The following is a 56,584-nucleotide window of genomic DNA, read 5'->3' on the forward strand; positions in this document are numbered from 1 at the left end:
CACGGAAGGCCCGCTCAGGCCCCGTCACGGAAGGCCCGCTCAGGCCCCGTCACGGAAGGCCCGCTCAGGCCCCGTCACGGTCGAACGGCAGGTCCAGCATGCGGATCGCGTTGCCACGGAGCAGCTTGTACGCCACCTCCTCCGGAAGGTGTCCGACGTGGTCCTGCGCGACCTGCTTCGTGTGCGGCCAGGTCGAGTCGACGTGCGGATAGTCGGTCTCGAAGGTCGCGTTGTTCACGCCCACCGTCTCGATGGCCTCGACCCCGTGCTTGTCGCGGAAGAAGCAGCAGAAGATCTGCCGGTAGTAGTACGTGGACGGCGGCTCGGGGATGAGGTCCTTCACCCCGCCCCAGGCGCGGTGTTCCTCCCACACGTCGTCGGCGCGTTCGAGGGCGTACGGGATCCAGCCCATCTGCCCTTCGCTGTACGCGAGTTTGAGCTTCGGGAACTTCACGAGTACGCCGCTGAACAGGAAGTCCATCATCGAGGCCATGGCGTTGTTGAAGCTCAGCGCGGCCTGGACCGCGGGCGGGGCGTCCGGTGACGCGGCCGGCATCTGTGAGCTGGACCCGATGTGCATGTTCACGACGGTGCCGGTCTCCTGGCAGGCCGCGAAGAACGGATCCCAGTACCCGGAGTGGATCGACGGCAGGCCGAGGTAGGTGGGGATCTCGGAGAAGGTCACGGCGCGCACGCCGCGTGCCGCGTTCCGCTTGATCTCGGCGACGGCCAGCTCGATGTCCCACAGCGGGATCAGGCACAGCGGAATCAGCCGGCCCCCGCTGTCACCGCACCACTCCTCGACCATCCAGTCGTTGTACGCGCGCACGCAGGCGAGCCCGACTTCTTTGTCCTTGGCCTCCGCGAAGGTCTGGCCGCAGAAGCGCGGGAAGGTCGGGAAGCACAGGGAGGCCTCGACGTGGTTGAGGTCCATGTCCGCCAGGCGTGCCTTCGGGTCCCAGCATCCGCGCCGCATCTGCTCGCGCGTGATGCCGTCGAGCGTCATCTCGTCCCGCGAGAATCCGACGGCCGCGATGATGCGCTTGTACGGGAAGATCTCGCCCTCGTACCTCCACCAGTCGGTGACCTGCCCGTCGGGGTCGGTGGTGAACCTGTACTTCCCTCCGACGTACGCCAGTTCGCCGATGCCCGCGGTGAAGGGCTGTGGCCCCAGCTCGCGGTACTTGGCCGGGAGCCACGTCTCGAAGAGGTGCGCGGGTTCGATCACGTGGTCGTCCACGCTGATGACCCGGGGGAGTTCCTTGGTGCCGTTCTCACTGCTGATCACGTCTTGCCCCCTACTGCCTGCCGGTTTCGCGACCAGGATCTGACGACCCATCAGATTCAGCGTATGGCTCAGCCTCACCGACGACAAGGGCCCGCCCGCGCCGCACCCCTTGCGGGATCGACCGCGTTCCGCTGAACTGACGCAGCGTCAGAAATGGCTGGGAGGCCCCGATGCAGACGATGTGGCTCAGCGGCGCCGAGTGGTTCGCCGTGCTCCGGATCGGCCTCGGCCTGTGGTGGCTGGAGAGCTGGCGCCACAAGGACAAGAAGACCTGGTTCCACGGCGGCGGCATCGAATGGGCCGCCGGCATCGCCGACAAGCACCGGTGGTCCTTCGTACGGTCGGGCTTCGCCGTCGTGGTCGGGCCACGGCCACGAGTGATGGCCCACGTCGTCGCGTACGCGGAGCTGGCGCTCGGCCTCGGACTCGTCGTCGGCTTCCTGACGCCGGTCGCCCTGGTCTGCGGTCTCGCCCTGAGCCTGATCTATCTGGTGCTGATGATCCACGATGTCAGCGAGCAGGGGCAGAACCTGATGATGAGCCTGGTCGCGCTCGTCGCGCTGCTCGGGATGGGCTGGCAGGTCTGGTCACTGGACGACGCCCTCGGCCTCTTTCAGTAGTACGACCCGGAGTCCGTGAATCCGTGGGCCTGTGGACCCGTGAACCCGTGAACCCGGACAAGGAGATGCCGGTGAACGAGGACCGTCGCGAAGAGGAGAGGCCGGCGCAAGCGGCTCTGCGCAGGCGTCACGCCGCCAGGGCCGAGAGCGCCGCGGCACGCGCGGCCGCTCTCAGCCGCTACGTCGAGGAAAAGGGACACCGCTCCGAGGACCGGACCGGGGACCACCCCGACGGCTCCGCGGACGACCGCTCCGACGCCTACGCGGACGCCGTCTGGAAAGCCGCTCACGCCGCCCGTACGGCAGCTCAGGCCCTCGCCGTGCTGGCGGAGGGCGCCCCCGACCCCGCCGCGGACTCGCGCTGCGCCCGGAACGCGGCGGCGTCTGCCGCGCAGGCCGCCCAGATGGGACAACGTGTCGATGCCGACGCGGAAGCCTCCGCTCGCGCCTCGCGAGCCGCGCTCAACGCCTCGCAGGCCGCCGCGGCAGCGGCGGGGGCGCGGCACATGGGCTCGGACGAGGACCTGAACGCGGACGCCGACGCGGCGGAGAGAGCGGCGGTCACGGCCGCCGAGGACGCGGGCTGGATCGTGCCCGGCGAGAAGGTGCCGAGCGTGGAGACCGGGGTGCGGAGCACCGAGATCATGACCATGTTGCACCTGTGACACCCAGGGCCACGGCCGGAAATCGACGGGTATCCGGGGACATCCGGCGCTACGCCGGTTCGGGGCCGGTCCCTCCCCTCGTGCGGACCGGCACCGAACGACGCGGACTTCGCTGCAATATCCAGGACCAGGAATGGTCCCTCCGAGCGGTGGGCAGGTGATGCTCGGACGACGCAGCGTGTTCGGTTAGCCACTGCGGCGTGATCCTGCCATTCACGGTGCCGACTGAGGAGAACGCCTCCTTGTCCGGACGACGTAAGCGCAGGTCAGACCTATAAGGTGAGTTTTCCGGTCCGGATAGGCCGGAGGCCCGGGAGCGGCAGGAGTTGTGGGGTGGGAGTCGTGGGTTCCGCCTCAGGGGCACGTACGGCCTTCGCGGAACGGCTCGCCCTGCTCTACAAGGAAGCCGGCAATCCTCCCCTCAAGCGCGTGTCGGAAGCGGTCGTCCGGCTGCAGCGCGTCGACGAGCGGGGCCGTCCCGTGCTGGTGTCCGCGCAACGGATCAGCGACTGGCGCCGGGCCAGGAACGTGCCCGCTCAATTCACCGCCCTCGCGGCGGTCCTGCATGTCCTGATCCCCGAGGCGCGGCGCGAGCGGCCGGTGCCGGTCTCCACCGGCCTCTACGACATGGCCCACTGGCAGCGCCTGTGGGAGAGCGCGGTGGCCGACCCGGGCGACGACCGCGACGCCCCGGCCGCCGCCGGCGAGGGGCGGCTCCCGGAAGAGGCGCCGGCCGCCCCGGTCGTCTGCCCGTACCGGGGGCTGGCTTCGTACCGGCAACAGGACGCCCACTGGTTCTTCGGGCGGGAGCGGTCCACGGAGAACCTCGTCGAACTGCTCCGCGCCGCGGAGGGAACGGGCGGCCTGGTCATGCTCGTCGGCGCGTCGGGGGCGGGGAAGTCGTCCCTCCTGAACGCCGGTCTGGCGCCCGCGGTGCAGAACGGCGAGCTGGGCGACGGGCGCGGCCACGTGCTGCAGCTCGTCCCCGGCGGCGATCCGCACCAGCACACGCAGGCGATCCGGGATTCCGTCGCGACGGCCTCCACGGCCTCCGCGGCCCGGCCGGTCATCATCGTGGACCAGTTCGAGGAGATATTCACCCTCTGCCCGGACAAGGCCGCACGGCGCGCCTTCATCGAACTGCTCCACGCCGTCGGCTCCCCCACCAGTGGCGGTGGCCGTCCGCCCGCGCTCGTGGTCCTCGGCATACGCGCCGATTTCTACGAGGAGTGCCTCGGGTACCCCGAACTGGCCCACGCGCTCCAGCACCGGCACATGGTGCTCGGTCCGCTGACCGACGCGGACCTGCGCAAGGCCGTGACCGGCCCCGCCAAGGCGGTGGGCCTTGAACTCGAAGGCGGGCTCGCGGAGCTGATCGTCCGGGAAGTGGGCTCGGACGGGCCCCGCGGAGCGCACGGCGCGGGCGCGCTGCCGCTCCTCTCGCACGCGCTCCTGGCCACCTGGCAGCGGCGCAAGTCGGGCAGGCTGACCCTGGCCGGATACCGGGCGGCGGGCGGCATCCAGGGCGCGGTGGCGGCGACCGCCGAGCGGGCCTGGTCCGCGCTCGACCCGGCGGCGCGCACCGCCGCGCGGCTGCTCCTCCTCAGGCTGGTGCGGCTGGGCGAGGACACGCAGGCCACGCGGCGGCGGGGCACGCGGCGCCAGTTGGCGGACGAGTCGACGGACCCCGGCAAGACGGAGGAGTCCCTCGAAGCCCTGGTCCGCGCGCGGCTGGTGACGCTCGACGCGGAGACCGTCGAGATCACGCACGAGGCGCTGCTGCACGCCTGGCCCCGGCTGCGCGGCTGGATCGACGAGGGGAAGAACGAGCATCTGCTGCGCCAGCGGCTGGAGGAGGACGGCAGGGCCTGGGAGGAGTCCGGCCGCGATGCGGCGCTGCTCTACCGGGGGTCCCGGCTGGAGCAGGCCCGCGCCTGGGCGGCGGCCGCCGGGGAGACGTATCCGACCCGGGGCGCGGCCGACTTCCTGAAGGCGTCGGCGGGGCTGCGCCGGCGCACCGTCCTGCTCAGCCGCGGTGCGGTGTCGGCCCTGGTCGTCCTGGCGATGCTGGCGGTCACCGCGGCGGTGATCGCGTGGCAGCAGCGCAACGACGCCGTGTACCAGCAGGTGGTGGCGGAGGCCGAGCGGGTCCAGGACTCGGACCCCTCGCTGGCCGCGCGTCTCGACCTGGTGGCGCACCGGCTGCGGCCGGACGACGAGACGACGACGAACCGGCTGATCTCGATCGTGAACGCGCCGCTGGCCTCGCCGCTGCTCGGCCACACCGGCGCCGTCTACCTCACCTCGTTCAGCCCGGACGGGAAGGTCCTCGCCACCGCCGGCTACGACCGGACCGTACGGCTGTGGGACGTGGCCGATCCGACGCACCCCGAGCCGTTGGGCAAACCCCTTACGGGACACACCAGTTGGGTGAGCACCGCGCTCTTCAGCCCTGACGGCTCCACTCTCGCCAGCGCGTCGGACGACGGCACCGTACGGCTGTGGGACGTACGGGACCCGGCCCATCCACGCCGGCTGGGCGCGCCCCTGGCCGGCCACGCGGCCACCATCTACCTGCTCGCCTTCAGCCCGGACGGGCGCACGCTCGCCTCTGCCGACGAGGACCGCACCGTACGGCTGTGGAACGTGGCCGACCGGCGGCGCCCGAAGCAGATCGGCACGCTGACCGGGCACACCGCCGCCGTGCGGTCCGTTGCGTTCAGCCCCGACGGGCGGACGCTGGCGGCCGGCGGGGACGACGGCACGATCAGGCTGTGGGACACGGCCGATCCACAGGCGCCGAAAGCGATCGACACGGTGCTGACCGGCCACAAGGGCACGGTGCACTCGGTCGCCTTCAACCGCGACGGCCGCACCCTCGCCAGCGGCGGCGTCGATCACACCGTCCGGCTGTGGAACGTCGCCGACCCCCGCCACGCGCGGCCGCTCGGCACACCGCTCGCCGCGCACACCGGGCCCATCTGGTCCGTGGCGTTCAACCCCGCCGGGACCATGCTCGCGGTCGGCAGCGCGGACAGTACGGCGAGCCTGTGGAATGTCAGCGATCCGGCCCGTCCCTCGCAGGTCGGCGAGCCTCTCGCGGGCGGCAGCGGGGAGATGTACGCCGTCGGATTCAGCCCCGACGGGAAGACCCTCGCCACGGGGAGCGGCGACAACAAGGTCCGCCTGTGGTCGATCCCCACGTCGGACATGATCGGCCGCATCGGGGCGTTCAGCCCCGACGGGAAGGTGCTCGCCACGGCGGCCGGGGACGAGAAGGTCCGGCTGTGGAACGTGGAGCGGCGCAGCCGGCCCGTCCCGCTGGGCGAACCGTTCGACCCCGGGGCGGGTGAGCCGCGTTCGCTGGCCTTCTCCCCCGACGGCCGTACGCTCGCGGTGCTGACGGGAAGCCACGCGGTGCAGCTGTGGAACGTCACGGACCTCGCGGAGCCCGTCCCCCTCGGGCCGCCGATGGCACTGCGGACACGGTTCGCGGGACCCCGCGCGCTGGCCTTCAGCCCGGACGGGCGGACCCTGGCCACGGCCCGGACCGACCGCACCGTGCAGCTGTGGGACGTCGCCGACCCGGCCCGCCCGCGTGCGCTCGGCCGGCCGCTCACCGGCCACACGGGGTACGTGAACGCCCTGGTCTTCGGCACCGACGGCCGGACCCTCGCCAGCGGCAGCGCCGACGGGACGGTCCGGCTCTGGGACGTGTCGGACCCACGCCGAGCCGCGCGGCTCGGCGAGCCGCTGAGCGGGCATCTGGGGCCCATCAACACCCTCGACTACAGCCCGGACGGGCACACCCTGGCCAGCGGCAGCGACGACGGCACCGTCCGGCTGTGGGACGTCACCGAGCCCCGGGCGGCGGCGCAGGTGGGGCCCGCGCTGACCGGCCACACCGACGCGGTCGTGTCACTGACGTTCAGCCAGAACGGCCGGACCCTGGCGAGCGGCGGCAACGACAACTCCGTCCGCCTCTGGGACGTCTCCCGCCCCTCCAGCACCTCCCCGATCGGTCAGTCGATGAGCCCGAACGCCAAGACAGGCAGTTTTCTGTCGTTCAGCCCGCGCGGCAACATGCTCGGGATCTCGAGCGGGGCCGACACCGTCCGGTTGTGGAATCTGGACACGGACGCGGCGATCCGTCGCATCTGTTCGACCACGCGGGACGTCCTGACACGGGAGAAGTGGGACGAGTACCTGCCTCGCCTCACGTACGAGCAGCCGTGCGAGGAGTGACCGACCCCGGCCTCCGGGCAGAGCTTCACGGCGCGTGACACCGATCACAACAAGCCATACTGGCCGGTCGGTCCTGCCGCTACCGCCCGGTGGCCTTGTACCGTTGCTCGCAGCCCGATCGCTGATGCATCCCCCGTCGTCAGCGGTCGGGCCTTTTCTGTGGCGGGCCGTCGACCTGTACCCTTGACCTGCAAGCGAAGGGGAGTAGCCCCGCGAACCGGTCGTCGACACACTGGAACCCCCGGGTTCCCGGTGGCCGGGCTCGAGCCGTGAAGGCTCGGGTGGGCGAGACCTTCGACCAGGCAGAACGACGGACACGTAGGGCATACGTGTCGTGGCTGCCGGGTCGAGTGGTCCTCTCCGCGCGGCGGGTGGGTTGCGAGAACCCGGCCCGTACAGAAAGCACCCGCTGATGCATCTCGACCCCCTGGCGATCCTCACCGCCTTCGGGCTGATCTTCCTCGCCGAACTTCCGGACAAGACCATGTTCGCCTCGCTGGCGATGGGCACCCGGATGAAGCCCCTGTACGTCTGGTTCGGGACCTCCGCCGCCTTCATCGTGCACGTGGCCATCGCCGTGGGCGCCGGATCGCTGCTCGGTCTGCTGCCGGACTGGATCGTGAAGCTGGTCTCGGCGCTGCTGTTCGCGTTCGGCGCCTTCATGCTGCTGCGCGGCGGCGGTGACGACGAGGACGACGAGGCGGGCGCCAAGACCGTGACCGGCTTCTGGCCCGTCTTCGGCACCGCGTTCATGGCCGTCTTCATCGGCGAGTGGGGCGATCTGACGCAGATCACCACCGCCAACCTCGCCGCCACCAACGGCACCTGGTCCACCGCCATCGGCTCCGCCGCCGCCCTGATGTCCGTCTCCGCGCTCGCGCTGATCGCCGGACGGTTCATCGCCAAGCGGGTGCCGCTGAAGACCGTGCAGCGGATCGGCGGCGCGTGCATGCTCCTGCTCGCCGTGTGGACGCTGGTGGAGATCTTCGTCTGATCCCTCTCCGGAGCCCGTACGACCCTTGTGGATACAGGAACGTATCGAATACGTTCCTGTATCCAACGGAGGGGGCGATGATGCCGGGCACCGTCACGAAGCGGCGTGCGCGCACGCGGCAGCGGCTGCTCGACGCCGCGCTCGACGTGTTCGCCGAGGTGGGGTTCGGGCGCTCCACCGTCGAGCAGGTCTGCGAGCGGGCCGGATTCACCCGCGGCGCTTTCTACTCGAATTTCTCCTCCCTGGACGAGCTGTTTCTCGCCTTGTGGGAGGAGCGGTCGGCGCGGATGCTCGGCGATGTGCGCAGCGCCCTGGCCGACCTCGACCCGGCCGACCCCGAATCCGCCGTGCGGGCCGCGATCGCGGCGACCCCGGTGGACGACGCCTGGTACCGGATCACCGCCGAGTTCACCGTGCACGCCCTGCGCAACCCGGGGCTGCGCCGGGTGATGGCCGCGCGGGAGCAGGCGATCCGGGACGCGATCCTGCCGGTCTTCGTGACCGCGCTGCGGCGGCTCGGGCGGCGGGTGAGCGACGAGCGGGCCCTCGGGGACGCGCTCGTCGCCGTGCACGACGGGACGACCGTGCAGGTTCTGCTGCAGCCGGACGACGCGGCCGTACGGGCCCGTCGCGAGGCCCTGTTCATGAACGTACTCGACGCCTACAGCACACCGATGGAGAGCGCATGAGCGACACCAGCGGCTTCCAGGCCGATGTCATCGTCGTGGGGGCCGGGCTCGCCGGGCTCGTCGCCACCTACGAACTGACGCGTGCGGGCAAGCGCGTCGTGCTCGTCGACCAGGAGAACGAGGCCAACCTCGGCGGCCAGGCGTTCTGGTCGCTCGGCGGTCTGTTCCTCGTCGACAGCCCCGAGCAGCGCAGGATGGGCATCAAGGACTCCTACGAACTCGCGCTCTCCGACTGGCTGAACTCCGCGGGCTTCGACCGGGAGCGCGAGGACCGGTGGCCCCGCAAGTGGGCCGAGGCGTACGTGGGTTTCGCGGCAGGCGAGAAGCGCGACTACCTGTCCGGGCTCGGGCTGAAGGTCACGCCGAACGTCGGCTGGGCCGAGCGCGGCGCCGGGACCGCGACCGGGCACGGGAACTCCGTGCCGCGCTTCCACCTCACGTGGGGGACGGGCCCCGAGGTCGTGCGGGTGTTCCGGGAGCCGGTCCTGGAGGCCGCCTCCCGCGGGCTCGTCGCCTTCAAGTACCGCCACCGGGTGGATGAGTTGATCGTGGAGGACGGGGCCGCGGTCGGGGTGCGCGGGGCGCTGCTCGAACCGTCCTTCGAGGCGCGGGGCGTGGCCTCGTCCCGGGAGAGCGCCGGGGAGTTCGAGCTGCGCGCGCAGGCCGTCGTCGTCACCTCGGGCGGGATCGGCGGCAACCACGACCTGGTCAGGAAGAACTGGCCGACCGAGCGGGTGGGCCGGCCGCCCGAGTCGATGGTCACCGGCGTTCCCGCGTACGTCGACGGGCGCATGCTGGAGATCACCGAGGGCGCGGGCGCGTCCCTCGTGAACCGCGACCGCATGTGGCACTACACGGAGGGCCTGAAGAACTGGGACCCGATCTGGCCAGGACACGGCATCCGGATCATCCCGGGCCCGTCGTCGCTGTGGCTGGACGCGACCGGCAAGCGGCTGCCCGCGCCGCTCTTCCCCGGGCACGACACGCTCGCCACGCTCAAGCACATCACCGCGACGGGTCACGACCACACGTGGTTCGTGCTGACGCGGGCCATCGTGGAGAAGGAGTTCGCGCTCTCCGGGTCCGAGCAGAACCCCGACATCACCGGCAAGGACCTGAAGCTGGTGCTGCAGCGGGTGAAGAAGGGCGCCCCCGGGCCGATCCGGGCGTTCCTGGAGCGCGGCGAGGACTTCGTCGTACGGCGGAACCTGAAGGATCTCGTCGCCGGGATGAACGAGCTGACGCCCGGGACGCCGGTGGAGTACGAGCAGGTCGAGCGGGAGATCGTGGCCCGGGACCGGGAGGCCGAGCACGGCTACTCCAAGGACCTCCAGCTGATGGCCGTGCGCAACGCCCGCGCGTACTGGCCCGACCGCATCACCCGCGTCGCCAAGCCGCACCGCCTCCTCGACCCGGCGCAGGGGCCGCTGATCGCCGTACGGCTGCACGTGCTGACCCGCAAGACGCTGGGCGGCCTGGAGACCACGCTCGACTCGCAGGTCGTACGGCCCGACGGGTCCGTCTTCGACGGGCTGTACGCGGCCGGTGAGGTCGCCGGGTTCGGCGGCGGCGGCGTGCACGGCTACAACGCGCTGGAGGGGACCTTCCTCGGCGGCTGCATCTTCTCCGGCCGGGCGGCCGGCCGGGCGCTCGCCAGGAGCCTGGCGTGAGCGGGGCCGGAACGCGCGGCACCGCCCTGGTGACCGGGGCCTCGTCGGGGATCGGCGCGGCGGTCGCCGCCGCGCTGGTGCGGCGCGGCTACCAGGTGTACGGCACCAGCCGGAACCCCGGGAAGGTCGACTCTCCCATCGCCGGGGTGACGTATCTGGCGCTCGACCTGGCCGACGAGGCGAGCATCGAGGCGTGCGCGGCCGCGGCGGGCGCGGTGGACGTGCTCGTGAACAACGCGGGCGAGTCGCAGAGCGGGCCCTTCGAGGAGCTGCCGATGGACGCGGTCAAGCGGCTGTTCCAGCTCAACGTCTTCGGGGCCGTGCGGCTCAGCCAGCTGCTGCTGCCGGGGATGCGGGAGCGGCGCCGCGGCCGGGTGGTCATGGTCGGCTCGATGCTGGCCAGCTTCCCGCTCGCCTACCGCTCCTCGTACGTCGCGTCGAAGGCCGCGATCAAGGGCTTCGCGAGCGCGGCGCGGCGGGAGTACTCGCCGTACGGGGTCGGCATCACGACCGTCGAGCCGGGCTCCATCTCCACCGGGATCAGCGAGCGCCGCACCCAGTACGTCGGCGAGCACTCCCCCTTCCGAACGGCGTACGACACCATGCTCGCCGCGCTCAACTCCAATGAGGCGAAGGGGATTTCGGCACAGAAGGTCGCGGTGAAGATCGTCGCTGCCATCGAGGCGCCGCGCCCGCGGCCGCTGTACGCCGTGGGCAGCAACGCACCGGTGGTGTTCGCGCTGCGACGGCTGCTGCCGCGGAGCGCGAGCGAACTGCTGGTGGCCCGGCGGCACGGCCTGCGCTAGCGCGTCAGCGCCGCCAGGCGCTGTACGACAGCACCTTCCCGGCGCCGGGTGAGGTGATCTCCATGCCGAGGACGGTGCCGTCCGCGGGGTCCAGGATCAGCATCGCGCCCGCGGCGGCGTACGCCTGTCCGGGGCGGCCCAGGCGGTCGGTGACCGGGCCGGCCGGGCGCAGGCCTTCGGTGTCCGCCAGGAGCCGGGCGAGGGCGGCGGTCTCCCTGGCGCCGAGCGTCCAGTGGTCCAGCAACTCGCGTGTCGCCAGCAGGAGTTGGGAGGCCTTGCGGATGTCTCCGTGGTGCCGGGCGGCCAGGTAGCGGCGCAGACCCGCGGTGTCGTGCGGCGGCCGCGGCCGGCCCGGCTCCCGGGGCACGACACGTTCCTCGGGCCCGTTCCGGTGTGCTCCCAGCGTCCAGGCGCTGACGTGCGCGCCCTGGCGCAACCGGGGCCGCCCGTCGGCCGCGGCCCGCTCCGCGCGTGCGGCGACCTCGTCGAGCGGTACGGCCGAGGAGACGGAGCCCGGGTCCAGCGGGGCCGGGGCCGCGGTCGCCGCGGGCGCGGCGGCGTAGGACAGGCCGAGCACGAGGAGCGCGGCGAGCGCGCACACGGCCGCCTCGGCGCGCAGCACCAGGATGCGGCGGGCGCGGCGGGCGCGGGAGCCGTGCAGGAGCTGGTTGAGGGAGCGTTCGGCGCGGTGGTGCAGGGGGCCGTCGGCGTACCGGGGGTCGTCCGCCGGAACCGGGTCGGCGGCGCGCAGCAGGCCCAGTTCGTCAAGGGCACCGAGGGCGACGGGGTCGTGTAGGGGGTCAGTCACGGTCACGGCCTCCTGCGGGCACGGTCATGTTCATCCGGTCGATCTCGGCGCGCAGCCTGCGCCGGGCACGGTGCAGACGCATCGCCGCCGCGTTCTTGCCGCACTCCAGGGCGACGGCCAGCTCATCGAGCGTGAGCTCCTCCCAGGTGGTGAGGCGCAGCGCCTCCTGGTCGGCGGGGCTGAGGCGGGCCAGTGCCTCGTGCACCCAGGCGCCGGGCCGTTCCGCTTCGGGGCCCGCCACGATCTGCCGGCGGTGGGCGCGCTCCTGGTGGGTGATGCGGTCGAGGAGCCGGCGTCTTCGGCCGAGGCCCCGGACGGTGTTGGCGAGGCAGTTGCGGGCGACGGCGTACAGCCAGGGCAGCGGCGTCTCCGGCGGGAGTTGCGCGCGGCGCCGCCAGGCTATGGAGAAGACGTCGGCGACCACCTCCTCGACCTCGTGCGCGGCGCCCGGGTCGAGACGGCGCGCCACGAAGCGGCTGACCGCCCAGTAGTGCGCGCGGTAGGCCGCCGCGAAGGCGTCGTCCGTCGTACTCATGCTGCGTAGGTGTCCGGCACGGGCCCGATCTTCACAGGCGGCGTGTGTGATCTTTCCGGCGGGTGCGGCGGTGATGCGCGGGGCGCGGCCGGACACGTACGGGGCATGAAGTCCTCGAAGTGGGTCACGTGGCTGACCACCACCGACCACAAGACCATCGGCACGCTCTACCTGGTCACGGCGTTCGCGTTCTTCTGCCTGGGCGGCGTGCTGGCGCTGTTCATGCGCGCGGAGCTGGCCCGGCCGGGCATGCAGATCATGTCCAACGAGCAGTTCAACCAGGCGTTCACGATGCACGGCACGATCATGCTGCTGATGTTCGCGACGCCGCTGTTCGCGGGGTTCGCGAACTGGATCATGCCGCTGCAGATCGGGGCGCCCGACGTGGCCTTCCCCCGGCTGAACATGTTCGCGTACTGGCTGTATCTGCTGGGGTCACTGATCGCGGTCGGGGGCTTCCTCACGCCTCAAGGGGCCGCGGACTTCGGCTGGTTCGCGTACGCGCCGCTGTCCGACGCGGTGCACTCCCCCGGCGTCGGCGGCGACATGTGGATCATGGGACTCGCCTTCTCCGGGTTCGGCACGATCCTCGGCTCGGTCAACTTCATCACGACGATCGTGTGCCTGCGGGCGCCCGGCATGACCATGTTCCGCCTGCCGATCTTCACGTGGAACGTGCTGCTGACCGGCGTACTGGTGCTGCTCGCGTTCCCGGTGCTCGCGGCCGCGCTGTTCGCCCTGGAGGCCGACCGGAAGTTCGGGGCGCACATCTTCGACGCGGCGAACGGCGGGGCGCTGCTGTGGCAGCACCTGTTCTGGTTCTTCGGGCACCCGGAGGTCTACATCATCGCCCTGCCGTTCTTCGGGATCATCTCGGAGGTGATCCCGGTGTTCAGCCGGAAGCCGATGTTCGGGTACTCGGGTCTGGTGGGCGCGACGATCGCGATCGCGGGGCTCTCGGTGACGGTGTGGGCGCACCACATGTATGTGACCGGCGGTGTTCTCCTGCCCTTCTTCTCCTTCATGACGTTCCTGATCGCGGTGCCGACGGGGGTCAAGTTCTTCAACTGGATCGGCACGATGTGGCAGGGCTCGCTGTCGTTCGAGACGCCGATGCTCTACGCGGTCGGGTTCCTGGTCACCTTCGCGTTCGGCGGGCTCACGGGCGTGGTGCTCGCGGCGCCGCCGCTGGACTTCCATGTCGGTGAGACCTATTTCGTGGTGGCCCACTTCCACTACGTCATCTTCGGCACGGTCGTCTTCGCGATGTTCTCCGGATTCCATTTCTGGTGGCCGAAGTTCACGGGGAAGATGCTCGACGAACGGCTCGGGAAGATCACCTTCTGGACGCTGTTCGTCGGCTTCCACGGAACGTTCCTGGTGCAGCACTGGCTGGGGGCCGGGGGCATGCTGCGGCGCGTCCCCGACTATCTGGCCGTGGAGGGGCTGGCCGGGCTCAACACCGTCTCGACGATCTTCTCGTTCGTCCTGGGGCTGTCGTTCCTGCCGTTCCTCTACAACGTGTGGCGGACGGCGCAGTACGGGAAGCCCGTCGGCGTCGACGACCCGTGGGGGTACGGGCGTTCGCTGGAGTGGGCCACGTCGTGCCCGCCGCCGCGGCACAACTTCCTGGCGCTGCCGCGGATCCGGTCCGAGTCGCCCGCGTTCGACCTGCGGCATGACGTCGCCGCGCTGCCCTCGTCCGAGCCCGGGCCGTCGGCGGTGGCGCGGTGATCCGGGAGATCGAGGGCTACCTGATGGTGGAGGCGGCCCGGGCGGAGGGCCGGGCCGCGGCCGAGCGGTTCGCCGGGCGGCTCCCCTGGCTCACGGAGTCGCAGGCGGAGGAGGCGCAGCGGGCCTACGTCGAGGAGTACGTGGTGCTGCGGCGGCGCGGGTGGGGGTGGTGTGTGGCGCGGGCCGGTGAGTTGCGCGGGGAGTACGAGCGGCGGTACGGGGTGTTGCGGCGGCGTGTGTGCGGGGTGGTCTGTGTGGTCGGGGCCTTGATGTGGGTGGGGGTCGCCGTGATCGTGGCGCTCTGAGTCGTGGCCGAGGTCACGGGGCTCCGCCCCGGACCCCGCTCCTCAATCGCCGGAGGGGCTTGAAGGGAGCTTGAACCGGGGCCGGAGGGGCTTGGAAGGAAGCTTGAACCAGGGCCGGAGGGGCTTGAAGGGAGCTTGAACCGGGGCCGGAGGGGCTTGGAAGGGAGCTTGAACCAGGGCCGGAGGGGCTTGGAAGGGAGCTTGAACCAGGGCCGGAGGGGCTTGGAAGGAAGCTTGAACCAGGGCCGGAGGGGCTTGAAGGGGGGTCCGGATCCGGGCTCGACCGGGGCCTCTTGTCACCGTGGCCCGGCCACCACGCCGCGTGGCCGATCAGCGCCGTCAGCGCCGGGGTGAAGACCATCGCCATCACGAACGCCGCGATCACGATGCCGAACGAGAGCGCGAAGCCCACTTCGCCTCCTGGATGTCGGAGGCCTTGATCGACTCGTAGGAGCCGGGCAGGAAGCTCGCCTCGTCGCTGCTGGAGGTGAGTTTCGGCGCGAACGAGATCACGGCCGCCGCCACGACGACCCAGGACAGGATCACCCACCAGGGCCTGCGGACCACGAACCGGCCGAGTGCTGCGAACATCGCTCACGCCTCCCGTTGCCCCCGGGCTCACCCCGTCGGCCTCACCCGCACCCCACGCGTCTGCCACTCGGGAGCGGTTCGGGACGCGCGTTCGGGGCGGGTGGCGGAGGCTGGAAGCCGTGACTAGCGCGAGACGGTCCAGCTGACGCTGTCGGAAGCCGAGCGGCGCGCGGCCGGGTCGCGCAGCGCCGCCGTGCGGTCGACGGCCGTCGCGGTCACTGTGTGAGCGCCCTTGCGGATGCCCAACGAGCCTGCCTTCAGAGCGTGTTGTCCGGCGGCCCGGCGGACCTCCACGCCGTCCACGTACCAGCGCACGCCGACGTCGGAGAGGCCCGTCGGAAGCGGGGCCAGGTCGACGCGGAGCGTGCTGGAGGTGTTCAGGGTGCGGGCCGTGGAGGTGGCGGCGGTGAGCAGGTTCGCGTTGCGGTAGAAGCCGGCGATCATCGCCTCCTGGCCGGGCAGGTTGAACTTGTCGGTGTCCAGGGACCGCATGATCGAGTTCTGGGTGGGCCGGTAGATGCCGTACTCGTAGTAGCCGCCGCCCTCGTACGCGCCGACGATGCCGCCCGACGGGTCGCTCTGGCCGAGCCAGCTGTACCACTTCGTCCTGCTGTTCAGCATGCCGTCGGCGGTCTGCGTCGTGGTGTTGGGCTCGGCCGGCTCGGGCCCCGGGTAGGTGCCGTAGCCCGCGTACTGGTACTCGTCCGCCAACAGGCCTATGGAGTGGCCGAGTTCGTGGGCGCCTATGAGGTACGAGCGGTCGTTGTCGGACGACATGGTGGCGATCCCCGTGTGCCCGGCCGTGGAGGTCAGTCCGCTGTAGCCGGCGCCGCCGTACTTGGTGGAGTTCGAGACGACGAAGACGATGTCGGAGGCGGGGGCCTGCTGCGCGTACGCGTCGACCTTCTTCTCGTCGACGCAGAGCAGCCGCTCGGTGTCGGAGCAGAAGAAGTAGCTGCTGACAGCGGTGTCCTTGACGACGTCCTTCGTCGGGTCACCGGAGACGCCGGAGTCGTTCGACACGGCGTCCACGAGCCAGAAGTTGAACAGGCCCTTGTAGCTCTTGTACGGCTCGATCGCGAAGACCGCGTCCAGCTTGGCCTGCGCGTCCGATCTGAAGTCGGCCTGCTGGCCGGCCGTGTAGCCGTCGCCGATGATCACCAGGTCAAGTCGGCCGTCGGAGGGGCCGGTCCGCTGCAGCGAGGTGACCGGGGTGGCGTCCGGCGTCATGGCCGGCGCCTGCTTCAGGCGGCTGATCCGCTCCGGTACGGAAGTGGGGACCCGCGCGTGCCGGCCCTCGCCGTGGGAGCCGGGGAAGTACTCGACCGTGCGCGTGCCCTCGTCGGTGGCCGCGCGGGCCGTCGTGCCCGCGGCGCCGAGCGCGGCGATCGCGAGGGAGCCGGCGGCGATGGCGGAGACCAAAGGGGTGCGTACGCGCACGGGGACCTCGCAGGAAGTCGGCGGTAAGTTGTCGCTTAAGCAGAATTAACTCGGCTTAACTGAGCGCACAACTTAGGGGGTTGGCGGGAGTCGGGGCAAGAGGTGAGACTCACGTGAACCCCGTACGAATGTGAAGGGCGGCGGCCTCCGTCATGCCGGACGAACCACCAGACGAAGCAGCGGACGCGGCAGCCGACGACGCGACGGAGCACGTCGGACGCCGCGTCCTGCGGCTGCGCACCGAACGCGGACTCACCCAGCGGCAGGTGGCCGAACCCGCCTACACCCCCGCCTACATCTCCACCCTCGAAGCGGGCCGCGGCCGGCCCTCCGAGGCGGCGCTGCGGCACATCGCGGAGCGCCTCGACGTCACGTACGAGGAACTCGCCACCGGCCGCCCCGCCCACCTGGCGACGGATCTGCGGCTCCGCCTCACCGAGGCACAGCGGGCCCTCGCGACCGGAGCGGCGAGCGAAGCGGCCGAGCTGTACCGGGAGTTGAGCACGGAAGCGGCACGCCACGGGTTCGGCGTGGAGCACGCGGCAGCCGAACTCGGGCTCGGCGAATGCGCACTGGAGACCGGCGAACTGGCCGTGTCCCTGGGCCACTTCGACACCGCCGACACCCTGCTCACCGAGGCCCGCGCGCCGCTCCCCCAGCGCGCCCCGGTCATCAGGGCCCGGGCCGTCGCCCACTACCTCTCCGGCTCCCTGCGCTACGCCTGCTACCTGCTGGAGTCCGCCCTCGACGACCTCAACACCGGCGGCCTGCACGACCCGGACGCGCTCGTCCTGCTCTACACCGCCTCCATCGCCCCGTACATGGACATGGGCGCGCACGCGCGCGCCGCCCAGGCCGCGGAACTGGCACTCGCGCTGGCCCCGCGCGTCGGCGACCCGGCACTCGTCGCCCAGATGCACCGCTCGGTGGCCCGCACCCTGCTCGCCGAGGGCAAGGTCGCGGAGGCCGACTCCTCCCTCGCGAAAGCGGCCGAGCTCTACCAACAGCTGCAGATCCGCACGGAGTTGGCGCACTGCCACTGGATGCGCGGCTACGTCCACGCGCAGGCGGGCCGCCTCTCCGACGCGGAGACGGAACTGCGGACGGCACGGGACATGCTCTCCGCCAAGCGGGCCGCGCTCTACACGCAGCAGGTCGAGGTCGAACTGGCCGACGTGCTGCGCCGGCTCGGCCGCCCGCAGGAGGCGGCCCGGCTGCTGCGCTCCCTCCTCGGCGAGATCGGCCCGGAGCGGGGCGCCGTGCACGCGGCGGGCGCGCACCGGCTGCTCGGCCTGATCGCGCAGGAGTCGGGCGCCGCCGAGGAGGCCGAGGAGCACTATGTCAACGCCCTCAGCCTGCTCGAACGCGCGGGCGCGGCAGGTGACCTGGCGGACCTGTGCCGCCTCCTCGGCGACCTGTACCGGCGCACGGGCCGCATCGAGGCGGCCCTCGACACCTACCGCACGGGCCTCGGCCACCGGGCCGCCCCCGGCACGACGACACTGGGGCCGGCCCCGGCCCGACCGCCCCTGTGAGCCATCCCAGTGTCCCGTCCCGGCGACCCGTCCCTCCGTCGATGGGCGGAGATACATGCGCGGGGTATTCCGGGTCGGCGCCCGCAGGCGTACATTCCCCACACCGTCGCCACACACCGGGGCGTACGGATGAACCGCGTCGGCGCAGTTCATCCCCCCTCCCCGCCCCGGTCGGCCGACGGACGGCAGGCACAGCTCAGCGGGAGCACCTGCGAGGCGGACCCGGCCACTCCCCCCGGAGGCACGACCCCCGGCCGGGTCACGCCGAGGTGGCCGTCCACGTTGTCGTCGGTTGGCGGCGGTTGGCGGTGAGTGTCGGCGGTTGTCGGCGGTTGTCCACAGGCTGGGGGCCCTGCCAGCGGGCCACCGGTCCGGGCGGGCACTATGGGGCCATGACTGAGAGCAAGCCGTCCGTGCCGCCAGTGCCGCCAGTGCCGTCCGCGTCGTCCGTCCCGGAGTGGGAGCAGCGGTTCCGCGCGCCACGAGTGTCGCTGCCCGACTGGGCGGAGGACGCCCCGGACCGCTCCCTGTTCGTGTCGAACGCGACGGGGACGTACGAGCTGTACGCGTGGGACAGGGCCACGGGCGAGCAGCGCCGCGCGACGGGCCGGGCGAACGGGACGACGGACGGCGTGCTCTCCCCCGACGGCGCGTCGATCTGGTGGTTCAGCGACAAGGACGGCGACGAGTTCGGCGTGTGGCTGCGCCAGCCGTTCACCGGCGGGCCCGACACCGAGGCCGTCCCCGGCCTCGACCCCTCCTACCCGGCGGGCCTCGCACTCGGCCGCGACGGACACACCGCGGTGATCGGCCGCTCCACGGACGAGGACGGCACGACCATCCACGTCGTACGGCCCGGTGCGGCCGGGCCCGCCGAGATCTACCGGCACCGCGAGTCGGCCGGCGTCGGCGACCTCAGCCACGACGGCACGCTGATCGCGATCGAGCACACCGAGCACGGCGACGCGATGCACTCCGCGCTGCGCGTGGTCCGCCTCGACGGTTCGACGGTCGCCGAGCTGGACGACACCAAGGGCGGCGAGGAGGAGCTGGGCCTGGAGGTCCTCGGCTTCGCCCCCGTCCAGGGCGACACCCGGCTCCTCGTCGGGCACCAGCGGCGCGGCCGCTGGGAGCCGATGGTGTGGGACGTGGCCTCGGGCGAGCAGACCGGCCTCGACCTCGACCTGCCGGGCGACGTGTCGGCGGAGTGGTACCCGGACGGTTCGGCGCTGCTGATCGTCCACGAATTCGAGGCCCGCGCCGACCTGTGGCGCTACGACTTCGCGACGCGGGCGCTCGCCCGGGTGGAGACCCCGGTCGGCTCGGTGTCGGGCGCATCGGCCCGCCCGGACGGCAGCGTCGAGTACCTGTGGTCGTCGGCCGAGGAGCCCCCGGTCGTCCGGTCCACGGCGGGCGGCATCGTCCTCGACCCGCCCGGGACGAAGGCCCCGAAGTCCGTCCCCGTCGAGGACACGTGGGTCGATGGCCCCGGCGGCCGCATCCACGCCCTCGTCCAGAAGCCGGCCGGCGCCACCGGTCCCCTGCCCACGGTCTTCGAGATCCACGGCGGCCCCACCTGGCACGACTCGGACGCGTTCGCCGCGGGCCCGGCGGCCTGGGTCGACCACGGGTACGCGGTGGTCCGGGTCAACTACCGCGGCTCGACGGGGTACGGCCGGGAGTGGACCGACGCCCTCAAGCACCGCGTCGGCCTGATCGAGCTGGAGGACATCGCGGCCGTCCGCGAGTGGGCCGTCGCCTGCGGCCTCGCCGACCCCGAGCGCCTCGTCCTCGCCGGCGGCTCCTGGGGCGGCTACCTCACCCTCCTCGGCCTCGGCACGCAGCCCGGCGCGTGGGCGGTGGGCCTGGCCGCGGTCCCGGTCGCGGACTACGTGGCGGCGTACGAGGACGAGATGGAGGCCCTCAAGGCGCTGGACCGCACGCTCTTCGGCGGCTCCCCCGACGAGGTCCCCGACCGCTTCACGGTGTCCTCGCCGCTGACGTACGTGGACGACGTGAAGGCCCCGGTCTTCCTCTCGGCGGGGCTCAACGACCCGCGCTGCCCCATCCGCCAGATCGACAACTACGTGGACCGGCTCGTGGCCCGCGACGCGCCGCACGAGGTGTACCGGTACGACGCGGGGCACGGCTCGCTCGTCGTGGAGGAGCGCATCAAGCAGGTCGGGCTCGAACTGGACTTCGCGAACCGCCACTTGCCGCCCCGCTCCGACTGAGAGCCCGCAGACCGGGCGGGGGTCGCGGGACCGGCCTTTATATCGGACCCGTACCGTGGGGGTGTGTACCGGTTCCTGCTGACTCCCCGCTGGATGGGGATCAACATCTTCGTCCTGCTGGCGATCCCCCTCTGCGTCTTCATGGGCTCGTGGCAGCTCAGCCGTTTCGAGGACCGCGTGCAGGACCACCGGTCCGCGACCGAGCGGACGGCGGCCAACGAGAAGGCGGCGGCCGAGCCGCTCGCCTCGCTGCTGCCCGTGAGCACGGACACCTCGGGCAAGCGCGCCGAGGTCACCGGGCGCTACGACAAGCAGCTCCTGGTGCCCGACCGCGACCTCGGCGAGCGCACCGGCTTCTACGTCGTGACGCTCCTGAAGGTCGACGACACCGGCAAGGCGCTCCCGGTGGTCCGCGGCTGGCTGCCCGGCACGGCGTCCGCCGCGAAGGCGCCGGCCCCGCCGAAGGGCGAGGTCACGGTGGTGGGGGCGCTGCAGGCCTCGGAGTCCGCGGGGTCGAACGGCGTGACCACGGCCGGCGGCCTGCCCGCGGGACAACTCGGCATGATCAGTGCCGCGTCCCTGGTGAACCTGGTGCCGTACGACGTGTACGACGCGTGGGTCACGCTCGACACGGCGGACGCGAAGATGACGCCGGTCCCGGCCACCACCGCGCAGGGCAGCGGCCTCGACCTGAAAGCGTTCCAGAACCTCGGCTACACCGGTGAGTGGTTCGTCTTCGCGGGCTTCGTGCTGTTCATGTGGTTCCGCCTGGTCCGCAGAGAGGCGGAGGCCCTGCGCGACGCGGAGCTGGGACTGACCGAAGAAACGGCCTAAGGCCTGTCTTCAAACTCCCCTCGTCGCCCGGAGGGCGGCCCGGCGGCGTTCGGTGCGTGCTCTCGGCGGGCCGGGCGCGGGGCCTCGTACGGGGCGTACTCGGCGTTGCGCCCGGTGCGGCGGGAGTGCGTGCCGGGCGTCACCGGGCAGAGGGGCGTTTGAGGACAGACCCTAGGACGCCGGCAGTACGCCCGTCCGGTACACGGTGCCCGCACACGCGTCGGGGATCTTCGCGGCGGCGCTCGGCGCACCGGGCTCCGCCGTGTGCGAGACGACCACGCTGCCGTCCGCCGAGTCCTCGCTCCCGAACTGCGTCGAGAGCCCGGAGTCGGTGGTGCCCGTGGCGGGGGACGAACCCGCGTTGTCCTGCGAGGGCGTCGGCGTGGGCGACTCCCCGCCGCCCGTGCCGCCGGTGCCGCCGCCCGTCGACGGGCAGGTCGCGGACGGTACCCAGGCGAACCGCACCTCGTACGCCATCCCGGGCTCCAGGATCAGCTGGCCCGGCTCGGTCGAGGGGTCGGGCAGGCCGGTGGCCCGGTCGCCCGCCGTGTGGTCGACGACGCTCACCTTTGTGGGGTCGGCCGCGCCCTCGGCGAGGGTGACCACGCTGCCGGGGCTGTCGACCGTGCAGTTGCCCGCCGAGCCGTTCGAGATGCGGAACGAGCCGTAGACCGTGCCGCTGGCGTCGGGCTGGCCGACGCTGGCCACCGCGTCGTTCAGGTCGTTCGCATCGCAGACAGGGGAGCTCGCGGCGGCCGTGGACGCGGGGCCCGGGCCGCCGGAGGCGCCGCCGCCCGCGCCCTTCTCCTTGCCGTCCTTGTCCTTGCCCTTCTTGCCGTCCTCACCCTTGCCCTTGGTGTGGGAGGGCGAGCCGCCACCGGTCTCGCCCCCGCCGCCCGCGGACTTCCCGGCCTCGGTCCCGCCGTGCGTGGCCTCGCTGTGCCCGGCGATGGAGGGCCGGTCCCCGGCGGAGCCCGAGTTCGTCACGTGCAGCACCGCGGGCACCGCCATCGCGACGAACACCCCGGCGGCGACGGCACCGACGACGGCCTGCCGCTTACGGGCCCGGCGGGCGGGCACCGCCCGGCGCAGGTGCTCCAGGGCCTCGGCCTCGTCCTCGTCCGAGGGAGCGATCTCGGCGACGGCCTGCCGCATCATCCGCCGCAGCCCCAGCTCGTCGTCGGCCTCCGCATCGGCCGGACGACGGAGTCCGTCGTTCACAGTTGCGTTCCCAGCGTGCTCGTCGTCCTGCTCGTGCTTCGTGAACCGCTTGTCCGGCCCATGGCTCGTGGGGCTCATGCGGGCGCCTCCATGGCGATGCGCAGCGCCGCGATGCCGCGCGAACCGTACGCCTTCACCGAACCCAGGGATATCCCGAGCGCCGCGGCGACCTGCGCCTCGGTCATGTCCGCGAAGTACCGCATGACGAGAACCTCGCGCTGGCGCCGCTGCAGCCCGCGCAGCGCGGCCTTGAGGGCGTCCCGCTCCAGCAGGTCGTACGCGCCCTCCTCCGCGCTCGCCATGTCGGGCATCGGCTTGGTGAGGAGCTTCAGACCGAGGATGCGGCGCCGCAGCGTCGACCGCGAGAGGTTGACGACGGTCTGGCGCAGATACGCCAGCGTCTTCTCGGGGTCGCGCACGCGTTTGCGCGCCGAGTGGACCCGTATGAACGCTTCCTGGACGACGTCCTCGCAGGAGGCGGTGTCGTCGAGGAGAAGCGCCGCGAGCCCCAGCAGGGAGCGGTAGTGGGCGCGGTACGTCTCGGTGAGGTGATCGACTGTCGTGCCGGCCGCCGTCACGTCGTCAACGCCCTGCGTCTGCGCCGGAAGCGCTGCGGGCATGGGGGCGATCACCGGCATGCCGCCGGTCGCGCCCCTGCGGGGACGTCTGGTCCCGAGGGGCGCGAGTGATGCGAGGGGGGGCCGCAGCGCCGCGCCCCTCGCTTGTACCGCTCTGAAGTCGAGTACCTCTGCCACGCCTGTTGGACACGCTTCCCCCCGTCAGGGTTGTACGCGTCGGGCGCCTCATTTACGACAGACCTCGTCATCCCCACCGATGACGACCCGTCAAATCCCGACATGCGTACCTGCTCTTCCCCTATGCCCCAATTGCCCTCTGCACTCGGCCGCCCGTCGTGAAGGCGCCGCCCCCCTTTTTGAAGGCGACCGCATAGACGCTCCCCGCCCTGCATGCGGTTGCAGGACGGGGAGAGAATCCATCTGCGGTCGGAGAGCCCCCGGTTCAGTGGCGCGGACCAGTGGTATGGACCACCGTCCTCCACAGAACTTACACAGATCCTACGAGTGAATTTGAATATGGGAAGAGTTTGATCGTCAGGCGAACGTCAGGAGAGGCACAGATCACGCACGGCTCACGTGCCGCTCAGGCCCCGATGAACTCGGCGGCGACCAGCTCCGCGATCTGCGCGGTGTTCAGAGCCGAGCCTTTGCGCAGATTGTCCCCGCAGACAAAGAGTTCGAGCCCCGTCGGGTCGTCGAGCGAGCGGCGCACCCGGCCCACCCAGGTCGGGTCGGTGCCCACCGCGTCCGCGGGCGTGGGGAACTCACCGGCGGCCGGATTGTCGAAGAGCACGACACCGGGCGCGGTCGCGAGGATCTCGCGCGCCTTGTCGACGGTGACCTCGCTCTGGAAACGGGCGTGGACGGTCAGGGAGTGCGTCGTGACGACCGGCACCCGCACACACGTCACGGCCACCTTCAGGGTCGGCAGCCCGAGGATCTTGCGGGACTCGTCCCGCACCTTCATCTCCTCCGACGACCAGCCGTCCTCGCGCAGGGAGCCGGCCCACGGTACGACGTTCAGCGCGACCGGCTCGGGGAAGGGCCCCGTCTGGTCACCGACGGCCCGGCGCACATCGCCCGGGGCGATCCCCAGCTCCGTACCGGCGACGAGGGACAACTGCGCGCGCAGCGTCTCGACACCGGCGCGGCCGGCCCCGCTCACCGCCTGGTAGCTGGAGGCCACCAGCTCGCGCAGCCCGAACTCGGCGTGCAGCGCGCCGATGGCCACGATCATGGAGAGCGTCGTGCAGTTCGGGTTGGCGATGATGCCGCGCGGCCGCACGCGCGCGGCGTGCGGATTGACCTCGGGGACGACGAGCGGCACGTCCGGGTCCATCCGGAAAGCGGCCGAGTTGTCCACGACGACGACACCCTTGGCGGCGGCGACCGGCGCCCACTGGGCGGCGATGTCGTCGGGCACGTCGAACATGGCGACGTCGACCCCGTCGAAGACGGACTCCTCCAGGGCGACCACCTCGACCTCCTCACCGCGCAGGGTGAGCTTGCGCCCCGCGGAGCGCGCCGAGGCGACGAGCCGGATCTCGCCCCAGATGTCCGCGTGCTGCGACAGGATCTGCAGCAGCACGGCACCGACGCTCCCGGTCGCTCCCACGACCGCGAGCGTCGGACGCCTTGCGGGGTTTGCGGCCATCAGCGGCCGGTGCCTCCGTAGACCACGGCCTCGTCGGAGTCCGAGTCGAGACCGAAGGCGGAGTGCACGGCGCGCACTGCCTCGTTCACGTCGTCCGCACGCGTGACGACGGAGATGCGGATCTCGGAGGTGGAGATCAGCTCGATGTTGACGCCCGCGTCGGTGAGCGCCTCGAAGAACCCGGCCGTGACACCCGGGTTCGTCTTCATACCGGCGCCGACGAGCGAGATCTTGGCGATCTGGTCGTCGTAGCGCAGGGAGTCGAAGCCGACGTTGGCCTTCTGCTTCTCCAGGGCGTCGATGGCCTTGCGGCCCTCGGTCTTGGGGAGCGTGAAGGAGATGTCCGTCAGTCCGGTCGACGCGGCCGAGACGTTCTGGACGATCATGTCGAGGTTGATCGCGGCGTCCGCGACGGCGCGGAAGATCTTCGCGGCCTCGCCCGGCTTGTCCGGCACACCGACGACGGTGACCTTCGCCTCGGAGGTGTCGTGCGCGACACCGGAGATGATCGCCTGCTCCACGGGGTTCTCCCCTTGCTTGTTCTTCTCGCTCGGCTCGTTGCTGACCCAGGTGCCCTGCAGTCCGCTGAAGCTGGACCGCACGTGGATCGGGATGTTGTAGCGGCGGGCGTACTCCACGCAGCGGTGGAGCAGCACCTTCGACCCGGAGCTGGCGAGCTCCAGCATGTCCTCGAAGGAGATCCGGTCGATCTTCCGCGCCTTCTTCACGACGCGCGGGTCGGCGGTGAACACACCGTCGACGTCGGTGTAGATCTCGCAGACCTCCGCGTCGAGCGCGGCGGCCAGGGCGACGGCGGTCGTGTCCGACCCGCCACGACCCAGGGTCGTGATGTTCTTGCCCTCCTGGCTGACGCCCTGGAACCCCGCGACGATGGCGATGTTGCCCTCTTCGATGGAGGTCCGGATGCGCCCCGGCGTGACATCGATGATCCGGGCTTTGTTGTGGACCGAGTCGGTGATGACGCCTGCCTGGCTGCCCGTGAACGACTGGGCCTCGTGCCCCAGGTTTTTGATCGCCATGGCCAGCAGGGCCATGGAGATCCGCTCTCCGGCGGTCAGCAGCATGTCGAATTCGCGCCCGGCAGGGATCGGAGATACCTGCTCGGCGAGATCGATCAACTCATCCGTCGTGTCGCCCATCGCGGACACCACGACAACCACCTGGTTGCCGTTCTTCTTGGCGTCCACAACGCGCTTGGCGACCCGCTTGATGCCCTCGGCATCGGCTACGGAGGAGCCTCCGTACTTCTGCACGACAAGGCCCACGTGCGCTCCTCGCTCAGTCCGTCTGTCACCACATGTACGTATGCGTACTGCGGTCGGCTCAGTCTATCGAGCGGCCGAAATCCGCCCCGGCTGTACCGCATCATGAGATGTCCCGCTCACGACGTGATCACCGGGGTTCTGGTCTGCGGGGTTCCGGCCGCCCGATCAAGCGCATGCCCAGACCCGGCCGGGCGCAAGCGGAATAGTGGGGCGGGTCACATGCGACCCCGTGGGCCCGCACCGGACGCCGCCCTACTTGACCGTGCGCAGGCCGAGCGGCCCGGCGATCTCCTCGACCATGACCTGCCCGGCCTCCTCGGCGAGGGTGTCCTCGGCGGCCGCGAGGTCCTCGTCCGTGTCCAGGCCGTCGAGGTCGTCCAGCGGCTGGTTCAGCCGGACGTGCGCCACCAGGGACTGCAGCGCGCGCAGGGTCGCGGAGGCCGTGGAGCCCCAGTTCGAGAAGTACGAGAACTGCCACCACCACAGCGCCTCCGTGACGCGGCCCGCGCGGTAGTGGGCCATGCCGTGGCGCAGATCGGTGACGACGTCGGTCAGGTCGTCGGAGATCCTGGCCGCGACCCGGGGCTTGCGGGGCTCGTACGGGTCGAAGACCTCGGAGTAGACGTCGACGGGTTCGAGCATCAGCGCCAGCCGCTCGCGCAGCTCGTCCACGTCCTGCTCCGGGCCGAGGTCCGGCTCGTAGCGCTCGTCCGGGACGATGTCCTCGTGGGCACCGAGCCGGCCGCCCGCCAGCATCAGCTGGGAGACCTCGAGCAGCAGGAACGGGATGGCCGAGTCCGGCTCGTCGCCCTTGGCGATCTCGGTGACCGCGACGATGAACGACTCGATCTGGTCGGAGATCTGGACCGCGAAATCGTCCGGATCCGGAGCGGTGGCGTGCAGCGTGGCGTCAGACATCTAGGAGTCGTCTCCCCTCGAAGGCCCGGCCGAGGGTGACCTCGTCCGCGTACTCCAGGTCGCCCCCGACGGGGAGGCCGCTGGCCAGGCGGGTGACCTTCAGGCCCATGGGCTTGATCATGCGGGCGAGGTACGTCGCCGTGGCCTCGCCCTCCAGGTTCGGGTCGGTGGCGAGGATGAGCTCGGTGACCGTCCCGTCGGCGAGGCGGGCGAGAAGTTCTCGTATCCGCAGATCGTCCGGACCCACGCCCTCGATCGGGCTGATCGCGCCGCCGAGCACGTGGTACTTGCCCCGGAACTCCCGGGTGCGCTCGATCGCGACGACGTCCTTGGGCTCCTCGACGACACAGATGACGGTGAGGTCGCGGCGCGGGTCACGGCAGATGTTGCACAGCTCCTCCTGCGCCACGTTGCCGCACGTCGCGCAGAAGCGGACCTTCGCCTTGACCTCCATCAGGGCCTGGGCGAGGCGCCGTACGTCCGTGGGCTCCGCCTGCAGGATGTGGAAGGCGATCCGCTGCGCGCTCTTGGGACCGACGCCGGGCAGCCTGCCCAACTCGTCGATGAGGTCCTGGACCACGCCTTCGTACACGGGTCGAATGCCTTCCGTAAATGCTGCTCTGGTGCCTGGTACGTACGGTAGTTGGCGCCGGCCCTAGAAGGGGAGGCCCGGGATGCCGCTGCCGCCGCCGAGTCCCTGGGCGAGCGGGCCGAGCTTCTGCTGCTGCAGGGTCTGCGCGTTCTCGTTGGCCGCCTGGACCGCCGCGACCACCAGGTCGGCGAGGGTCTCGGTGTCCTCCGGGTCGACCGCCTTCGGGTCGATGACGAGGCCGCGCAGTTCGCCGGAGCCGGTCACCGTCGCCTTGACAAGCCCTCCGCCCGCCTGGCCCTCGACCTCGGTCTGCGCCAGCTCCTCCTGCGCCACCGCGAGGTCCTGCTGCATCTTCTGGGCCTGCTGGAGCAGCTGCTGCATGTTGGGCTGGCCACCACCGGGGATCACGATCAGCTCCTGTTCCGATTCGTCGTCGCGGTTCGCCGCGGTCCGTCCGCGGGTGTATTCGGGGGGTGCGTACCCCTGAAACGAGCCTACGTGGTCCGGGGGGCGCCCGCCCCGGCACCTGGCACTGCACTCTTTCGAGTGAGACGGGCTGATCTCCTATACCTGATCAAGGCCCACTTCTGAGCGGAAAACCCGCGAAAACGGGACCTTGGCCACCCATTGGGCGGTAGGAAGATGCTGCACATTCAGCCCCAGCCGTAACCAGTGCCAGTCAGTGCCAGTCAGTGCCAGTCGAGGGAGTGCCGGGTGAGTCAGCCGGAGATGCAGCCCGAAGGACCTCCCCAGGAGGGGCGGGACGAGGGGCGGAGCAGCTCGGACGGCGACCTGATGGGACGCGCGTTCCCGCTCGGCGACTGGGCCGAGCCCGCCGAGCGCCTCGACGAGCTGTACCGGTGGGTCGAGCGGGGTGCCCTGCTGACCGTGTCCTGGTACCTCGCCGACCGGGTGTGGAAGCGGCGGGGGGCGCGGGCGCTGCGCGGCGGGGCGGTGCTCGCGGCGGTCGCCGGGGGCGTGCTGCCGCTGCTCGAACTGACCGGGGTGGTGAGCGGGGCCGCGCTCTGGGGGTACGTCGCGCTGCTGCTCGCGGTGGCCTGTGCCGGGTGCGACCGGTATGCCGGGCTGACCTCGGGCTGGATGCGCGATGTCGCGACGGCGCAGGCCGTGCAGCGGCGGTTGCAGGTGCTGCAGTTCGACTGGGCGTCGGAGGGTGTCCGGGAGGTGCTCGGCCCGACCGAGGGCACGGCGAGCGAGGCCGCCGAGCGGTGCCTGTCCGTGTTGCGGCGCTTCTCGGAGGACGTGACGGAGCTGGTCCGGGCCGAGACGGCGGACTGGATGCTGGAGTTCCGCTCCGGTCCCGCCCCGCTGCCCCTGCAGTCCGTGTCCCCCTCGCCGTCCCGCCCCCCGGACCCGCCCCAGGGCCGTTTCCCGCTCCCGCCGGGCACCCGCCCGAACATGCCGAGGCAGCGCCCGCCGGAGCCCAGGTAGCCGCCCGGGGCGCGGACGGCGGGTCCGGGCCGGAGGCATAGGGTGGGGCGGCGTTCGAGCACCATCCATCGCCAGCCCAACCGGGGGACCCGACCCGTGCCCGCTTTCGACGGCCCCGCCGTCACCCGCAACACCCTGCGCCGGCAGATCGCGGACGCGTTGCGCGACGAGATCCTGGCGGGCCGCCTGAGCCCCGGCCAGGAGTTCACCGTCAAGGAGATCGCCGACGGGTACGGGGTGTCGGCCACCCCGGTGCGCGAGGCCCTCGTCGACCTCTCGGCACAGGGGCTGCTCGACTCCGCACAGCACCGCGGCTTCCGCGTCCACGAGTACTCCCTGGCGGACTACCGCGCGATGATCCAGGCCCGCAGCCTCGTCGCCGACGGCATCTTCCGCGGCCTGGCCGACAACTCCGAGCCCGATGCGAGCTCCCCGAAGGCCCTCGCCGGTGTGCGCCGCCGCGGCGAGGAGGCGGCCCGCGCCGCCGGGGCCGGTGACCTGAACGTCCTGATCGGCTACGACCTGCGGTTCTGGCGGGAGCTCTCCGCCCTCTTCGGCAACCCGTACCTCTCCGACTTCTTCCACCGGCTGCGCGTCCAGTCCTGGATGTGCGCGGTCCCGCACCTGCGCCGGGCCGGCGACCTCAAGGGCAGCCTGTGGTCCGGGCACTGCGATCTCGTGGACGCCCTGGCCCGACGGGACGCCCCGGCCGCGTACGCGATCATCGCGTCGTACAACATGGACTCCCTCAGCCTGATCGAGCGGCTCTCGGGTGAGCAGAGCGCCTGAGGTTGGGTAGCTGCAAGACAGGGCTGTGGCGGGCTGCCGCACACTACCCTGACGTACGCCTGGAACACGCCGTGCAACCGGAGTCCTGAGGAGCCCCCTTGGCCTGTGACCTGTGGCTCGTCCCGCTCGTCGACGTGCTGTGCCACAGCCCCGACAATCCCTTCGCCGAGGAACTCGCGCTCTACGACAAGGCGTTGCACGAGGCAGGCCTGCCATCGGTACCGGTGTACGCGTACATGCCGGGGCTCTCCGGCGACGTGGCGCCGGTCGCGGGGTTCGACTACGACGCGCTGCACTTCCTGCGCCGGGCGTACCTGCTGCAGATGTGCGGGCTCGCCGTCACGCCGGTGGACGAACTGGGCGGTGACTACGAGCAGTTGCTGGAGATGTTCGAGTCGACGGCGCAGGGGTCGCATCTGGTGTGGCACTACGACCACGCGGGCGCGTACGTCCCCGTGGACTTCCCGGCGCCGCTGTCGAACGACGAACTCCTGGAGGGTGGGGGCCCGTTGGGCTCGTCCCACGCGTTGCTGCGCGAGCTGGAGTACGTGGCGCCCGCGATCGGCATCGACCCGGCGAACCCGCCCCGGCCGCCCGCTCCGCCCGCGGCCCCCACGGCGCTGGAGGAACCGGCCGCGCCCGTTCCGCCGGACGACAGCCCCTTCGCCCGGGAACGGCACGTCTGGCTGGGCCTGCACCAGGCCGCGACGCGCAGCCTGGCCCAGGGTTCGATGATCATCTTCAGCTGAGGCCGAGGCTGAGCCGGAGGGAGTGAGGGGGCCGACCCCCTCACCCGCCCGGCCCACCGGCCGGCTCCCCGCCCGGGACCTACGCCACGTGCGCGTCCGCGGCGGCGAGCGCGGTGTCCAGCGCCGCCAGGCCCTCCTTGGCCTCCGCCTCCGTGATGTTCAGCGGCGGCACCACGTGCGTGCGGTTCATGTTCACGAAGGGCCACAGGCCCTGCCCCTTGGCGGCGGCGGCGAACGCGGCCATCGGCGCGTTCGCCTCCCCGGCCGCGTTGTACGGCACCAGCGGCTCCCGCGTCTCCCGGTCCCGTACGAGGTCGAGCGCCCAGAACATGCCGGTGCCGCGCACCTCGCCGACCGACGGATGCCGCTCGGCCAGCTCCCGCAGCCCCGGCTCGATGACCTCGGAGCCGAGCTTCGCGGCGTGCGCGACGATGCCCTCCTCCTCCATCACGTTGATGGTGGCGACGGCGGCGGCGCAGGCCAGCGGGTGCCCGGAGTAGGTGAGGCCGCCGGGGTAGGGGCGCTTGGCGAAGGTCTCGGCGATGGCGGCGGAGATCGCGACGCCGCCCAGCGGCACGTAGCCCGAGTTGACGCCCTTCGCGAAGGTCATCAGGTCCGGCGTCACGTCGTACAGGTCCGCCGCGAACCAGGTGCCCGTACGGCCGAAGCCCGCCATGACCTCGTCGAGGACGAAGACGATGCCGTACTTGTCGCACAGCGCGCGGACGCCGGCGAGGTAGCCCGGCGGCGGCAGCATGATGCCCGCCGTGCCCGGGACGGTCTCCAGGATGATCGCGGCGATCGTCGAGGGACCCTCGAACTGGATCGTCGCCTCCAGGTGCTCCAGGGCCCGCGCGCACTCCTGCTCCTGCGTCTCCGCGTAGAAGCGGGTGCGGTAGAGGAAGGGCGCCCAGAAGCGGACGACACCGGCCGTACCCGTGTCGTTGGCCCAACGGCGCGGGTCACCGGTGACGTTGACGGCCTGCTGGGTGCCGCCGTGGTACGAGCGGTACGCGGAGAGTACCTTCGGGCGGCCCGTGTGCAGGCGGGCCATCCGCAGGGCGTGCTCGACGGCGTCGGCGCCGCCGTTGGTGAAGAAGATCTTGTCGAGGTCGCCGGGGGTGCGCTCGGCGATGAGGCGTGCGGCCTCGGAGCGCGCCTCGATGGCGAAGGCGGGCGCGAACGTCGTCATCGTCGCGGCCTGCTCCTGGATCGCGGCGACGACCTTCGGGTGCTGGTACCCGATGTTCGTGTAGACGAGCCCGGAGGAGAAGTCGAGGTAGCGGTTGCCGTCGTAGTCCCAGAAGTACGAGCCTTCGGCACCGGCGACGGCGAGCGGATCGATGAGCTCCTGTGCGGACCAGGAGTGGAACACGTGTGCGCGGTCCGCGGCCTTCACGGCGGCGCCGACCTGGGGATTCGGCTGAGGGGTCATGGGCCCGAGGGTAAATGCGCGGGATGCCGCCGCACTATCGGCGTCCTGTCTGTGGGACAGCGATGAACGCGACACCCTGTCGCCCCGGGTGTGCGCCGCGCCGGAGGGGGCCGGGCGTCTGCCGGGCCCCGCCGTCCCGAAGGCGCGCCACCGCCGTGGCCGAGCGCGCGGTTCCCCGCGCCCCTGAGAGGCGCGTCGGCCCAGCCTCATGAGGCTGCGGCGGAGCCGCGCGCTCCGGCGGCGCGGGAAACCGCGCGAGAAGCCCCACCGGGCCGCGGACGCCCACGAATCCACCGCCCCCACGGCGACTAGGCGGCCCCCGGAAAAGCGTCCCGCACCCACCGCTCCGCCCCCAGCCCCGGGTACAGCGCCGCGAGTCCTCCGCCGTACTTCGTGAACGCGCACGCCCGCACCCCGAACCGGTGCAGCAGCCGGTCCGCCTCCGTCAGGGGCCCGCGTGTCTTGGTCTCCACCAGCACCAGACCGCCGTCGGCCCGCACGGAGCGCCCGTCCGCGGCGGCCTCCCGCACCACCAGGCCCGCGTCGCAGGTGACCCGCTGCCCGTCGGCGACGAACGTGGCCCGCTGGTAGTCGGTCACCAGGGAGGGCCGCAGCTCCCCCGGCGCCTCGACCTCGTACACCCCGCCCAGCACTCCGGCGAGAAAGCCCTGCCCGGCCGGGTCGAGCAGTTGCTCCTCGCCGGTGAGGCGGCGGCGGTGCGTGACCGTCTCGCCCCGCCCGTCCGTCAGTTTGATCTCGAACTGCCGCTCGCCGCTGTCCCGGTAGAGCCGCTCGCGGATCTTGTAGCGGAGCCGGCGTCCCTGCCGGTGGTCGTGGTACGTGCGCAGGTCGGCGGTGTCGTAATGGGTCGAGCGGTACGCGAACCAGCGCCGCCCGCCCACCGACAGCGCGCGGAACGGGCCGCCCGCCCGCCGCGGGTCCGTGAGCAGCGCCGCGAAGTCCGCGAAGACCTCCACCGGGACGAGATAGCGCTGGTCGCGGCGGGTCAACAGCTGGGCCCTGCTGTTGAGTTCGTCGAGCGAGAGCGGCCGGGCGGCGAGTGCGGCGCGCCCTATGGCGCGTACGGCGGGGATCACACGGTCTCCTGGTGAATAGGGGGCGTTCCCGGGCCTTTCCGTTTACCGGAAGCAAACTTCCATACGCATCCCTCTCCACGTATCACTCTGCGTACTCGTTACGGAACCGTAGAAGACAAGCCGGGCCTCTCTGTCGTATAGCCGCACTATTCTCGATTTGTTGGTCACGTACGGGGGAGGGTGGCGCGACATGGAGAGACTCGAGTCGCTGGGGTCAGGGGATCCGCAACACATCGGCGCGTACCGGCTGTTGGGCCGGCTCGGCGCGGGCGGCATGGGACAGGTGTACCTGGCGCGCTCGGAGCGCGGCCGCACCGTCGCGGTGAAGCTGGTCCGTCAAGAGCTCGCGGAACAGGAGGAGTTCAGGTCCCGGTTCCGGCAGGAGGTGCAGGCCGCGCGGCGGGTCGGCGGCGCGTGGACGGCGCCCGTGCTCGACGCGGACACGGACGCGGAGATCCCGTGGGTGGCGACGGGGTACGTCGCGGGCCCGGCCCTGCAGCAGGTCGTCTCGCACGACTACGGCGCGCTGCCGGAGCGTTCCGTACGCATTCTCGCGGCCGGCCTCGCGCACGCGGTCAAGGACATCCACGAGGCGGGGCTGATCCACCGCGACCTCAAGCCGTCGAACGTGCTGGTCACCATCGACGGCCCGCGCGTCATCGACTTCGGCATCGCGCGCGCCCTGGAGACCGTCACCGACGGCGGCCTGACCCGCACCGGCGCACTCGTCGGCTCGCCCGGATTCATGGCGCCCGAGCAGGTGCGCGGCGACCGGATCACCCCGGCGTGCGACGTGTTCTGCCTGGGTTCGGTCCTGGCGTACGCGGCGACCGGCGCGCTGCCCTTCGGCACGTCCAACAGCGGGGTGCACGCCCTGATGTTCCGTATCGCCCAGGAGGAGCCGGACCTGGCCGCCCTCCCGGAGGGGCTGCAGGAGCTCGTCCGGGACTGCCTGCGCAAAGAGCCCGGGGAGCGTCCCTCACCGGCGGAGATCCTGGAGCGGACCGGCGCCGAGGACACCCTGGGCGACGGCGGCCGCACCCGCGACCCGTGGCTGCCGGGCGCGCTCGTCGCCCAACTGGGCCGCCACGCCGTGCAGTTGCTGGACTCCGAGGATCCGGAGCAGGCGGCTCAGGAGCAGGGAGCACAGGGCCAGGAGGCGCCGGGACAGGAGGCGCGGAGTCCCGTGCCGCCGCCCGGGAAGCCGGGCGCCGCCCAGCTCGGCCATCTGCCCACGATGGTGGTCGGCCAGGAGCCCGCGGCCCCGCCCCCGGCGCCCGCGCCCACGCCCCCTCCCGCGCCCGTGCACAATCCGCCGGCGTACGGCTATCCGCACCAGGCGGCCGCCTACGGCTACCCGCAGGGGAGTTACGGCCCGACCCCGCCCTACGGCCCCGGCGTCCCGCCGCTCGTCGCCCCGCGGCAGGAGCCCCCGCGCGGGGGCCGCTCCACGGCGGCGCTGATCGCGGTCGCCCTGATAGTGGCTCTCGGCGCCGGCGGTTCGGTCTACGCCCTGATGAAGGACGACGGCAAGCCGGACGCGAAGGCCCAGGACGGTACGCGGTCGCCGTCCCCCACGGCCCCCGTCCAGCCGGGCCCCGACTCGCCCACACCGACGCCCACCCCCACGCCCCAGCGGTCCACGGAGCCGGAGCAGACCCAGGAGTCCGAGGCGGGCGAGATCCCCACGGAGTTCCTGGGCACGTGGGCGGGCGCGATCGACAACGCCAGCGGGCACCATCCGCGCCGCATCGTCATCCAGCAGGGCAACTCGGGCGACACGGTGCTGTCCATGACGGCCGACGGCACGCAGAACAACGGGGAGCCCTACCACTGCGTGTTCCAGGGCGAGTTGACGTCGTCGACGGACTCCACGCTGCGCATCGGCGACACGGACCCGGTGGTCGCCGAGCCCGCGGCCGCCTGCAAGCCCGGCAATCCGAGCACGATCACGCTCCTGTCCACGGGACAGCTGCGCCGCGTCATGATCGACTCGGCCGGCAAGAAGCAGACCCTGACGTACGACAAGTCCGGCTGAGACGACCGCGCCCCGGCCCGCCGAAGCGGACCGGGGCGCGGTCGGTGCACAGCTGGTGCGCTGCGGCCCGTCGCCTACAGGAACGAGTTGACCTCGATCGTCTCGGTGCGGCCGGGGCCCACGCCGATCGCCGAGATGGGGGCGCCGGACATCTCCTCCAGCGCCTTGACGTACGCCTGCGCGTTCTTCGGGAGGTCCGCGAAGGTCTTGGCCTTCGTGATGTCCTCGGACCAGCCGGGGAGCATCTCGTAGACCGGCTTCGCGTGGTGGAAGTCGGACTGCGAGTACGGGAGCTCCTCGACGCGCTTGCCGTCGATCTCGTACGCGACACAGACGGGGATCTGCTCCCAGCCGGTGAGGACGTCGAGCTTGGTGAGGAAGAAGTCGGTGAGACCGTTCACGCGGGTCGCGTAGCGGGCGATCACCGCGTCGAACCAGCCGCAGCGACGGTCACGGCCGGTGGTGACACCGCGCTCGCCGCCGATGCGGCGCAGCGCCTCGCCGTCCTCGTCGAACAGCTCGGTCGGGAACGGGCCCGCGCCGACTCGGGTCGTGTACGCCTTGAGGATGCCGATGACCCGGCTGATCTTCGTCGGACCGACGCCGGCGCCCGTGCAGGCGCCGCCCGCGGTCGGGTTGGACGACGTGACGAAGGGATACGTGCCGTGGTCGATGTCGAGGAGCGTGCCCTGGCCGCCCTCGAAGAGCACGACCTTGTCCTCGTCGAGCGCCTTGTTGAGGATCAGGGTGGTGTCGGCGACGTAGCCCTTGATCTGCTCCGCATAGCCGAGAAGCTCCTCGACGACCTGCTGGGTCTCGATGGCGCGGCGGTTGAAGACCTTGGTGAGGAGCTGGTTCTTGCCCTCCAGCGCCGCTTCGACCTTCTGGGTGAGGATCGACTCGTCGTAGAGGTCCTGGACGCGGATGCCGACGCGGTTGATCTTGTCCGCGTAGGTCGGGCCGATGCCGCGTCCCGTCGTACCGATCTTGCGCTTGCCGAGGAAGCGTTCCGTCACCTTGTCGACGGTCACGTTGTACGGCGTGATGATGTGCGCGTTACCGCTGAGCAGGAGCTTGGACGTGTCGACGCCGCGCTCGTTCAGACCGCTCAGCTCGGAGAGCAGGACCGACGGGTCGACGACGACACCGTTTCCGATGACCGGCGTGCACTCCGGCGAGAGGATTCCGGAAGGGAGGAGATGCAGCGCGTACTTCTGGTCGCCTACGACAACCGTGTGGCCGGCGTTGTTGCCGCCCTGATAGCGCACTACATAGTCCACGGATCCACCGAGCAGATCGGTGGCCTTTCCCTTGCCTTCGTCACCCCACTGAGCACCGAGCAGCACAAGTGCGGGCACAGGCGTACACCCCTTCCGGTCGGGGCATGTCCAAGGTCAGGGGCCGCAGCCACTGATGAATGCGTAAGCCTTGGGGTGCCCCGGAATAGACCAAGCCCCTGGCGCAATAGCGCAAGGGGCTCTTGCACAAAGATGCTACCCGAGGAAGCGAGGCAAGGCCGAGGTGGCGGCTTTGGACCATTCATCCGACCGGACGGACGAGGGGCTGACGAGGCAGGTGCTGGTGCTCGTGGACCCCGTCGCCCGGCGCGCGGACGGGGAGTCCGTGCGTATCGCCAAGGACGTGCTGTGCGCGGGCGCCAGCGTCAAGGTGTGCCTGCCCGAGGGACCGGAGGAATTCGCGAAAGCGCTGGCCAGACGGGGTGCGCGGCGCCCCGTGGTGATCGGCGACGACCGGGCGCTGGTGCGTGCGGTCTCCCTGTTGCACCGCGAGCGGGAGCTGTCCGCGGCGGTGCTGTCGATGATCCCCGTGGGCGGTGCGGTCTCTCTCGCGCGCTCGCTCGGGATTCCTGTGCAGACGGTGGCGGCGGCGCGGGCCGCGCTGGACGGCGCCGAGCACCGGCTGGATCTGCTGGTGGACGAGAGCGACGGGGTGGTGCTCGGCGGTCTGCGCATTCCGCCGCTCGCCGAGACCCGGGCGGGACTGATCGGCGCGGGGCCGCCGTGGCTGCGTACGTGCCGCTCGCTGGTGCGCACGCTCGCGGCGCGGCCCGCGCGCGTCACGACCCTGGAGTCCGGGGCGCAGGCGCGGCTGCGGGTCGAGGTGGACGGCGTGACGCTGATCGACCTCGACGAGCCGGTGGAGGGCGTCTCGGTGAAACCCGCCATGGGAACGGGCCTCGCCCGCGTCGAGGTCCGGCGGGCGGCCCCGGGTTCGGCACCGCTGCGGGCGCAGGCCCGCGCGGTCACCGTGTCCGGAGAGGATTTCCGCTACCGGGCGGACGCCCTGGCCATCGCGGGCCCGGTGCGCAGCCGGACCTGGACGGTGCGGGCGGGGGCGTGGGGCCTGACACTTCCGTGATCCCCCGCTCCGGGTTCAGTCCAGGCCGAGCGTCTTGCGGTGCTCGCGCCAGCGGTCCATGAGGCCGCCCAGCTCGGTCTGGACGAACTCGAAGAACGCCAGGGTCTCGCCGAGGCGTCGGCCCGCCTCGGAGTCGGGGCCCAGGCTCTCGACGCCGTCCGTCAGCGCGTCGACCCAGCGCTTCAGGACGCTGTCGCGGCTCGCGAGGGCCTCGTACCACTGGTTGCCGTGCACCCGGAACAGGTCGCGCCGCGTCCCGGGCTCCCGCTCGCGGGTGACCATGTGGACCTGTGTCAGATAGCGCACCGCTCCGGACACCGCCGCCGGGCTGACCTGCAGCCGCTCCCCCAGTTCGGCCGCGGTGAGCGCGCCCGCCTCCGAGGAGAGCAGCGCCGCGAAGATCCGCGCGGGCATCCGGGGCAGGCCTGCCTCGACGAGCTGGCCCGCGAACCGCTCGACGAAACGGGAGGCCGCGACCGCCTGTTCCGCCTCGTCAGCCTTCTGCGCGCGTCCGGCTTCCTTGCTGCTCATGTCCCGATCATCTCTCCCGCGTCCGTCTCTCCGGGGCTCCGGGTCCCCGCTCGCGAGTTTATACGCTTCATTAACTTCACAAGTTTGTGAAATCAGCGTACGTTCGAAAACATGACGAAGGCGATCACGGTCTCCGGACTGCACAAGTCGTTCGGCGGGACGCACGCGCTGGACGGCCTCGACCTCGACGTCGAGGCCGGTGAGGTGCACGGCTTCCTCGGCCCGAACGGATCGGGCAAGTCCACCACCATCCGGGTGCTGCTCGGCCTGCTGCGCGCCGACTCCGGCGCCGCGCAACTGCTCGGCCGCGACCCCTGGGCCGACGCCGTCGACCTGCACCGCACCATCGCGTACGTCCCCGGAGACGTCACCCTGTGGCGCAACCTCAGCGGCGGCGAGGTCATCGACCTGTACGGGCGGCTGCGCGGCGGCCTCGACACGGCGCGCAGGGCGGAGCTCCTGGAGCGCTTCGAACTCGACCCGACCAAGAAGGGCCGCGCGTACTCCAAGGGCAACCGGCAGAAGGTCGCGCTGGTCGCCGCCTTCGCCGCGTCCGGCGTCGATCTGCTCATCCTGGACGAGCCGACCTCCGGGCTCGACCCGCTGATGGAGGAGGTCTTCCAGTCGTACGTCGAGGAGGCCGCGCGCGAGCGCGGGCAGACGGTGCTGCTGTCGTCGCACATCCTCAGCGAGGTCGAGGAGCTGTGCGACCGCGTCAGCATCATCCGCAAGGGCCGGACCGTGGAGAGCGGGTCGCTCGCGCAGCTGCGGCACCTGACGCGGACCAGCGTCACGGCCGAACTCGCGGGCGAGCCCAGCGGGTTGGCCGGGCTGCCGGGCGTGCACGACCTCGACGTACAGGGCAACCGGGTCGGGCTCCAGGTCGACACCGGCGAGCTGGACGCGGTGCTGCGGGCGCTGACCGCGACGGGCGTGCGGTCGCTGACCAGCACGCCGCCGACCCTGGAGGAGCTGTTCCTGCGGCACTACCAGGACGACGTGACGCACGCGCAGAGCACGCAGAAGGAAGCGGTGTCGCGATGAGCGCCCTCGTACCCGGCGTATCCGGTACCCGGTTCGCCGCGCGGACCGGCGGCGGTCGCCAACTGGCGGGCACCGGAACGCTGTTGAGGCTCGCCCTGCGCCGCGACCGCGCACTGATCCCGGTCTGGGTAGCGATCATCGCGCTGATGGTGCTGTCCATGCCGACCTCGCTCGGCAGCGTGTACCGCACGGCCGCCGAGCGCGCCGACGTCCTGCACACCATGAACACCAACGGCTCGATGCGCGCCCTGTACGGGCCGGTCTTCGCCGACTCGCTGGGCGCGCTCACCGCCTGGCGCATCGGCACGTTCGCCGCGGTGCTCGCCGCCGTGATGAGCCTGCTCATCGTCGTACGGCACACCCGTGACGAGGAGGAGAGCGGCCGTCAGGAGCTGGTCTCGGCGGCGATGGTGGGGCGCCGGGCGCCGCTGACGGCCGCGCTGCTCACGGCCCTGGTGGCCGACGGCGTACTGGCGTTGCTGCTCGCGGGCGGTCTCGCCGCGCAGGGCGGCGCCGGGGCGCTCGCGTTCGGGATCGCGGTCGGCGGGGCCGGGGCGGTGTTCGCCTCGACGGCGGCCGTCGTCGCGCAGTTCACCGAGAGCGCGCGGCTCGCGCGGGGCGGGACGGCGGCGCTGCTCGGCGCCGCGTTCGTGCTGCGGGCGGCCGGTGACGCGGGGACCGGCGCCGGCTCGTCCGCGCTGACGTGGCTCTCGCCCCTCGGCTGGGTCGGGCAGGTGCGGTCGTTCGCCGGTGAGCGCTGGTGGGTGCTCCTCCTGTTCGCCGCGGCGGTCGCGCTGCAGGGCGCGGTGGCGTACGGGCTGGCCGGGCGGCGCGACCTCGGCATGAGCTTCCTGCCGAGCCGGCCGGGGCCCGCGACCGGGCGGCTCGGCACGGCCGGCGCGCTGGCCCTGCGGCTGCAGCGGGGCAGCCTGGCGGGCTGGTCGGCGGGGTTCCTCGCGGCCGGTGCCGTCTTCGGCGGCATGGCCGAGGGGGCGAGCGACCTGATCGGCGACAACCGGAACACCCTCGACATCATCGAGCGGATGGGCGGCCGCTCCGGCATCACCGACGCCTTCCTCGCCACGATGGCGGGGATGCTCGGGATGATCGCCGCGCTGTACGTCGTCCAGTCCGTCCTGCGGCTGCACGGCGAGGAGACCTCGCAGCGGGCGGAGCCGGTCCTGGCGAACGCGGTCGGGCGGCTCGGCTGGGCCGCGGGCCACCTGGTGATCGCCTTCGCGGGAGCCGCGCTCATCATGCTCCTCGGCGGCCTCGGCCTGGCGATCGGCCACGGCCGGGACGTCGGGCCGCTCATCGGCGCCTGCCTGGTCCAGCTCCCGGCGATCTGGACCCTCGGCGGCGTCGCGGTACTCCTGTACGGCATCGCCCCGCGGGCCGCGCCGGCCGCGTGGGGCACGGCAGGGGCGGCCCTGCTCCTCGGCTGGATCGGCCCGGCGCTGAAGGTGCCGCAGACGGTGATGGGCCTGTCCCCGTACGGCCACTTGCCGAAGCTGCCGGGCGGGGAGATGGCGTGGCCTCCGGTGCTGACGCTGACACTGATCGCGGTCGCGCTCGTGGGGGCCGGGCTTGCGGGGCTGCGGCGCCGGGATCTGTCGGCCTGACACGGGTGCTGTCGTGTTGTGGTCCCGCCGGATCGCCGGTGGGACCGCGGTCAGCTGACGTACCGCTTGAGTTGCTCCGTGTCCAACTCGATCCCGACGGGATCGGGCAGCCGGACGCGCTCGCCGAAGAGAGCCGTGTGGGTGTCGCGGTAGTGCGAGTTCTCCGGGTCCGGGTTGCTGTGCACGATGAGCGCGCCGGCATCCCGGTCCACCAGCAGATGGACGGGGATGTCCGCCTCGGCGTAGGCGGCGGGCTTCTCCACCCGGCCCCGGGCGGACGTGTCGGAGTCGTACGACGCGATCTCGACCGTCATCAGGACGCCCTCGGCATCCACCCAGTTCCCCTGCCCGACGAAACGGTCCACCGGGGCAAGTACGCCGTCGGGCTCCGCCCGGCCCTTTCGATACGCCTCGACCTTGAGTCCCAAGGTAGGCGTGAGGTCGAGCTCCGGCCGTGCCTGCATGCACCGCCGGACCAGTCACATGATGAGTGCGCTGTGATTTGCGTCCGTCACACCCTTGATCCCGATCCGTCCGTTGATGAACTCCAACCTGACGGCCTCGGTCTCCTTGCCGGAGAACTCGGCGATCTTCTCGAACTCCTCCACGGACAGCGTGCGCTCTGCCATAACCGTCATGGTGCCCTCCTTTCCAGGCGGGCACCAGCTTTGCCGAGGCGAACGCACGGGCGGGCCCGATCACCCCGCGATCACCCGTGCGCGTGGCCGGCATCCTGAAACCGGCCACGGAATTCGCACGTCCGTCCTGGACATGGGACAACGCACGCAAGCCGCCGCCGGATGCCTCACCGCGCTCGCCGGGCTCGGGGCCGGGATCGCGGTGTGGGCCGTGCGGGCGCAGGGGCGGGTGAACCGGTTCGAGCAGGGGCCGGAGTGGCGGGTGTTCTTCGTCGAGCTGCCCCTCTGTCTGGTCGGCGGGGTCGGTGCCGGGGCTCTGGCGGGGGCCCTGGTGCACCGGCTGTTCACAGCTCGACGGGGAGGCCCTCCAGGCCCCTGATCACGAAGTTCGGTTTGCGGGACGGTTCCGCGGCCGGGCGCAGTGCGGGGGCCTGGGTGAGCAACGCCCGCATGGACGCGGCGAGTTCGATCCGGGCCAGGGGTGCGCCGATGCAGTAGTGGATGCCTGCGCTGAAGGAGATGTGGGGGTTGTCGGTGCGGGTCAGGTCGAGGCGGGCCGGGTCGGGGAAGACCGCCGGGTCGTGGTTGGCCGAGCCGAAGAGGAGGGCCACCTCGGAGCCGCGCGGGAGGGTGACGCCCGCGATCTCGATGTCGTCGAGCACCCAGCGTTCGAAGAGCTGGAGCGGAGTGTCGTAGCGCATCAGCTCCTCGACGGCGCCGGGGATCAGGGTGTGGTCCGCGCGGAGCGCCGCCAGTTGGCCGGGGTGGCGGAAGAGGGCCCACCAGCCGTTCGCGGTGGAGTTGACGGTGGCCTCGTGCCCGGCGTTCAGGAGCAGGACGCAGGTCGAGATCATCTCTTGTTCGGTGAGCCGGTCGTCGTTCTCGTCGTGCGCCGCGATCAGGCCGGAGATCAGGTCGGTGGCGGTGGGTCGACGGCGCCGTTCCGCTATCAACTCGCGCAGGTAGGCGGTGAATTCGAGCGAGGCGCGGACCGCCGCGCGGGCCGTCTCCTCCGGCGGGTTCAGCTCGTACATGCCGCAGATCGCCGCCGACCAGGGGCGCAGGAGGGGGCGGTCGGACTCCGGGATGCCGAGCATCTCCGCGATGACGGCGACCGGGAGGGGTTCGGCGACCGCCGTGAGCAGGTCGCCGCCGCCGTCCGCGACCAGACCCGCCACCAGCTCACCGGCCAACTTCTCCACGTACGGCCGCAGTTGCTCGACCGTACGCGGGGTGAAGGCCTTCGAGACGAGGCGCCGGATGCGCGTGTGGTCCGGGGGTTCGAGGTCGAGCATGCCGTGGTCGTTGAGGGTGTGGAACGGCTCGTGCTCGGGCGGCGGCGCGGTGCGGCCGAACTCCTCGTGTGTGTACCGGTGTTGATAGGTGCGGCCGAGCCGGCGCTCGCGCAGGAGCGCCGAGACGTCGGCGTGGTGCGGGATCAGGTACTGGCGCGTGGGCTCGAACCAGTGGACCCGGCCGGCCTCCCGCAGCGCCGCGTACGCGGGGTACGGGTCGGCGACGAAGGCCGGGGACCAGGGGTCGAACGGGGCGGGGGCTTCCATGCGGGGACGTTAGTCCCGCTCACCCCGGTGTGACCAGACGTGCCTCGTACGCGAAGACGGCCGCCTGTGTGCGGTCGCGCAGACCCAGTTTCACCAGGACCCGGCTGACATGCGTCTTGATCGTCGACTCGGCGACCACCAGCCGCTCGGCGATCTCCGCGTTCGACAGGCCCTGCGCGATGAGGACGAGCACCTCCGTCTCGCGCTCGGTCAGTTCGCCGTACGCGTCCGGGTTCTGCACGGCGGGCAGCTTCGGGATCTCGGAGAGTTTGGAGAACTCGGTGATCAGCCGGCGGGTGACCGACGGCGCGAGCAGCGCCTCCCCGCTCGCCACCACCCGTACGCCGTCGGCGAGTTGGCGGGCCGAGGCGTCCTTGAGGAGGAAGCCGGAAGCACCCGCGCGCAGCGCCTGGTAGACGTACTCGTCGAGGTCGAAAGTGGTCAGGACGAGGACCTTGGCGCCCTCGTCGGCGGCCACGATCTCGCGGGTCGCCTCGATGCCGTTCAGCTCCGGCATGCGGATGTCCATGAGGACCACGTCGGGGCGCAGCTCGCGTACCTTGGCGACCGCCTCGATCCCGTTGACCGCCTCACCGACGACCTCGATGTCCGGCATCGCGCCGAGGAGGACCGAGAATCCCTCGCGCACCATCATCTGGTCGTCGGCGATCAGCACCCTGATCATGCGCCCGCTCCACTGGTCTCGTCGCCGGTCCTGTCGCCGGCCGCGTCGGCGCGCTCGCGCTGTTCCGGGATCTGGGCGGCGACCGGCACGAAGACCATGATCTCGTAGCCGCCGTCCGCCGTCCGGCCCGCCGTCATCTCGCCGCTGAGCATCGAGACGCGCTCGCGCATCCCGGTGATGCCGTGCCCGGCTCCCGGCGAGGGCTTCGCGAGGGCGTTCGGCCTGCCGTTGACGACGCGCAGGCCGATGCCGCCGAGGACGTAGGAGACCTCGACCGCCGCGTCGGCGCCCGGCGCGTGCCGCAGCGTGTTGCTGAGCGCTTCCTGCACGATCCGGTACGCCGACAGCTCGACGCCCTGCGGCAGCTCGCGGACCGCGCCCGTCACGGCCTTGGTGACGGTCAGGCCCGCGTCCCGCACGTTCTCCAACAGCTTGTCGAGATCGGCGAGCGTGGGCTGCGGGGCCTCGGGGGTGTCGGACTTCTCGAAGGACTCCGCCCGTACGACGCCCAGGACCCGGCGCAGTTCGGTGAGCGCCGCCACCGCGTTCTCCCGGATCGTGACGAACGCCTGCTCCAGCTCGGGCGGCGGGTTCTCGACCCGGTACGGCGCCGCCTCCGCCTGGATCGCCACCACGGACATGTGGTGCGCGACGACGTCGTGCAGTTCGCGGGCGATGTTCGTGCGCTCTTCCAGCAGCGTGCGCCTGTCCCGCTCGACGGCGGTGACCGTGCGCTCCCGGACGACCTGGCGCTGGGTGGTGCGGTTGACCTGGACCAGGGTGACGATGGCGACGGCGACGCCGGAGAACACCAGCATCGGCGCCGAGACACCGGAGTCCAGGCCGCCCATGGCCTCCCCGGCGAGCACCGAGTACACCGCGCTGAGCACCCACATCCAGGCCGCGGTGCGGGGCCGGGTGCGGGCCGCGACCACCATCATCACGACGGTGTGCCCGAAGATGCTGCCGCCCGACCAGGGGTAGAGGTTGCCGCTGGTCAACAGGATGAGGACGGGGGCCGCCGCGAGCGAGACCCAGAAGGCGAGGACCGGCCGCAGCAGGGTGAGCGCCACCGGCAGCGCCGCGATGAGCCCGGCCGCGGTGACCGAGATCGCGTCGCCGTAGAGGCCGAAGCTCCCCATGCCCACCAGAAGCGTGATCAGGGCCAGGAACAGCACGACGGCGTGCGGGAAGTACCCCAGGTGCTTGCGTATGCGGGCCGGGAACAGCCGGGTCCACGGCCCGTCCGTGGCCGCCTCGGGCAGCGGACGGTAGGCACGCACGTCCCGGAACAGGTCCTCGCGCAGCCCTTGCAGCGCCGAGCGCGCGAGGCTGAACTCGGGGCTGCGGTCTCTCGGGGCCCCGCCGGTGGTGGTCGTCTCGGTCATGCCTCGACGGTACGGCCCGGGGCGGGCCCGGGTCGTCCCCAGTCAGACGGGTCCTGCGCGTCCGCCGTGAGTACTACTCGGGGCCGCGCGGGCGGCCCCGGCACCCTCACCAGGCCAGTTGCGCGATCTCCTCCGCGACCACCGCGCAGGCGTCCGCCGCCGGGTCGATCAGCGGGAAATGCCCGACCTCCTCCAGGAATGTGACGCCGACCACCTCGCCCGCCCTGGCCGCCGCGTCCGCGTACGACTCGGCCACCGCGAACGGCACCGTCGTGTCCGCGCGGCCCTGGACGAGGGTCGTCGCGATGCCGGTGGGCAGCAGCTCCGCCGGGTCGGCGTACGGGCGCCGGGCGTCGAACAACTCACCCTCACCGCCGAGCAGTTGGGCACTCGCCCCGCCGCACACGCCCAGCTTCTGCGCGAGCGCGAGGTCCGCGACGGGGGCGAGCGCCACGACACCGCGCAGCGCGGGCGCGGCCGGCGTGTGCCACGGTGAGTCCGCGGGCAGCACGTGCCGGGCCGCGGCCCACAGCGCGAGGTGGCCGCCCGCCGAGTGACCGGTGACGACGGTGCGCCGGGCGTCCGCGGTCGGCAGGTGCTCCGCGACGAGCGCGGGCAGCGCGTCGAGCGCGGCCGCCACGTCGTCGAAGGTCTCCGGCCAGCGCCCGGCCACCGGACCGTCGGCGCCCTGATGCGGCAGCGAACTGCCGCGCCGGTACTCGACGTTGGCGACGGCGAACCCGCGCCGGGCGAGGAAGCCGGCGAACGGGCCCAGGTGCTCTCTGTCGTACGGTGCCCGCCACGCGCCGCCGTGCAGGGCCACGACCAGCGGGGCCGCGGTCGCACCGTTGCGGGGCGCGTAGAAGTCGACGACCTGATCCGGGTGATCGCCGTACGCGACGGTGACGTCCGGCGGGACGGCGGGGTGCGAGAAGGCCGATGCCTCCTCCGCCTCGGCGCGCGCGGCGGCTTCGTCCGGCATGCTCCAACCTCTCGACGTCGCAATGGAATTGCGCGACCCCATGTGAATCAGCGAACCCAGCGGGAATCAGCGGTAAGCGGACGCTACCAGGCCGGTGACGTGCGTCGACACGCACAGTGACCGCATAAACGGTCCTGCTGTGCCGTTACCCTTGCCGTCATGAGCAGCGAACCCGAACCCGGCACGCTCCGTCCCGGCGGCCGCACGGCCCGTGTCCGTGCCGCGGTGCTCGACGCCGCCGGCGACGTACTCGCCGAGCAGGGCTTCGACCGGCTCGACCTGGCCGACATCGCGCGCCGCGCGGACGTCGGCAAGACCACGGTGTACCGGCGCTGGGGCTCGCCCACCGGCCTGGTCGCCGACCTGCTCGCGCAGATGGCGCGGGAGTCGCTGCCGCGCACCGCGACCGGCTCGCTCCGCGGCGACCTGAGCGCCAACGCGCTGCTCGTACGCAAGACGCTGGCGGACGCACGGCAGGGGCCGCTGTTCCGGGCGGTGATCGCGGCCGCGACCTGTGACGCGCGGACGGCCGACGCACTGCGGCAGTTCTACGAGGTGCGCGTCGCGGAGTGGGCGCCGGCCGTCGAAGAGGCCGTCGCCCGGGGCGAGTTGCCCGCGGGGACCGACGCCGCCGAGGTCGTCCGGGCGGTGTCGGCCCCGCTGTACTACCGCCTGCTGACGACCGGGTCCGCGCCCACCGGGGCGGACGCGGACCGGGCCGTGGCCGCCGCCGTGGCGGCGGCCGAGGCCGGCGTCTACGCGAGCGCCCCTGTCACGTGAGCGTCTCGGCGAGCACCTTCGCCGCCCGCTCCACCTCCGCGAACCCCAGATACAGCGGTGTGAACCCGAACCGCAGCACATCCGGCGCCCGGAAGTCGCCGACGACGCCCGCCGCGATCAGCCGGTCCATCACCTCGCCCGCGTCGTCGCAGACGAGCGCCACCTGACTGCCCCGCTCGGCGTGCGCGGCCGGGGTCACCGGCCGCACCCGCCCCGCCGGGACGTACTCCTCGACGCACTCCAGGAAGAAGTCCGTCAGGGCGAGGGACTTGGCGCGGACCGCGGCGACGGAGACGTCCGGCCGCGACCAGACCGCGAGCGCCGCCTCCAGGGCGAGCATCGACAGGATGTCCGGCGTGCCGACACGCCCCCGCGGCGCGCCGTCCGCGGCCTCGTACTCCGGCCGCATCCCGAACGGCTCGGCGTGCGAGTTCCAGCCCGGCAACGGCGAGTCGAAGGCCGCCTGGTGCTCGCCCCGCACGTACAGGTACGCGGGGGAACCCGGGCCCCCGTTCAGGAACTTGTACGTGCAGCCGACCGCGAGATCGACCCCGTGCTCGTCGAGCCCGACCGGCAGCGCGCCCGCGCTGTGGCACAGGTCCCAGACGCTCACGGCGCCCGCCGCGCGGACCGCCGCCGTCAGAGCCGGCAGGTCGTGCAGGCGGCCCGTGCGGTAGTCGACGTGGTTCAGCAGGACGGCCGCCGTACGGGGGCCGAGGGCGCCCGGCACCTCGCCCGGCGCCACCGCCCGCACCGAGCACCCGGTCATCCGGGCGGCGGACGCGGCGATGTATCCGTCCGTCGGGAACGTGGCGGCGTCGACGAGGATCTCGTCCCGCCCCTCCCCCGCGAGCCGTACCGCGGCCACAAGTGCCTTGAAGATGTTGACGCTCGTGGAGTCGCCGACCACGATCCGGCCGGGCGCCGCACCCACCAGCGGGGCGATCAGGTCACCGATCCGCTCGGGCGCCGTCCACCAGCCGGACTCGGTCCAGGAGCGGATGCGCAGCTGCCCCCACTCGCGCCGCACCACGTCGTCGAGCCGCCCGGGGACGTTCGCGGGCAGCGCGCCCAGCGAGTTCCCGTCGAGGTAGACGACGTCGTCGAGGACGAACTCCTCGCGCACCGCGCCCAGTCGGTCCTCTGCGTCGAGCTTGCGCGCCCGCTCGTGCGGAGAAGAACCTTCAGACATGGGACCTCGCCGTCCACAGCTCGGGGAACACGTTCTTCTGCGCGCGCTTCTCCAGCCACGCCACACCGGCGGAGCCGCCGGTGCCGGTCTTCGCGCCCATGGCCCGGCGGGTGGCGACCAGGTGGTCGTTGCGCCAGCGCCACACCAGCTCGGCGACGTCCGTCAACGCCTCGCCGAGACGGGCGAGTTCGGCGCTCTCGTCCCCGGCGTACAGGGCCGTCCAGGCGGCCTCCACCCGGGGCGAGGGCTCGTAGCGCTGCGACACGTCACGGTCGAGGACGGCCAGCGGCACGTCGTGGCCGCGCCGCGCGAGCAGCCGCAGCACCTCGTCGTACAGGCTGGGCTCGTGCAGGGCCTTCTCCAGCTCGGCGTGGACGCGGGGCGCGCCACGGTGCGGCACGAGCATCGACGCGGACTTGTCGCCGAGCAGGAACTCCATGCGCCGGTACATCGCCGACTGGAACCCGGAGCCCTCGCCGAGAGCGGACCGGTAGGAGTTGAACTGGGCCGGGGTGAGCTGTGCCAGCGGCCGCCACGAGGCGTTCAGCGCCTCCAGCTCGCGCACCGACCGCTTCAGCGCGGCCACGGCGGCCGGTACGTCGTCAGCGGCGAGGGCCCGGGCCGCGGTCTCCCACTCGTGCACGATGACGGTGAACCACAACTCCATGACCTGGGTCGTCACCAGGAAGACCATCTCGCCGGGATCGTCCGAGCGAAGGTGCTGGAGGTGGGTGAGGACATCGGCCTGGACGTAGTCCTCGTAAGGCGTGGTGCCCGCGAAGTCGAGATGCGGTGTTGCTTCCGCGTCATGGGACATCGCTGTCTCCTGATATGTACTCCGGGTAGCGGTCCGCCCTGCCGTTACCGGCACGGGGCCCCGGTCCCCGCCTCGCATCCTTCACAATCGTCCCCCGAAACTGCAAGGCCCGCCTGATCATCCCCCACTGCCTCAAGGGCGTGGGGGGACCCCCAGGCGGGCCTCACACGCGGTACGGGACTAGCCGAGGGTCTGCGCGGCCGCCGGCGAGGAGTCCTTGAGGAACTGCGAGCAGCGCTCGTACTCCTCCTGCTCGCCGATGGTGCCGGCCGCACGGGCCAGGGCGTGCAGGGCGCGCAGGAAGCCGCGGTTCGGCTCGTGCTCCCACGGCACGGGCCCGTGGCCCTTCCAGCCGCTGCGCCGCAGGGAGTCAAGGCCGCGGTGGTAGCCCGTGCGCGCGTACGCGTAGGACTCGACGACGCTGCCCCGCTCGAACGCCTCGTCGGCGAGCTGCGCCCAGGCGAGCGAGGAGGTCGGGTACTTCGCGGCGACGTCCGCCGGGGGCGTGCCGGCCGCGAGCAGCTCGCGCGGCTCGGGGTCGTCGGGCAGGTGGGTCGGGGGCGGTCCCCCGAGCAGGTTTTCGTGAAGGCTCATGGTCTCCAGTTTGCGCCATGCGGGTGGCCGCGCTCCACGTAGGGGATCAGTCACGCGATGTGAGCGTCCGCAGGGCCCGCACGACCGCGTCGGTCCCCGCCTCCGCCTTGGCGCGCGGGCACCCGACGTTCAGCCGCAGGAAGCCCGGCTCCCCGTACGTGCCGCCCGGCATGACGGCGACCTTCTCCTGCTCGACGAGGATGCGCTGCAGCTCCTCGTCGGCGGTGACGCCGAGCGGGCGCAGATCGATCCAGGCGAGGTAACCGGCTTGCGGGGTACGCCACTTGAGCTCGGGGAAGGCCGCGTCGAGCCGCTCCTCCAGGAGGCGCAGATTGCCGTACGTGTACGCGCGCAGGGCGTCCAGCCACGCGCCGCCCTCGCGGTACGCGGCGATGTGCGCGGTGAGCGCGAGCACCGCCGGCGACTCCAGGCCCTCGTCGTGACCCATCCGCCGGATGAACTCGGCGTGGTCGTCCGGGTCACCGATGAACCCGTAACTCCCGCTCAGGGCAGGGAAGTTGAAGGACTTACTGCCGGAGGTGACCAGCGCCCAGCGCAGTCCGTCGGCGTACCGCGTCCACGGCAGATGCGTGTACCCGTCGTGGGTCAGGTCGGCGTGGATCTCGTCGCTGATCACCGCGACGTCGTACGTCCGCGCGAGGTCCGCGAGGCGCCGCAGCTCGGTGTCCGTCCAGACGTGCCCGGTCGGATTGTGCGGCGAACAGAGAACGAGCACGCGGCTGTCCGGGCGCGCCAACTCCCGCTCCAGGCCTGCCCAGTCGTCGACCCCGACGGCCCGCAGCTCGCGCCCGAGCCCGAGGATCGCCTTGCGGAAACCGTCGTACGTCGGGGTGTGCAGGACGACGCCGTCACCGGGCCGGGTCCACATGCGCAGCAGCTGCGCGATCTGGTTGAGGACGGACGGGCCGTACACGAGCCGGTCCGTGTCCACCTCGGTGGCGTACCGGGTGCGGAACCAGTCGCGTATCGCCCCGCGGAAGTCCTCGTGCCGCCAGTCGGTGTAGCCGAACACCCCGTGCGAGATACGCGAGTTGAGGGCGGCCAGCACCTCGGGCGCGCACGCGAAGTCCATGTCGGAGATGGTGAACGGCAGCAGGTCCCCCGCCGGGAAGCGGTCCGTGATGCCGTCCCATTGCACGCACCAGGTGCCGTGCCGGTCGACGGGGGTGTCGAAGTCGTAGCGCACGGTGATCTGCTCCCTGGTCGGTACGGACATGCGACGGGCCCGGCACTCGCGGGGAGCGCCGGGCCCGCACACGGGCTGCTGTGACGGGCTACTTGATGCGCGTGCCCGTGGAACGCAGGCTCTCGCAGGCCTCGACGATGCGGGCGGTCATGCCCGACTCGGCCTTCTTGCCCCACACGCGGGGGTCGTACGTCTTCTTGTTGCCGACCTCGCCGTCGACCTTCAGGACGCCGTCGTAGTTCGAGAACATGTGGCCGGCGATGGGCCGCGTGAACGCGTACTGGGTGTCGGTGTCGAGGTTCATCTTCACGACGCCGTTCTCCAGCGCGGTGCGGATCTCCTCCAGGCTGGAGCCCGAGCCGCCGTGGAAGACGAAGTCGAACGGCTTGGAGCCGGCCGGCTTGCCGTACTTCGCGGCGATGCCCTCGTTCAGGTCGGCGAGCAGGTCGGGGCGGAGCACGACGTTGCCCGGCTTGTACACGCCGTGCACGTTGCCGAACGAGGCGGCCAGCAGGTAGCGGCCCTTCTCGCCCAGGCCCAGCGCCTCGACGGTGCGCACCGCGTCGTCGACCGTGGTGTAGAGGTTGTCGTTGATCTCGTGCGAGACGCCGTCCTCCTCACCGCCGGTCGGGGTGATCTCGATCTCCAGGATGATGTTCGCGGCCTTGGCCTTGGCGAGCAGCTCCTGGGCGATCTCCAGGTTGTCGGCGAGGGTCTCGGCCGAGCCGTCCCACATGTGCGACTGGAACAGCGGGTTCCGGCCCTCGGCCACGCGGGCCGCGGAGATCTCCAGCAGCGGGCGCACGTAACCGTCCAGCTTGCCCTTGGGACAGTGGTCGGTGTGCAGCGCGATCTTGTTCGAGTAGCGCTCGGCGGCGATGTGCGCGAACTCGGCGAGCGCCTGGGCGCCGACGACCATGTCCTTCACGCCCTGGCCCGAGAGGTACTCGGCGCCACCGGTCGAGATCTGGATGATGCCGTCGCTCTCCGCCTCGGCGAAGCCCTGCAGGGCAGCGTTGAGGGTCTGCGTCGACGAGACGTTGATGGCCGGGTAGGCGAACTTCCCCGCCTTGGCCCGGTCGAGCATCTCGTTGTACTGCTCCGGGGTTGCGATGGGCATCTGCCGACTCCTCGTGAAGCGCGCGATTGCGGGTTGAGGTTGTTCTGGTGTTCCGACCGGTGGTCCGACCTCACCAAGCACCATGGGGTGACATCATCGTCGCCCCCATCTTTCCAGACTTGTGCGAATGCCGTGCGAGGGCCGGGGGTCCGGATCGGGCCGGGCTCAGTCGAGGCCGAGCTCGTCCTTGCCGAACGCGAAGAGGTACGGCACTCCGGCGCCCTCGGTGATCTTCTCGGCGGCGCCCGTGGCGCGGTCCACGATGGTCGCGACGCCGACGACCTCGGCGCCCGCCGCGCGGACCGCCTCGACGGCGGTCAGCGGGGAGCCGCCGGTGGTGGAGGTGTCCTCGACGACGAGCACGCGGCGGCCCTTGATGTCGGGGCCCTCCACCTGGCGCTGCATACCGTGCGCCTTGGCGGCCTTGCGGACGACGAACGCGTCGAGGCGCTTGCCGCGGGCGGCGGACGCGTGCAGCATCGCGCCGGCCACGGGGTCGGCGCCCATGGTCAGGCCGCCCACCGCGTCGAACTCCAGGTCCTTGGTCAGGTCGAGCAGCACCTGGCCGACGAGCGGGGCGGCCTCGCCGTCGAGGGTGACGCGGCGCAGGTCGATGTAGTAATCGGCCTCAAGTCCGGAGGAGAGCGTCACCTTGCCGTGCACCACGGCCTTGTCCTTGATCTGCTGGAGCAGCGCGCCGCGCACGTCGTTCGTCGTCGTCATGGCTACGAGCTTAAAGCCGCCGCCAGGACCAGGTGGTGCTGGCCTCCAGCGGCTCCACCGGCGTGACCAGGCGCGGCAAGGTGTTCAGGCCGTCCGGCGGGCCGGTCTGCGGCTCCACGCACACGGCCGCGTCCTGCTCGTCGTAGACGACGACCCACTGCTCGCGGCTCTTGACGTTCACCTCCAGGGCGCCGGGCCAGGTCAGCGTCACGTCGACACCGTCGGGCATGCCGAAGCAGTCGTCCCAGGGGCCGGGCTGTACGTCGACGCGGCGGCCGGTGGGCAGGTGGTCGTCGCCGCGCTCCTCCTGCCAGGCGGGCGTGAAGTCGATCTGTACGTCACTGCCGTTGAGGGTCCGGTCGAACCAGGGGTGCCAGCCGGCCTGCGCCGGGAACGAGTCGCCGTACGTCTCGATGCCGAGGGTCAGGGTCAGCGAGTCCTCGGTGAGGGCGACGATCTGCGTGACCCGGCCGGTGCAGGGCCACGGCTCGGTGAGGTCGTACGTGAAGACGGCCTCGGTGGCACCGGCGCGCGCGGTGGTCCACTCGGCGTCGCGGGCGAAGCCGTGGATGGCGTGCGGCGGCGAGTTCAGCGGCATCTGGTGGACCTGCCCGCCGTTGCGGAACCGTCCCTCCCTGATCCGTCCGCACCACGGCACCATCGGGAAGCAGCCGTAGCGCTCCCCCTGGCGCAGCAGTTCCGTACCGGCGATCTTCAAGCTGCTCACCCGGCAGCCGTTGCCCGGCGCCACGGTCACTTCCGCGTCACCCGCGGTCAGCGTCGTTTCCTTTGTCGTCACAAGGCCTGAGCCTAGGCGGCGGGTATCTACTGCCGCCTGCGCAGGGCCCGGCCGACGACGATCGCGGAGGCGAGGGCGAGGGCGGCGGCGGGTGCGGCCCAGCGCAGCGTGGCGCTCGCCGTGACGCCCTCCGGCGCGGGCATCGGGGCGTACCGGCCGCGCGGCGGCGCGTGGTCGACCTCCTCGGCGCTGCGGCCGATCATCGTGCGCCGGGCATGCGCGGCGGCGGGCTCGGCGGGAAGTTCCCCGGTGCCGCCCTCGGCGCCCTCGGCGTCCTCGTGGATGTCGATGTCGATGTTGATGTGCTCGGCGGGGTCGAGGGAGGGCGGCGGCACCTCGGTGTCGTAGACGGACACGTGCTCCGGCTCGTCCACGTCGTCGGCGGCCTCCTGGTCCGACTCGTCGTCCGGCTCCTCCGAGCCGGGCTCCTGGCCCGCCGCCCCGAGGTTGCCCGCGAAACGGTTCAGCAGCCGGTGGGCGGCCGACTCCACGACGTCCTGCGGGAACTCGGCCACCCGGCCGTCGCCCGACGCGGTGCCGGTGAACGTGAGCGCGGAGCCGCCGTCGGCCGCCGCGACGCGAGCGGTCAGCGCGAACTTCACGCCTCCCGCGCCGCGGGCCTCGGTCCCCTCACCGGTCACCGCGAACGATCCGTCGGGCGCCTCCGCCACGCGGACCGTGCCGCGGTACGTGATGGTGTGCCCGTCGATACGCACTTTGAGGCGGCCTCCGTCGCCCGCCGCGTCGCGCTGGAACCCGGGCAGGGCCCGGGCCACACGCAGGGGGTCGCAGAGCACCGCCCGAAGGGACTCCGCCAGAACCGGAACGAACACCTCATGCTCCATGCCACCCGAGCCTAGCGACTCCGTCGCCGGTGCGGGTACCGGTTCGTCGTAGGGCGCGGGTCGGCTGGAGTACCGGGGTCGTTGTCCCCGGCCCGCGGCCCACGACGAAAGCGAGCCCCTACGGCGACGGGTAGCCATAACGCGGCCGCACCAGGGTCGACGGCGAGTACCCCGGAACCGGCCGCAACACCCGCACTCCCGAGACCCCGGGCCGAGTCCGACCCCCCAGAACGAATCCCGCCCCGCCGGCCCCCCGGTACGCCACCACCCGCAACCCCGCGGAGCGAACCGTCGAGGCCACCGTCCAGAAGCGCCCCGGCACGGCCCCGCCGGCCACCACCACCCGCCCCCGCCGGTCCAGCACCCGCCCCACGAGCCCGTAGAACTCCTGGGAGTAGAGCTTCGCGCTGTCCGCGCGGCCGGGGTCCGGGAGGTCGCAGATCACCACGTCGTAGGGGCGGGGCCGGGGCGCGCGCCGGAGCCAGTCGAACACGTCGCCGGTCACCACCCGCACCCGCGGATCGCTCAGCGACCGTCCGTTCAGTGAGCTCAGCCCGGGATCGGTCCGGGCGAGACGTACGACACCGGGGTCGGTGTCGACGACGTCGACCCGGCGCACCCCCGCATGGCGGAGCGCGGTCCGTACGGCGAGTCCGTCGCCGCCGCCGAGGACGAGGACCCGCGCGTGCGGTCCGCCGCGCATCGCGGGACCGACGAGCGCCGCGTGGTAGCGCTCTTCGTCGCGGCCGCTGACCCGCAGCTGCCCGTCCAGGTACAGGGCGAGGGGGTGCCCCCGAGCGCCACCGGTCACCACGACTTCCTGCACCCCGGTCTGTTCGGCGACCCGGACGTGCGCCCCGAACACGGCCTGCCGGGCGGCCCGCTCGAAGTCGTCGACGAGGACCCAGGCGGTGGCGAGCAGGCTCAGTACGGTGACGTTGGCGGCGAGGAGCAGCCAGCGGCCCCGCACGCTCAGGTCGCGCCGGAGCAGGCCGAGTACGAGTGCGCCGCCGGCCACCGCGTTGACCACGCCGGTCAGCAGGGCGCCCGTCAGCTGGCCGAACATCGGCAGCAGCAGGAAGGGGAAGGCGAGGCCGCCCACCAGCGCGCCCACGTAGTCCGCCGCGAACAGGTCGGCGACCGCGCCGCTCGCGTCCTGGCGTCTGATCCGCTGGATGAGCACCATCAGCAGGGGCACCTCGGCGCCGATGAGGACGCCGATACCGAGGGAGAAGGCCACCAGCAGGCAGCGCGGCCCTTCGGACCACACCCCGTCCCGGCCGCCGGTCCAGGCGAACATCGCGTACAGCGCCATCGCGCTGCAGCCGCCGACGAGCGCGAGCGCGGTCTCGACCAGGCCGAATCCGGCGGCGGCGCGCGGCCGCAGCCGTTTGGCGGCGAGCGAGCCGAGGCCCATCGCGAAGACCATGACGGAGAGCACGACGGAGGCCTGGGTGACCGAGTCGCCCATCAAATAGGAGGCGAGCGCGACCAGTTCGAGCTCGTAGACGAGACCGCAGGCCGCACAGACGAAGACGCAGACGAGCACGAGGAACCGGCCGGTGCCCGGCTTCACCGGGAGCGGGGCCCGGCCGCGCTCGCCCAGGGGCCGGGACCTGCCGGGGCACGAGGGCGGCGCGGACACGTGCGGTTCGATCACGACTGGAACGCTACGTCACCGTTCGACTCCGTCTCGTCACCCACACGTGTGGTCCCGGCGCTCCGTGCGCATACTCCCGCCGCCCCCGCAGGCGCGGTTCACAGCGCGGCGGCCGGCATCCGCACCCCCACCCGGCTGCGGGTGGCGACGAGTTGTCCGTCCTGCGGATAGGCGTGCCAGGTGCGCCACTGCACCTGCCCCTCGTGGCGCTGGGCGAGCATCGCCGTGAAGGCGTGGGGGCTGCCCGGGAAGACGCCCGCGAGACCGTTCGGGTGGTCGGCGACGAGGGCCAGCAGCTCCTGAGCGCGCCCGGCGAACTGATGTGCCGTCAAGTTTTCGACTCGGGCGGCGAATTCGTACTCCCAGTCGCCGACGCGCTTCGCGACGCCGAGCGGGAGCGGGGTGCTGCTGCCGGGGATGCAGGCGACGGTTTCGGAGCAGCTGCCGTGGTCCTCCTCAAGAAGTACCTGGTGGGAGGCGCCAAGGAGTCTCAACTGGAGCTTGGCGCTCCCCAGTTCGAGGTCGAGGGTGGCGAGCGCGGGGAGCGGCTCGCGGCCCAGGGTCCAGGCCAGATCGGCCGCACTCGTGTCGGTGTAGGCGGTGTTCAGGGTCGTGAGCATGGGTCGGCTCCGCTAGCACGCAAAAGGGAGGTGGGGCCGGCTACGTCAATGGGACCGGCTCGTGCCCACGCGACGCGTTGAGTACGTAGTACGAGGGCTGCGTTGACGGATAGAAGGGAATCATGGGCGGCTGCGCCCTCACAGCGTTTTTACCCAACTTCGGAGGGTTTCCATCCCCCCGAGGGCTCCACAGTTCAACTGTTCAACTGCCACGGTCAGCTTTCGCGTCCGCCGCACCACCAGTCGGGCGTCAAGGGGAACATGCGTACGGCCCGCGCGGACCGAGGAAACCACCCCGTCCCGGTCTGCCCCGCGCGGGCCGCCTGTCCCTGCTCCCGCGTCAGCTGCCGCCGCCGCACCCGCCGCCACCACCGCACGACGAGCCGCCCCCGCAGGAGCTGCCGCCACCGCACGAGTTGCCGCCGCCGCACGAGTGGTGACCGCCGTGATGACCCGACGAACCGGAAGAGCACGAGGAGCCGCCGACGACGCCGCCGCCCCCGGCCGTACCCCCGGCCCACCAACTCTTCCTGCTCCTGCCCCGCGAACCACGTGAGCCCTTCTCCAGTGACGTACGCGGGCCGCCGCGTCCGC

The 56,584-nt window shown here is 71.9% G+C and carries 52 protein-coding genes and 2 pseudogenes (1 of these 54 only partly in view); 21 read left to right on the forward strand and 33 right to left on the reverse strand.

What is annotated here, in order from left to right; translation table 11 throughout:
- Positions 1-64: 64 nt before the first annotated feature.
- Positions 65-1,288, reverse strand: a complete 1,224-nt coding sequence (locus tag AB0J02_RS05795) for an amidohydrolase family protein (protein WP_363192317.1) — start codon at positions 1,286-1,288, stop codon at positions 65-67.
- A gap of 170 nt (positions 1,289-1,458) precedes the next feature.
- On the opposite strand from AB0J02_RS05795, the gene AB0J02_RS05800 reads away from it, so the two are divergent.
- The 7 genes from AB0J02_RS05800 to AB0J02_RS05830 all read left to right on the forward strand — a co-directional run bounded on the left by AB0J02_RS05800 (position 1,459) and on the right by AB0J02_RS05830 (position 10,977).
- Positions 1,459-1,908 (forward strand): DoxX family protein, encoded by a 450-nt coding sequence (locus tag AB0J02_RS05800; RefSeq protein ID WP_363192318.1) that lies wholly within the window; start codon positions 1,459-1,461, stop codon positions 1,906-1,908.
- Between the two features lie 71 nt (positions 1,909-1,979).
- Positions 1,980-2,573, forward strand: a complete 594-nt coding sequence (locus tag AB0J02_RS05805; RefSeq protein WP_363192319.1) for a hypothetical protein — start codon at positions 1,980-1,982, stop codon at positions 2,571-2,573.
- A 342-nt stretch (positions 2,574-2,915) separates the two neighbouring features.
- Positions 2,916-6,818, forward strand: a complete 3,903-nt coding sequence (locus AB0J02_RS05810) for an AAA family ATPase (protein ID WP_363192320.1) — start codon at positions 2,916-2,918, stop codon at positions 6,816-6,818.
- Between the two features lie 412 nt (positions 6,819-7,230).
- The gene (locus tag AB0J02_RS05815) at positions 7,231-7,812 is read left to right on the forward strand and encodes a TMEM165/GDT1 family protein (RefSeq protein WP_363192321.1); all 582 of its coding nucleotides are present in this window, start codon (positions 7,231-7,233) and stop codon (positions 7,810-7,812) included.
- Positions 7,813-7,889: 77 nt separating this feature from the next.
- Entirely contained in the window at positions 7,890-8,501 is a 612-nt protein-coding gene (locus tag AB0J02_RS05820; RefSeq protein ID WP_363192322.1) for a TetR/AcrR family transcriptional regulator, read from the forward strand.
- Positions 8,498-10,171 (forward strand): FAD-binding dehydrogenase, encoded by a 1,674-nt coding sequence (locus AB0J02_RS05825; RefSeq protein ID WP_363192323.1) that lies wholly within the window; start codon positions 8,498-8,500, stop codon positions 10,169-10,171. The genes AB0J02_RS05820 and AB0J02_RS05825 overlap by 4 nt, the downstream gene beginning before the upstream one ends.
- Positions 10,168-10,977 (forward strand): SDR family oxidoreductase, encoded by an 810-nt coding sequence (locus tag AB0J02_RS05830; protein WP_363192324.1) that lies wholly within the window; start codon positions 10,168-10,170, stop codon positions 10,975-10,977. The genes AB0J02_RS05825 and AB0J02_RS05830 overlap by 4 nt, the downstream gene beginning before the upstream one ends.
- 4 nt (positions 10,978-10,981) lie before the next feature.
- Here AB0J02_RS05830 and AB0J02_RS05835 read toward each other — a convergent pair whose 3' ends face one another.
- Both AB0J02_RS05835 and AB0J02_RS05840 read right to left on the reverse strand, forming a co-directional pair.
- The gene (locus tag AB0J02_RS05835; RefSeq protein WP_363192325.1) at positions 10,982-11,785 is read right to left on the reverse strand and encodes a hypothetical protein; all 804 of its coding nucleotides are present in this window, start codon (positions 11,783-11,785) and stop codon (positions 10,982-10,984) included.
- Positions 11,778-12,320, reverse strand: a complete 543-nt coding sequence (locus AB0J02_RS05840; protein ID WP_363192326.1) for a sigma-70 family RNA polymerase sigma factor — start codon at positions 12,318-12,320, stop codon at positions 11,778-11,780. Before AB0J02_RS05840 ends, AB0J02_RS05835 begins: the two co-directional genes overlap by 8 nt.
- Before the next feature lie 105 nt (positions 12,321-12,425).
- On the opposite strand from AB0J02_RS05840, the gene ctaD reads away from it, so the two are divergent.
- Both ctaD and AB0J02_RS05850 read left to right on the forward strand, forming a co-directional pair.
- Positions 12,426-14,054: a cytochrome c oxidase subunit I gene (ctaD, locus tag AB0J02_RS05845; RefSeq protein WP_363192327.1), complete on the forward strand. Its 1,629-nt coding sequence runs from the start codon at positions 12,426-12,428 to the stop codon at positions 14,052-14,054.
- A complete protein-coding gene (locus AB0J02_RS05850) occupies positions 14,051-14,359 on the forward strand; it encodes a hypothetical protein (protein ID WP_363192328.1) in 309 nt (102 codons plus the stop codon). Before ctaD ends, AB0J02_RS05850 begins: the two co-directional genes overlap by 4 nt.
- Positions 14,360-14,651: 292 nt before the next feature.
- On the opposite strand, the pseudogene AB0J02_RS05855 reads toward AB0J02_RS05850, so the two are convergent.
- The 3 genes and pseudogenes from AB0J02_RS05855 to AB0J02_RS05865 form a co-directional block, all read right to left on the reverse strand.
- Positions 14,652-14,774 (reverse strand): annotated as a pseudogene (locus AB0J02_RS05855) (MMPL family transporter); the annotation flags it as partial.
- Positions 14,741-14,950 (reverse strand): hypothetical protein, encoded by a 210-nt coding sequence (locus tag AB0J02_RS05860; protein ID WP_363192632.1) that lies wholly within the window; start codon positions 14,948-14,950, stop codon positions 14,741-14,743. The pseudogene AB0J02_RS05855 and the gene AB0J02_RS05860, both read right to left, overlap by 34 nt.
- A 123-nt stretch (positions 14,951-15,073) precedes the next feature.
- Entirely contained in the window at positions 15,074-16,390 is a 1,317-nt protein-coding gene (locus AB0J02_RS05865) for a M64 family metallopeptidase (RefSeq protein ID WP_363192329.1), read from the reverse strand.
- Positions 16,391-16,542: 152 nt separating this feature from the next.
- On the opposite strand from AB0J02_RS05865, the gene AB0J02_RS05870 reads away from it, so the two are divergent.
- From AB0J02_RS05870 to AB0J02_RS05880, 3 genes are all read left to right on the forward strand, one after another.
- Entirely contained in the window at positions 16,543-17,925 is a 1,383-nt protein-coding gene (locus AB0J02_RS05870; protein WP_363192330.1) for a helix-turn-helix transcriptional regulator, read from the forward strand.
- 392 nt (positions 17,926-18,317) lie between these two features.
- On the forward strand, positions 18,318-20,159 hold the full coding sequence (locus AB0J02_RS05875; protein ID WP_363192331.1) for a prolyl oligopeptidase family serine peptidase: 1,842 nt from the start codon (positions 18,318-18,320) through the stop codon (positions 20,157-20,159).
- A gap of 63 nt (positions 20,160-20,222) precedes the next feature.
- On the forward strand, positions 20,223-20,993 hold the full coding sequence (locus AB0J02_RS05880; protein ID WP_363192332.1) for an SURF1 family protein: 771 nt from the start codon (positions 20,223-20,225) through the stop codon (positions 20,991-20,993).
- A 171-nt stretch (positions 20,994-21,164) separates the two neighbouring features.
- Here the strand turns inward: AB0J02_RS05880 and AB0J02_RS05885 are convergent, their stop codons facing one another.
- From AB0J02_RS05885 to AB0J02_RS05915, 7 genes are all read right to left on the reverse strand, one after another.
- Positions 21,165-22,292, reverse strand: coding sequence for a hypothetical protein (locus AB0J02_RS05885; RefSeq protein ID WP_363192333.1), 1,128 nt, complete (start codon positions 22,290-22,292; stop codon positions 21,165-21,167).
- Positions 22,289-22,969, reverse strand: a complete 681-nt coding sequence (locus tag AB0J02_RS05890) for a SigE family RNA polymerase sigma factor (RefSeq protein ID WP_363192334.1) — start codon at positions 22,967-22,969, stop codon at positions 22,289-22,291. Before AB0J02_RS05890 ends, AB0J02_RS05885 begins: the two co-directional genes overlap by 4 nt.
- Positions 22,970-23,375: 406 nt before the next feature.
- Positions 23,376-24,446 carry an aspartate-semialdehyde dehydrogenase gene (locus AB0J02_RS05895; RefSeq protein ID WP_363192335.1) on the reverse strand — a complete coding sequence of 357 codons (1,071 nt, stop codon included), beginning with the start codon at positions 24,444-24,446 and terminating at the stop codon, positions 23,376-23,378.
- Positions 24,446-25,732, reverse strand: a complete 1,287-nt coding sequence (locus AB0J02_RS05900) for an aspartate kinase (RefSeq protein WP_363192336.1) — start codon at positions 25,730-25,732, stop codon at positions 24,446-24,448. Before AB0J02_RS05900 ends, AB0J02_RS05895 begins: the two co-directional genes overlap by 1 nt.
- A 252-nt stretch (positions 25,733-25,984) precedes the next feature.
- On the reverse strand, positions 25,985-26,650 hold the full coding sequence (locus tag AB0J02_RS05905; protein WP_363192337.1) for a DUF5063 domain-containing protein: 666 nt from the start codon (positions 26,648-26,650) through the stop codon (positions 25,985-25,987).
- A complete protein-coding gene (gene recR / locus AB0J02_RS05910) occupies positions 26,643-27,242 on the reverse strand; it encodes a recombination mediator RecR (RefSeq protein WP_116511760.1) in 600 nt (199 codons plus the stop codon). Before recR ends, AB0J02_RS05905 begins: the two co-directional genes overlap by 8 nt.
- 63 nt (positions 27,243-27,305) lie before the next feature.
- A complete protein-coding gene (locus AB0J02_RS05915) occupies positions 27,306-27,650 on the reverse strand; it encodes a YbaB/EbfC family nucleoid-associated protein (protein ID WP_324771350.1) in 345 nt (114 codons plus the stop codon).
- Positions 27,651-27,956: 306 nt separating this feature from the next.
- Between AB0J02_RS05915 and AB0J02_RS05920 the strand changes: the two genes are divergently transcribed.
- The 3 genes from AB0J02_RS05920 (at position 27,957) to AB0J02_RS05930 (ending at position 30,232) form a co-directional block, all read left to right on the forward strand.
- On the forward strand, positions 27,957-28,694 hold the full coding sequence (locus AB0J02_RS05920; protein WP_363192338.1) for an SLATT domain-containing protein: 738 nt from the start codon (positions 27,957-27,959) through the stop codon (positions 28,692-28,694).
- A gap of 96 nt (positions 28,695-28,790) precedes the next feature.
- Complete coding sequence (locus AB0J02_RS05925; protein WP_363192339.1) at positions 28,791-29,483, forward strand: GntR family transcriptional regulator; 693 nt, start codon at positions 28,791-28,793, stop codon at positions 29,481-29,483.
- A 98-nt stretch (positions 29,484-29,581) separates the two neighbouring features.
- Positions 29,582-30,232, forward strand: coding sequence for a hypothetical protein (locus AB0J02_RS05930; RefSeq protein WP_363192340.1), 651 nt, complete (start codon positions 29,582-29,584; stop codon positions 30,230-30,232).
- Between the two features lie 79 nt (positions 30,233-30,311).
- On the opposite strand, the gene AB0J02_RS05935 is transcribed toward AB0J02_RS05930, so the two are convergent.
- Entirely contained in the window at positions 30,312-31,667 is a 1,356-nt protein-coding gene (locus tag AB0J02_RS05935; RefSeq protein ID WP_363192341.1) for an aspartate aminotransferase family protein, read from the reverse strand.
- 308 nt (positions 31,668-31,975) lie between these two features.
- A complete protein-coding gene (locus AB0J02_RS05940) occupies positions 31,976-32,764 on the reverse strand; it encodes a VTC domain-containing protein (RefSeq protein ID WP_363192342.1) in 789 nt (262 codons plus the stop codon).
- A gap of 190 nt (positions 32,765-32,954) precedes the next feature.
- Between AB0J02_RS05940 and AB0J02_RS05945 the strand changes: the two genes are divergently transcribed.
- On the forward strand, positions 32,955-34,802 hold the full coding sequence (locus tag AB0J02_RS05945; protein ID WP_363192343.1) for a protein kinase: 1,848 nt from the start codon (positions 32,955-32,957) through the stop codon (positions 34,800-34,802).
- Between the two features lie 74 nt (positions 34,803-34,876).
- Here AB0J02_RS05945 and AB0J02_RS05950 read toward each other — a convergent pair whose 3' ends face one another.
- Complete coding sequence (locus AB0J02_RS05950) at positions 34,877-36,160, reverse strand: adenylosuccinate synthase (RefSeq protein ID WP_363192344.1); 1,284 nt, start codon at positions 36,158-36,160, stop codon at positions 34,877-34,879.
- Between the two features lie 172 nt (positions 36,161-36,332).
- On the opposite strand from AB0J02_RS05950, the gene AB0J02_RS05955 reads away from it, so the two are divergent.
- Positions 36,333-37,181: a diacylglycerol kinase family protein gene (locus AB0J02_RS05955; RefSeq protein ID WP_363192345.1), complete on the forward strand. Its 849-nt coding sequence runs from the start codon at positions 36,333-36,335 to the stop codon at positions 37,179-37,181.
- A 15-nt stretch (positions 37,182-37,196) separates the two neighbouring features.
- Here AB0J02_RS05955 and AB0J02_RS05960 read toward each other — a convergent pair whose 3' ends face one another.
- Positions 37,197-37,595 carry a MarR family transcriptional regulator gene (locus tag AB0J02_RS05960; protein ID WP_363192617.1) on the reverse strand — a complete coding sequence of 133 codons (399 nt, stop codon included), beginning with the start codon at positions 37,593-37,595 and terminating at the stop codon, positions 37,197-37,199.
- Positions 37,596-37,823: 228 nt separating this feature from the next.
- Here AB0J02_RS05960 and AB0J02_RS05965 point away from each other — a divergent pair, with 228 nt between their 5' ends.
- Positions 37,824-38,756: an ABC transporter ATP-binding protein gene (locus AB0J02_RS05965; protein WP_363192346.1), complete on the forward strand. Its 933-nt coding sequence runs from the start codon at positions 37,824-37,826 to the stop codon at positions 38,754-38,756.
- Complete coding sequence (locus AB0J02_RS05970; RefSeq protein WP_363192347.1) at positions 38,753-40,378, forward strand: ABC transporter permease; 1,626 nt, start codon at positions 38,753-38,755, stop codon at positions 40,376-40,378. The genes AB0J02_RS05965 and AB0J02_RS05970 overlap by 4 nt, the downstream gene beginning before the upstream one ends.
- 50 nt (positions 40,379-40,428) lie before the next feature.
- Here the strand turns inward: AB0J02_RS05970 and AB0J02_RS05975 are convergent.
- Positions 40,429-41,016 (reverse strand): annotated as a pseudogene (locus AB0J02_RS05975) (Uma2 family endonuclease).
- A gap of 133 nt (positions 41,017-41,149) precedes the next feature.
- Between AB0J02_RS05975 and AB0J02_RS05980 the strand changes: the two are divergent.
- Complete coding sequence (locus AB0J02_RS05980; RefSeq protein ID WP_363192348.1) at positions 41,150-41,395, forward strand: hypothetical protein; 246 nt, start codon at positions 41,150-41,152, stop codon at positions 41,393-41,395.
- Here AB0J02_RS05980 and AB0J02_RS05985 read toward each other — a convergent pair.
- From AB0J02_RS05985 to AB0J02_RS06000, 4 genes are all read right to left on the reverse strand, one after another.
- Complete coding sequence (locus AB0J02_RS05985; protein WP_363192349.1) at positions 41,361-42,578, reverse strand: cytochrome P450; 1,218 nt, start codon at positions 42,576-42,578, stop codon at positions 41,361-41,363. The two genes, AB0J02_RS05980 and AB0J02_RS05985, sit on opposite strands and share 35 nt — an antisense overlap.
- Before the next feature lie 19 nt (positions 42,579-42,597).
- Positions 42,598-43,263, reverse strand: coding sequence for a response regulator transcription factor (locus AB0J02_RS05990; protein ID WP_363192350.1), 666 nt, complete (start codon positions 43,261-43,263; stop codon positions 42,598-42,600).
- On the reverse strand, positions 43,260-44,651 hold the full coding sequence (locus AB0J02_RS05995) for a histidine kinase (protein ID WP_363192351.1): 1,392 nt from the start codon (positions 44,649-44,651) through the stop codon (positions 43,260-43,262). The genes AB0J02_RS05990 and AB0J02_RS05995 overlap by 4 nt, the downstream gene beginning before the upstream one ends.
- Positions 44,652-44,757: 106 nt before the next feature.
- Positions 44,758-45,633, reverse strand: a complete 876-nt coding sequence (locus AB0J02_RS06000; RefSeq protein WP_363192352.1) for an alpha/beta hydrolase — start codon at positions 45,631-45,633, stop codon at positions 44,758-44,760.
- Between the two features lie 159 nt (positions 45,634-45,792).
- Between AB0J02_RS06000 and AB0J02_RS06005 the strand changes: the two genes are divergently transcribed.
- Positions 45,793-46,413, forward strand: coding sequence for a TetR/AcrR family transcriptional regulator (locus AB0J02_RS06005; protein ID WP_363192353.1), 621 nt, complete (start codon positions 45,793-45,795; stop codon positions 46,411-46,413).
- Here the strand turns inward: AB0J02_RS06005 and kynU are convergent.
- The 11 genes from kynU to AB0J02_RS06060 form a co-directional block, all read right to left on the reverse strand.
- Positions 46,406-47,605 carry a kynureninase gene (kynU, locus tag AB0J02_RS06010; protein ID WP_363192354.1) on the reverse strand — a complete coding sequence of 400 codons (1,200 nt, stop codon included), beginning with the start codon at positions 47,603-47,605 and terminating at the stop codon, positions 46,406-46,408. The two genes, AB0J02_RS06005 and kynU, sit on opposite strands and share 8 nt — an antisense overlap.
- Positions 47,598-48,422 (reverse strand): tryptophan 2,3-dioxygenase family protein, encoded by an 825-nt coding sequence (locus AB0J02_RS06015; protein ID WP_363192355.1) that lies wholly within the window; start codon positions 48,420-48,422, stop codon positions 47,598-47,600. Before AB0J02_RS06015 ends, kynU begins: the two co-directional genes overlap by 8 nt.
- Positions 48,423-48,602: 180 nt before the next feature.
- A complete protein-coding gene (locus tag AB0J02_RS06020; RefSeq protein WP_363192356.1) occupies positions 48,603-49,016 on the reverse strand; it encodes a DUF3151 domain-containing protein in 414 nt (137 codons plus the stop codon).
- Between the two features lie 46 nt (positions 49,017-49,062).
- Positions 49,063-50,253: an aminotransferase class I/II-fold pyridoxal phosphate-dependent enzyme gene (locus tag AB0J02_RS06025; protein ID WP_363192357.1), complete on the reverse strand. Its 1,191-nt coding sequence runs from the start codon at positions 50,251-50,253 to the stop codon at positions 49,063-49,065.
- Between the two features lie 58 nt (positions 50,254-50,311).
- Entirely contained in the window at positions 50,312-51,343 is a 1,032-nt protein-coding gene (fbaA, locus tag AB0J02_RS06030) for a class II fructose-bisphosphate aldolase (protein WP_363192358.1), read from the reverse strand.
- Between the two features lie 165 nt (positions 51,344-51,508).
- Positions 51,509-52,066, reverse strand: coding sequence for an orotate phosphoribosyltransferase (pyrE, locus tag AB0J02_RS06035; protein ID WP_363192359.1), 558 nt, complete (start codon positions 52,064-52,066; stop codon positions 51,509-51,511).
- Between the two features lie 10 nt (positions 52,067-52,076).
- Positions 52,077-52,865, reverse strand: a complete 789-nt coding sequence (locus AB0J02_RS06040) for an aldose 1-epimerase (protein ID WP_363192360.1) — start codon at positions 52,863-52,865, stop codon at positions 52,077-52,079.
- A gap of 26 nt (positions 52,866-52,891) precedes the next feature.
- Positions 52,892-53,710 (reverse strand): SRPBCC domain-containing protein, encoded by an 819-nt coding sequence (locus tag AB0J02_RS06045; RefSeq protein ID WP_363192361.1) that lies wholly within the window; start codon positions 53,708-53,710, stop codon positions 52,892-52,894.
- A 118-nt stretch (positions 53,711-53,828) separates the two neighbouring features.
- Positions 53,829-55,370: a polyamine aminopropyltransferase gene (locus tag AB0J02_RS06050; protein ID WP_363192362.1), complete on the reverse strand. Its 1,542-nt coding sequence runs from the start codon at positions 55,368-55,370 to the stop codon at positions 53,829-53,831.
- A 98-nt stretch (positions 55,371-55,468) separates the two neighbouring features.
- Entirely contained in the window at positions 55,469-55,990 is a 522-nt protein-coding gene (locus AB0J02_RS06055) for a DUF2617 family protein (protein WP_363192363.1), read from the reverse strand.
- A gap of 340 nt (positions 55,991-56,330) precedes the next feature.
- On the reverse strand, positions 56,331-56,584 hold the 3' portion of the coding sequence (locus AB0J02_RS06060; protein ID WP_363192364.1) for a hypothetical protein. Its footprint extends 73 nt past the window's final position; 254 of the gene's 327 nt are visible here — the last part of the coding sequence; its start codon lies beyond the right edge, outside the window; its stop codon occupies positions 56,331-56,333.

Source organism: Streptomyces sp. NPDC050264 (assembly GCF_040655895.1).
GTDB lineage: Bacteria > Actinomycetota > Actinomycetes > Streptomycetales > Streptomycetaceae > Streptomyces.

Coding starts and splice junctions, on each gene's coding strand:
- AB0J02_RS05800 (WP_363192318.1), top strand. CDS start 1,459: ATGCAGACGATGTGGCTCAGCGGCGCCGAGTGGTTCGCCGTGCTCCGG.
- AB0J02_RS05815 (WP_363192321.1), top strand. CDS start 7,231: ATGCATCTCGACCCCCTGGCGATCCTCACCGCCTTCGGGCTGATCTTC.
- AB0J02_RS05820 (WP_363192322.1), top strand. CDS start 7,890: ATGATGCCGGGCACCGTCACGAAGCGGCGTGCGCGCACGCGGCAGCGG.
- AB0J02_RS05825 (WP_363192323.1), top strand. CDS start 8,498: ATGAGCGACACCAGCGGCTTCCAGGCCGATGTCATCGTCGTGGGGGCC.
- AB0J02_RS05840 (WP_363192326.1), bottom strand. CDS start 12,320: ATGAGTACGACGGACGACGCCTTCGCGGCGGCCTACCGCGCGCACTAC.
- ctaD (WP_363192327.1), top strand. CDS start 12,426: ATGAAGTCCTCGAAGTGGGTCACGTGGCTGACCACCACCGACCACAAG.
- AB0J02_RS05860 (WP_363192632.1), bottom strand. CDS start 14,950: ATGTTCGCAGCACTCGGCCGGTTCGTGGTCCGCAGGCCCTGGTGGGTG.
- AB0J02_RS05870 (WP_363192330.1), top strand. CDS start 16,543: ATGCCGGACGAACCACCAGACGAAGCAGCGGACGCGGCAGCCGACGAC.
- AB0J02_RS05875 (WP_363192331.1), top strand. CDS start 18,318: ATGACTGAGAGCAAGCCGTCCGTGCCGCCAGTGCCGCCAGTGCCGTCC.
- AB0J02_RS05885 (WP_363192333.1), bottom strand. CDS start 22,292: ATGAGCCCCACGAGCCATGGGCCGGACAAGCGGTTCACGAAGCACGAG.
- AB0J02_RS05895 (WP_363192335.1), bottom strand. CDS start 24,446: ATGGCCGCAAACCCCGCAAGGCGTCCGACGCTCGCGGTCGTGGGAGCG.
- AB0J02_RS05905 (WP_363192337.1), bottom strand. CDS start 26,650: ATGTCTGACGCCACGCTGCACGCCACCGCTCCGGATCCGGACGATTTC.
- AB0J02_RS05935 (WP_363192341.1), bottom strand. CDS start 31,667: ATGACCCCTCAGCCGAATCCCCAGGTCGGCGCCGCCGTGAAGGCCGCG.
- AB0J02_RS05945 (WP_363192343.1), top strand. CDS start 32,955: ATGGAGAGACTCGAGTCGCTGGGGTCAGGGGATCCGCAACACATCGGC.
- AB0J02_RS05960 (WP_363192617.1), bottom strand. CDS start 37,595: ATGCCCGCGCGGATCTTCGCGGCGCTGCTCTCCTCGGAGGCGGGCGCG.
- AB0J02_RS05965 (WP_363192346.1), top strand. CDS start 37,824: ATGACGAAGGCGATCACGGTCTCCGGACTGCACAAGTCGTTCGGCGGG.
- AB0J02_RS05970 (WP_363192347.1), top strand. CDS start 38,753: ATGAGCGCCCTCGTACCCGGCGTATCCGGTACCCGGTTCGCCGCGCGG.
- AB0J02_RS05980 (WP_363192348.1), top strand. CDS start 41,150: ATGGGACAACGCACGCAAGCCGCCGCCGGATGCCTCACCGCGCTCGCC.
- AB0J02_RS05985 (WP_363192349.1), bottom strand. CDS start 42,578: ATGGAAGCCCCCGCCCCGTTCGACCCCTGGTCCCCGGCCTTCGTCGCC.
- AB0J02_RS05990 (WP_363192350.1), bottom strand. CDS start 43,263: ATGATCAGGGTGCTGATCGCCGACGACCAGATGATGGTGCGCGAGGGA.
- AB0J02_RS05995 (WP_363192351.1), bottom strand. CDS start 44,651: ATGACCGAGACGACCACCACCGGCGGGGCCCCGAGAGACCGCAGCCCC.
- AB0J02_RS06000 (WP_363192352.1), bottom strand. CDS start 45,633: ATGCCGGACGAAGCCGCCGCGCGCGCCGAGGCGGAGGAGGCATCGGCC.
- AB0J02_RS06005 (WP_363192353.1), top strand. CDS start 45,793: ATGAGCAGCGAACCCGAACCCGGCACGCTCCGTCCCGGCGGCCGCACG.
- kynU (WP_363192354.1), bottom strand. CDS start 47,605: ATGTCTGAAGGTTCTTCTCCGCACGAGCGGGCGCGCAAGCTCGACGCA.
- AB0J02_RS06015 (WP_363192355.1), bottom strand. CDS start 48,422: ATGTCCCATGACGCGGAAGCAACACCGCATCTCGACTTCGCGGGCACC.
- AB0J02_RS06020 (WP_363192356.1), bottom strand. CDS start 49,016: ATGAGCCTTCACGAAAACCTGCTCGGGGGACCGCCCCCGACCCACCTG.
- AB0J02_RS06025 (WP_363192357.1), bottom strand. CDS start 50,253: ATGTCCGTACCGACCAGGGAGCAGATCACCGTGCGCTACGACTTCGAC.
- fbaA (WP_363192358.1), bottom strand. CDS start 51,343: ATGCCCATCGCAACCCCGGAGCAGTACAACGAGATGCTCGACCGGGCC.
- pyrE (WP_363192359.1), bottom strand. CDS start 52,066: ATGACGACGACGAACGACGTGCGCGGCGCGCTGCTCCAGCAGATCAAG.
- AB0J02_RS06045 (WP_363192361.1), bottom strand. CDS start 53,710: ATGGAGCATGAGGTGTTCGTTCCGGTTCTGGCGGAGTCCCTTCGGGCG.
- AB0J02_RS06055 (WP_363192363.1), bottom strand. CDS start 55,990: ATGCTCACGACCCTGAACACCGCCTACACCGACACGAGTGCGGCCGAT.